The 51,679-nt window shown below is 71.7% G+C and carries 50 protein-coding genes; 14 read left to right on the top strand and 36 right to left on the bottom strand.

What is annotated here, in order from left to right:
* The coding region (locus AB0J39_RS12550; RefSeq protein WP_363463716.1) for a hypothetical protein at nt 1-425 on the bottom strand (425 nt) is incomplete at its 3' end.
* Nucleotides 426-631: 206 nt separating this feature from the next.
* Between AB0J39_RS12550 and AB0J39_RS12545 the strand changes: the two genes are divergently transcribed.
* Nucleotides 632-2,026 carry a serine hydrolase gene (locus AB0J39_RS12545; RefSeq protein WP_363463715.1) on the top strand — a complete coding sequence of 465 codons (1,395 nt, stop codon included), beginning with the start codon at nt 632-634 and terminating at the stop codon, nt 2,024-2,026.
* Here AB0J39_RS12545 and AB0J39_RS12540 read toward each other — a convergent pair.
* A complete protein-coding gene (locus tag AB0J39_RS12540) occupies nt 2,016-2,561 on the bottom strand; it encodes a MarR family transcriptional regulator (RefSeq protein ID WP_363463714.1) in 546 nt (181 codons plus the stop codon). The two genes, AB0J39_RS12545 and AB0J39_RS12540, sit on opposite strands and share 11 nt — an antisense overlap.
* A 425-nt stretch (nt 2,562-2,986) precedes the next feature.
* Between AB0J39_RS12540 and AB0J39_RS12535 the strand changes: the two genes are divergently transcribed.
* Nucleotides 2,987-5,095 (top strand): hypothetical protein, encoded by a 2,109-nt coding sequence (locus AB0J39_RS12535; RefSeq protein WP_363463713.1) that lies wholly within the window; start codon nt 2,987-2,989, stop codon nt 5,093-5,095.
* 309 nt (nt 5,096-5,404) lie between these two features.
* Nucleotides 5,405-6,127 carry a DUF4230 domain-containing protein gene (locus tag AB0J39_RS12530; RefSeq protein ID WP_363463712.1) on the top strand — a complete coding sequence of 241 codons (723 nt, stop codon included), beginning with the start codon at nt 5,405-5,407 and terminating at the stop codon, nt 6,125-6,127.
* Nucleotides 6,128-6,181: 54 nt separating this feature from the next.
* On the opposite strand, the gene meaB is transcribed toward AB0J39_RS12530, so the two are convergent.
* Complete coding sequence (gene meaB / locus AB0J39_RS12525) at nt 6,182-7,210, bottom strand: methylmalonyl Co-A mutase-associated GTPase MeaB (protein ID WP_363463710.1); 1,029 nt, start codon at nt 7,208-7,210, stop codon at nt 6,182-6,184.
* A 12-nt stretch (nt 7,211-7,222) separates the two neighbouring features.
* Nucleotides 7,223-8,416 (bottom strand): acetyl-CoA C-acetyltransferase, encoded by a 1,194-nt coding sequence (locus AB0J39_RS12520; RefSeq protein ID WP_363463708.1) that lies wholly within the window; start codon nt 8,414-8,416, stop codon nt 7,223-7,225.
* 93 nt (nt 8,417-8,509) lie between these two features.
* Between AB0J39_RS12520 and mce the strand changes: the two genes are divergently transcribed.
* On the top strand, nt 8,510-8,932 hold the full coding sequence (mce, locus tag AB0J39_RS12515; protein ID WP_363463707.1) for a methylmalonyl-CoA epimerase: 423 nt from the start codon (nt 8,510-8,512) through the stop codon (nt 8,930-8,932).
* Between the two features lie 180 nt (nt 8,933-9,112).
* On the top strand, nt 9,113-10,414 hold the full coding sequence (locus AB0J39_RS12510) for a DivIVA domain-containing protein (RefSeq protein WP_363463706.1): 1,302 nt from the start codon (nt 9,113-9,115) through the stop codon (nt 10,412-10,414).
* A 113-nt stretch (nt 10,415-10,527) separates the two neighbouring features.
* Here AB0J39_RS12510 and AB0J39_RS12505 read toward each other — a convergent pair whose 3' ends face one another.
* From AB0J39_RS12505 to AB0J39_RS12495, 3 genes are all read right to left on the bottom strand, one after another.
* The gene (locus tag AB0J39_RS12505; RefSeq protein ID WP_363463705.1) at nt 10,528-11,298 is read right to left on the bottom strand and encodes an alpha/beta fold hydrolase; all 771 of its coding nucleotides are present in this window, start codon (nt 11,296-11,298) and stop codon (nt 10,528-10,530) included.
* A gap of 67 nt (nt 11,299-11,365) precedes the next feature.
* Nucleotides 11,366-12,070 (bottom strand): alpha/beta fold hydrolase, encoded by a 705-nt coding sequence (locus AB0J39_RS12500; RefSeq protein WP_169982014.1) that lies wholly within the window; start codon nt 12,068-12,070, stop codon nt 11,366-11,368.
* 20 nt (nt 12,071-12,090) lie between these two features.
* Nucleotides 12,091-12,408, bottom strand: coding sequence for an ATP/GTP-binding protein (locus tag AB0J39_RS12495; RefSeq protein WP_363463704.1), 318 nt, complete (start codon nt 12,406-12,408; stop codon nt 12,091-12,093).
* 211 nt (nt 12,409-12,619) lie between these two features.
* Here AB0J39_RS12495 and nucS point away from each other — a divergent pair, with 211 nt between their 5' ends.
* From nucS to AB0J39_RS12470, 5 genes are all read left to right on the top strand, one after another.
* Complete coding sequence (gene nucS, locus AB0J39_RS12490; protein ID WP_363463702.1) at nt 12,620-13,294, top strand: endonuclease NucS; 675 nt, start codon at nt 12,620-12,622, stop codon at nt 13,292-13,294.
* Between the two features lie 131 nt (nt 13,295-13,425).
* Entirely contained in the window at nt 13,426-14,355 is a 930-nt protein-coding gene (locus AB0J39_RS12485) for an ABC transporter ATP-binding protein (protein ID WP_363463700.1), read from the top strand.
* Entirely contained in the window at nt 14,352-15,203 is an 852-nt protein-coding gene (locus AB0J39_RS12480; RefSeq protein WP_363463698.1) for an ABC transporter permease, read from the top strand. Before AB0J39_RS12485 ends, AB0J39_RS12480 begins: the two co-directional genes overlap by 4 nt.
* Before the next feature lie 342 nt (nt 15,204-15,545).
* A complete protein-coding gene (locus AB0J39_RS12475; protein ID WP_363463696.1) occupies nt 15,546-16,154 on the top strand; it encodes a TetR/AcrR family transcriptional regulator in 609 nt (202 codons plus the stop codon).
* 28 nt (nt 16,155-16,182) lie between these two features.
* On the top strand, nt 16,183-16,794 hold the full coding sequence (locus AB0J39_RS12470; RefSeq protein ID WP_363463694.1) for a cob(I)yrinic acid a,c-diamide adenosyltransferase: 612 nt from the start codon (nt 16,183-16,185) through the stop codon (nt 16,792-16,794).
* A 56-nt stretch (nt 16,795-16,850) separates the two neighbouring features.
* Here the strand turns inward: AB0J39_RS12470 and AB0J39_RS12465 are convergent, their stop codons facing one another.
* The 14 genes from AB0J39_RS12465 to AB0J39_RS12400 all read right to left on the bottom strand — a co-directional run bounded on the left by AB0J39_RS12465 (nt 16,851) and on the right by AB0J39_RS12400 (nt 29,022).
* Entirely contained in the window at nt 16,851-17,249 is a 399-nt protein-coding gene (locus tag AB0J39_RS12465) for a DUF2550 domain-containing protein (RefSeq protein ID WP_363463692.1), read from the bottom strand.
* Between the two features lie 19 nt (nt 17,250-17,268).
* Nucleotides 17,269-17,670, bottom strand: coding sequence for a F0F1 ATP synthase subunit epsilon (locus AB0J39_RS12460; RefSeq protein WP_346226167.1), 402 nt, complete (start codon nt 17,668-17,670; stop codon nt 17,269-17,271).
* 71 nt (nt 17,671-17,741) lie between these two features.
* On the bottom strand, nt 17,742-19,169 hold the full coding sequence (gene atpD / locus AB0J39_RS12455; protein WP_363463690.1) for a F0F1 ATP synthase subunit beta: 1,428 nt from the start codon (nt 19,167-19,169) through the stop codon (nt 17,742-17,744).
* A gap of 1 nt (nt 19,170) precedes the next feature.
* On the bottom strand, nt 19,171-20,070 hold the full coding sequence (locus tag AB0J39_RS12450; RefSeq protein ID WP_346226165.1) for a F0F1 ATP synthase subunit gamma: 900 nt from the start codon (nt 20,068-20,070) through the stop codon (nt 19,171-19,173).
* 3 nt (nt 20,071-20,073) lie between these two features.
* Nucleotides 20,074-21,723, bottom strand: coding sequence for a F0F1 ATP synthase subunit alpha (gene atpA, locus AB0J39_RS12445; protein WP_363463687.1), 1,650 nt, complete (start codon nt 21,721-21,723; stop codon nt 20,074-20,076).
* Nucleotides 21,724-21,747: 24 nt separating this feature from the next.
* On the bottom strand, nt 21,748-22,557 hold the full coding sequence (locus AB0J39_RS12440) for a F0F1 ATP synthase subunit delta (protein WP_363463685.1): 810 nt from the start codon (nt 22,555-22,557) through the stop codon (nt 21,748-21,750).
* Nucleotides 22,557-23,102 (bottom strand): F0F1 ATP synthase subunit B, encoded by a 546-nt coding sequence (locus AB0J39_RS12435; protein WP_363463683.1) that lies wholly within the window; start codon nt 23,100-23,102, stop codon nt 22,557-22,559. The genes AB0J39_RS12440 and AB0J39_RS12435 overlap by 1 nt, the downstream gene beginning before the upstream one ends.
* 29 nt (nt 23,103-23,131) lie before the next feature.
* Nucleotides 23,132-23,356, bottom strand: coding sequence for an ATP synthase F0 subunit C (atpE, locus tag AB0J39_RS12430; protein ID WP_150939446.1), 225 nt, complete (start codon nt 23,354-23,356; stop codon nt 23,132-23,134).
* Between the two features lie 79 nt (nt 23,357-23,435).
* Nucleotides 23,436-24,227: a F0F1 ATP synthase subunit A gene (gene atpB / locus AB0J39_RS12425; RefSeq protein WP_363463681.1), complete on the bottom strand. Its 792-nt coding sequence runs from the start codon at nt 24,225-24,227 to the stop codon at nt 23,436-23,438.
* Nucleotides 24,228-24,359: 132 nt separating this feature from the next.
* Complete coding sequence (locus AB0J39_RS12420; RefSeq protein ID WP_169982030.1) at nt 24,360-24,575, bottom strand: hypothetical protein; 216 nt, start codon at nt 24,573-24,575, stop codon at nt 24,360-24,362.
* A 62-nt stretch (nt 24,576-24,637) separates the two neighbouring features.
* Nucleotides 24,638-25,060 carry a hypothetical protein gene (locus AB0J39_RS12415; protein ID WP_363463679.1) on the bottom strand — a complete coding sequence of 141 codons (423 nt, stop codon included), beginning with the start codon at nt 25,058-25,060 and terminating at the stop codon, nt 24,638-24,640.
* 146 nt (nt 25,061-25,206) lie between these two features.
* Nucleotides 25,207-26,628, bottom strand: coding sequence for an MraY family glycosyltransferase (locus tag AB0J39_RS12410; protein WP_363463677.1), 1,422 nt, complete (start codon nt 26,626-26,628; stop codon nt 25,207-25,209).
* Between the two features lie 63 nt (nt 26,629-26,691).
* Nucleotides 26,692-27,954: a serine hydroxymethyltransferase gene (gene glyA, locus AB0J39_RS12405; protein WP_363463675.1), complete on the bottom strand. Its 1,263-nt coding sequence runs from the start codon at nt 27,952-27,954 to the stop codon at nt 26,692-26,694.
* Between the two features lie 189 nt (nt 27,955-28,143).
* A complete protein-coding gene (locus AB0J39_RS12400) occupies nt 28,144-29,022 on the bottom strand; it encodes a sigma-70 family RNA polymerase sigma factor (RefSeq protein WP_363463673.1) in 879 nt (292 codons plus the stop codon).
* A gap of 83 nt (nt 29,023-29,105) precedes the next feature.
* On the opposite strand from AB0J39_RS12400, the gene AB0J39_RS12395 reads away from it, so the two are divergent.
* Complete coding sequence (locus AB0J39_RS12395; RefSeq protein WP_363463671.1) at nt 29,106-29,555, top strand: carboxymuconolactone decarboxylase family protein; 450 nt, start codon at nt 29,106-29,108, stop codon at nt 29,553-29,555.
* 214 nt (nt 29,556-29,769) lie between these two features.
* Here the strand turns inward: AB0J39_RS12395 and AB0J39_RS12390 are convergent, their stop codons facing one another.
* The 9 genes from AB0J39_RS12390 to thrC form a co-directional block, all read right to left on the bottom strand.
* Nucleotides 29,770-30,159: a hypothetical protein gene (locus AB0J39_RS12390; protein ID WP_363463669.1), complete on the bottom strand. Its 390-nt coding sequence runs from the start codon at nt 30,157-30,159 to the stop codon at nt 29,770-29,772.
* Nucleotides 30,160-30,310: 151 nt separating this feature from the next.
* Nucleotides 30,311-32,965 (bottom strand): hypothetical protein, encoded by a 2,655-nt coding sequence (locus AB0J39_RS12385; RefSeq protein ID WP_363463667.1) that lies wholly within the window; start codon nt 32,963-32,965, stop codon nt 30,311-30,313.
* Between the two features lie 144 nt (nt 32,966-33,109).
* Nucleotides 33,110-33,757: an L-threonylcarbamoyladenylate synthase gene (locus AB0J39_RS12380; RefSeq protein ID WP_363463665.1), complete on the bottom strand. Its 648-nt coding sequence runs from the start codon at nt 33,755-33,757 to the stop codon at nt 33,110-33,112.
* Between the two features lie 66 nt (nt 33,758-33,823).
* Complete coding sequence (gene prmC / locus AB0J39_RS12375) at nt 33,824-34,678, bottom strand: peptide chain release factor N(5)-glutamine methyltransferase (RefSeq protein WP_363463663.1); 855 nt, start codon at nt 34,676-34,678, stop codon at nt 33,824-33,826.
* Between the two features lie 144 nt (nt 34,679-34,822).
* Complete coding sequence (gene prfA / locus AB0J39_RS12370; protein ID WP_346226153.1) at nt 34,823-35,869, bottom strand: peptide chain release factor 1; 1,047 nt, start codon at nt 35,867-35,869, stop codon at nt 34,823-34,825.
* Between the two features lie 104 nt (nt 35,870-35,973).
* Nucleotides 35,974-36,192 carry a 50S ribosomal protein L31 gene (rpmE, locus tag AB0J39_RS12365; RefSeq protein WP_346226152.1) on the bottom strand — a complete coding sequence of 73 codons (219 nt, stop codon included), beginning with the start codon at nt 36,190-36,192 and terminating at the stop codon, nt 35,974-35,976.
* A gap of 375 nt (nt 36,193-36,567) precedes the next feature.
* Nucleotides 36,568-38,583, bottom strand: a complete 2,016-nt coding sequence (gene rho / locus AB0J39_RS12360) for a transcription termination factor Rho (RefSeq protein ID WP_363463660.1) — start codon at nt 38,581-38,583, stop codon at nt 36,568-36,570.
* A 413-nt stretch (nt 38,584-38,996) separates the two neighbouring features.
* Entirely contained in the window at nt 38,997-39,893 is an 897-nt protein-coding gene (thrB, locus tag AB0J39_RS12355) for a homoserine kinase (RefSeq protein WP_363463658.1), read from the bottom strand.
* A 73-nt stretch (nt 39,894-39,966) separates the two neighbouring features.
* Nucleotides 39,967-41,025, bottom strand: coding sequence for a threonine synthase (gene thrC, locus AB0J39_RS12350; protein WP_363463657.1), 1,059 nt, complete (start codon nt 41,023-41,025; stop codon nt 39,967-39,969).
* Nucleotides 41,026-41,212: 187 nt separating this feature from the next.
* On the opposite strand from thrC, the gene AB0J39_RS12345 reads away from it, so the two are divergent.
* Entirely contained in the window at nt 41,213-42,769 is a 1,557-nt protein-coding gene (locus AB0J39_RS12345) for a glycosyltransferase (RefSeq protein ID WP_363463655.1), read from the top strand.
* 73 nt (nt 42,770-42,842) lie between these two features.
* Here the strand turns inward: AB0J39_RS12345 and AB0J39_RS12340 are convergent, their stop codons facing one another.
* The 4 genes from AB0J39_RS12340 to AB0J39_RS12325 all read right to left on the bottom strand — a co-directional run bounded on the left by AB0J39_RS12340 (nt 42,843) and on the right by AB0J39_RS12325 (nt 48,048).
* On the bottom strand, nt 42,843-44,504 hold the full coding sequence (locus AB0J39_RS12340) for a glycosyltransferase (protein WP_363463654.1): 1,662 nt from the start codon (nt 44,502-44,504) through the stop codon (nt 42,843-42,845).
* Nucleotides 44,501-45,616 (bottom strand): glycosyltransferase, encoded by a 1,116-nt coding sequence (locus AB0J39_RS12335; RefSeq protein ID WP_363463653.1) that lies wholly within the window; start codon nt 45,614-45,616, stop codon nt 44,501-44,503. The genes AB0J39_RS12340 and AB0J39_RS12335 overlap by 4 nt, the downstream gene beginning before the upstream one ends.
* A gap of 119 nt (nt 45,617-45,735) precedes the next feature.
* Complete coding sequence (locus tag AB0J39_RS12330) at nt 45,736-46,593, bottom strand: polysaccharide deacetylase family protein (protein WP_363463651.1); 858 nt, start codon at nt 46,591-46,593, stop codon at nt 45,736-45,738.
* A gap of 51 nt (nt 46,594-46,644) precedes the next feature.
* Complete coding sequence (locus AB0J39_RS12325) at nt 46,645-48,048, bottom strand: glycosyltransferase family 39 protein (protein WP_363463649.1); 1,404 nt, start codon at nt 48,046-48,048, stop codon at nt 46,645-46,647.
* A gap of 307 nt (nt 48,049-48,355) precedes the next feature.
* Here AB0J39_RS12325 and AB0J39_RS12320 point away from each other — a divergent pair, with 307 nt between their 5' ends.
* On the top strand, nt 48,356-49,342 hold the full coding sequence (locus AB0J39_RS12320; RefSeq protein WP_363463647.1) for a hypothetical protein: 987 nt from the start codon (nt 48,356-48,358) through the stop codon (nt 49,340-49,342).
* Complete coding sequence (locus tag AB0J39_RS12315) at nt 49,336-49,698, top strand: GntR family transcriptional regulator (protein WP_363463645.1); 363 nt, start codon at nt 49,336-49,338, stop codon at nt 49,696-49,698. The genes AB0J39_RS12320 and AB0J39_RS12315 overlap by 7 nt, the downstream gene beginning before the upstream one ends.
* 42 nt (nt 49,699-49,740) lie before the next feature.
* On the opposite strand, the gene AB0J39_RS12310 is transcribed toward AB0J39_RS12315, so the two are convergent.
* Both AB0J39_RS12310 and AB0J39_RS12305 read right to left on the bottom strand, forming a co-directional pair.
* Entirely contained in the window at nt 49,741-50,703 is a 963-nt protein-coding gene (locus tag AB0J39_RS12310) for a hypothetical protein (protein ID WP_363463643.1), read from the bottom strand.
* A 43-nt stretch (nt 50,704-50,746) separates the two neighbouring features.
* Nucleotides 50,747-51,343 (bottom strand): hypothetical protein, encoded by a 597-nt coding sequence (locus tag AB0J39_RS12305; protein WP_363463641.1) that lies wholly within the window; start codon nt 51,341-51,343, stop codon nt 50,747-50,749.
* Nucleotides 51,344-51,679 lie beyond the last annotated feature (336 nt).

Below are 51,679 nucleotides of genomic sequence, written 5' to 3'. Positions count from 1 at the left end.
GAGGAACCTGTCGTACAACGGCTCGATCCCGGCGGGCGGCAACGTCTCGTTCGGCTTCCAGGGAACAGGAGCGGCACGAACACCCACGAAAGGCCGTAGAAGACCGGGAACAGCGAGCTCAGCACGGCGCCGACGACGACCGGCCAGTAGGGATCCGGGCCGAGCCGGACCAGCAGGCCGATGCCGAGCCCGCCCAGCCCGAGGCAGTCCGCGGCCGCCAGCAGCAGCCAGCCGTACGCGTTGTCCGGCCGCCGCGCGGCGATCAGCCAGCCGAGGGCGGGCAGGAGCAGGGCGATCACCAGGAACGCCCACTGCGACGCGGGCGCCGGCAGCCCCGTCTCGAGCAGCGCGCCGACGACGATCCCGGCGGCGGCGACGGCGGCCATGCCCGCCGCGAGCGGCCGGGCCGCTGCCGTGGACTTCATGCCAGGCATCGTGGCGGGCCGGCATGTCCGTCGTCTATGAGGTTGTCCTCACATTCGATGCGGCTCCCCGCAGCCCCGAGCCGGGGGCCGGCCGGCTGCCGGGACCGCGCAGTGATCGTTAGCGTGAGACCACGTGGACGCCCACCGCCGCGGCGAACCGCCGACGGCACCTTGGGCACCGGATCCCCTACCGAAGGAGCTCTCTCGTGCCGATCGCGCCGAGATCGATGCGCAGCAGGACGATTCCCCTCGTGAGCGCGGCACTGGCGCTCGCCGTGGCGGCCACCGCCGCCCCCGCCGCCGCGGCTGCCGCCGCCGCCGGCACCACCGCGGCGCCCACTCCCGCTCCCACCGGCACTCCGCAGATTCCGGACTCGCCGGTGGGCGGGCAGCTGCGCTGGCTCCTGACGGCTGCCGCGGCCCTCCCGATCCCCGAGGACCAGATCAGGGCCCACTTCAGCGCCGGCTTCCTCGCGCAGGTCCCCCCGGCCCAGCTCAACGAGGTCCTGCAGAGCCTGGGCGGCCTGCGGCTCGAGTCGCTGTCCGAGGCCACACCCACCTCCCTGTCCGGCCTGGTGACCACCGGGCAGGGGCGGCTTCAGATCACCATGGCCGTCGACGGCGACGGCAGGATCGACGGCCTCGGGTTCACCCTCGAACAGCGTCCGGCGCCGGGCAGCTGGGCCGAACTCGACAAGCGCCTGCGGGCGCTCGCACCCCGGGTGGGGTTCCTGGCGGCCGAGGTCCGCGGGAACGGCACCTGCCGTCCCGTGCACACCCTCGCGCCGGACACCCCCCGGCCGCTCGGGTCCATGTTCAAGCTGTACGTGCTGGGCGCGACGGCCGAGCAGGTCAAGAAGGGCCGGCTCTCCTGGGACACGCCCCTGACCATCCGGCCCGGATTGAAGAGCCTGCCCAGCGGCACGCTCCAGGACCGTCCGGACAACAGCACGGTCTCCGTACGGGAGGCGGCCAAGCTGATGATCTCGATCAGCGACAACACGGGCGCCGACCTGCTGATCGACAAGGTCGGCCGCGCGAGGGTGGAGACCCGGATGAGCACGTGGTCCCGTCACGCGTCGCTGAACCGGCCGTTCCTCACGACCAGGGAGCTCTTCCTCCTCAAGGGCGCGGACTACCCCCGCCTCGCGAAGACGTACCTGTCGCTCGACCGTTCCCGGCGGTACCGCTACCTGGACACCACCGTCGCCCGTACGCCCTTGAGCGAGGTGAAGCCGTGGGCCAAGCCCAGGGACATCGGCAGGCTGGAGTGGCTGGCCTCGCCCGGCGACGTCTGCCGCGCCTTCGCGGGCCTGTCCGCGCTGAACACTCCGCCCCTCGACGAGGCCATGTCGGCCAACGACGCCGGGCTGGGGCTCGACCCGAAGGCCTGGACCACCGTCTGGTACAAGGGCGGCTCCGAGCCCGGGGTCCTCGCCATGGGCTACCTCGCCCGTGACGCCGCGGGCAGGACGTACGTGGTGACCGCGCTCACGAGCGACCCCGACACCGCGCTCGACGAGACCGCGGCCGCGCCCGAACTGCTGGCCCTCGTCCGGGGCTCGTTCGCGATGCTGGCGAAGGACCGCGTCAGGGGCTGAAGTCCCCCGCGGCGACGCGCAGGGTCTTGAGCAGGCCGAACATCTCGCCGAGCTCGGCGTCGTCGTACATGCCCAGGCAGAAACCCGCGTCCATCAGGTCGGCCGTGGCCCGCCGTACGATGTCCCGGCCCTCGTCGGTGATCTCGGCGAGCACGCCGCGGCCGTCCCGCGGGTTGCGCATGCGGCGGACCAGGCCGGCCCGTTCGAGGCGGTCCACCGTGTTGGTCACGCTCGTGGGATGCACCATCAGCCGCTCGCCGATCTTCGACAGCGGCAGCGACCCGGCCCGGCTGAACGTGAGCAGCACGAGGGCCTCGTACCTGGCGAAGGTCAGGTCGTACGGCTTGAGCAGCGTGTCCAGTTGCGCCAGCAGGATCTGATGGGCTCTCATGATCGAAGTGACGGCGGCCATGGCGGACGACGGGCCGAAGGTCGAACGCCAGGTCTCGGCCGCCCGCTCGATCGGGTCGAACGGGAGCTTGAGCGGCCGGGGGCCACCCGTGGGCGGCGGCTCTGAGCTGGGCGGAACGGACACAGCGATATACGGTAGCGCGACGCCGACCAAGATCGACCGGCGCACCGAGCGTAACCGAATTCATTCCTTGACCCCAGAACTCCCCCCGCCAGGGTCACGCTCCGTTATGGTTGCCACGTCGAAAGGTGAGGCGGCGGCAAACCCGGCGGCACGGGGAACCCCGTCTGCTAGAGGACGTCTCGCGGATCTTGTCTCGCGTGACCGCCCGGGTATCCGGGGCGGTCCGCCGGGGCAAGGGGGGTCCGCGGGGACGCGTCCGACGGCGGGCGAGGCGAGGCCGGCCGGCGAACCAGCGCCACGGGGAACGGCGTCGGTTCGCGCACCGCTCACACAGACACGGGGGAGATTCTCAATGGACAGCATCGCTGTCCCGGCGCCGCATGCGCGCCGGACTTCGGCGGCGCGGCCATGTGCCGCGCCCTGTTGTGGGTGAGCATAGGGGCGGTTCACGCGGTGAGCTGAGACACGGCGCGCTGGTCGCGGCGACCGTGCTGCTCGTGCTGGCGCTCGTCGCCGCGTGGAGCGTCCTCATTCCCGGTTTCATGGACTGGGATGACATAGTGGCGGCCGTCATCGGCTCGCTGCGCCTGACGGGACCGCTCGGAGCCGCGTTCGCGGCCTGGGTCGCGTTCCGCCGGCGCCGCGCCGAGCGTGGCCGCGTCCTGACGCCGTGGCGGGCCGCACGGGCACCGCTGTCGATCATCGCGGTCGTCACCGGCTCCTTCGGGGCGACCGTGCTGCTGCTCGGGCTGCGCGCCGCCCTGACGGGGCAGGGCGGGCCGCTGCTGCCCGGCGGTCTCGCCATGTCCGTCGCCGGGCTGGGGCTGTACGTCGTGGTCGGCTGGATCCTGGGCTGGCTCGTGCCGGTCGTCGTCGTGCCGCTGATCGCGGGCGCCGGCACGTACGGGCTGTTCGCCTGGCTGGCCACCGGGCCCAACTGGGCCGACCGGCTCACCCCCGCCACGGGTGAGCCGTACGACCTGATCGCGGGCGTCAGCGAGACCGCGTACACGGACCAGACGCTCTGGCTGCTGGGCCTCAGCACCGCGCTGCTGCTCGGCTGGGTGGCCCTGGTGACCCGGCGGACGCTGGCGCTGGCCGCCGCGGTGATCGCCGTCCTGGCCGCGGGGACCGGCGCGGCCCGGCTCGTCACCGGGCCGCGGACGATGCCCGTGAGCGAACGCCTCGTGTGCCAGGAATGGCCGATAAGCGTGTGCGTTCACCCGGCGCTGCGCGGGGGCCTGGCCGAGCTCGCCACCGTGTTCACCGCGCTGGCGATGCGTCTGAACGGGACACCGGCCGCCTTCCACCGGGTGGAGCAACGGGCGAACGGCGAGGAGGACCCGGCAGGATCGGAGGTGGTCGTCGTCCACATCGACGACCTCGGGTCCGGGTACGCCCAGCGGGCGGCCAACGAGTTCCTCGACCGCCTGGCCCGCCCTTGCCCGGGAACCGCGGCCGCGGGCTACCGGAGCATCGTCGTCGCGTGGCTGCGGGGCGTCTCACTGCCCGGCGGACCGCTGCGCGAGCATCACCAGGCCTCCGTATGGTTCTCCGAGCTGACCGAGGCCCAGCGCCGCGACTGGCTGCGCATGTTCTACTCCGACTTCGTCTCCTGCGGGTTGCAGGCCAGGCACTTCGGCGGCGGCTCCCAGCCCGCCGGTCCCGTGGCGACGGTCTATCCGGCGAGCCCCACCCCCGCGTACGCGCCGAACTATCCGGTCGAGCCGAGCTATCCGGGTACGGCCGTCGCCACCGGCATGCCGGCCGGCTCGGAGCCCGGCTGGGAGCGGAGCGCGGACCCGGGCGCCGGCGGAACCGGTATGGGGTGGACCGGCCCGAGCCCGTCCGCCCCGGCGTACCCGTCTCCTCCCGCCCCGAGCCCCGCGGGCCAGTGGCCGGCAGGTCAGGATCCGACGGGTCAGGGGCCGGCGGGTCGGGGTGGTCCGGGGTCGTGGGGCGTGCCGGGCGGCGAAGGCGCCCGCAGAGACGTCCCCTGGTCCCGTGGCCGGGGGCGGTCTCCGCACCCCTGGCGGCCCGGAAGGACCGGCAGGCCCGGGGACCCGGCGTCCCCCGATAGGCCGGGCGAGCCCGGCGGGAGCCCGTCCCCCGTTCCGGACACGCCCGACGCTTCCCGGCCCGGCCGCCTCCAGCCCGGCGGTCCGGCGGCGCAGGGCGGGAACCTGCCGGACCGTGGGCGGCCGTCGGGGCAGGGCGGCCTCGGCCGGACGGGAGGACCTCGTGGAAACGGCGGACAGGGCGCGGACGACGCCCGGGGCGGGCGTCGCGCCCGGCCCGAGCGCGTCCCCGGTCAGGGCGGCGCATCCGGCCGTACCCCCGGTGGCACCTCCGGCGGCGCTCCCGGCGCTGTGGGGAAGGACCGGCGTCCCGGGCACGACGCCGGACGCACCGACCGTGCCCGGCCCGCCGCGGGCGACGCCACCGGCGCCCGCGAGACGGACCCCCGGGAGAACGCGCAGGAGGACCCCGGCGTGGCCGGCGTACCCGGCGCGCTCCTGGCCCCCGCCGCGTAACGGACGCCCCAACCGTGGAGGGCACACCCGACGGGCGGTACCGGGCACGCCGGCGTCCGCCCCCGCCCCGTAGCGCGGCGCCACGGAGACGCGCGGCGCCACGGAGACGCGCGGCGCCACGGAGACGCGCGGCGCCACGGAGACGCGCGGCGCCACGGAGACGCGCGGCGCCACGGAGAGGCCCCGGTGGGGCCTCTCCGGGCGCATGGGCCGGACGAAAGACAGGTTTCGGAGGGCCGAAGCAGGGCTTCTCGGCAGAATCGATCTTGCGATGAGTGAGAGGGCCGGAATACCGGGAAGATTTCCGCCGTGGACCGTCAGACCCGCCCCTCGTTCGCGCCGGCCGACTCCGGCGCCGCCGCCACCGACGCCACGGACAGCGCCGGGGCCCCCGCACGCCGCTCCCGGCGCGGCTGGCGGGTGCTCGCCGGCCTGCTGTTCGTGGTCCTGCTGCTCGTGGTCGGCGCGCGGCTGACCTGGTCCTGGCTCAACCCGCTGGGCGAGCAGACCATCGACCGCAGCGGCCCCGCGCTGCTCCGGTCGGTGCAGAACCTGAGCCGGTTCGAGGCCGCGACCGGCAACTTCCAGGTCATCGTCGACCTGGAGAAGGACGCGAAGTTCGTGCCCGACGCGATCAAGGGCTCCCGGACGCTCTTCGTGGGAGCCGGGAACGTGGACGCCTACGTGGACTTCTCCACCCTGCCCAAGGAAGCCTTCACGGTCTCCCCCGACCGCACGACCGTGACGGTGCGGCTGCCGCACGCCGAACTGGAGAAGCCCAACCTCGACAACAAGCGGTCGTACGTCTTCGCACAGGAGCGGGGCATCTTCGACCGGATCTCCGACTTCCTGTCGTCGTCCCCGCAGAACCAGCAGGAGCTCTACGTGCTGGCCGAAAACAAGATCGCGGAGGCGGCGGCCGCCAGCGACCTGCGCTCCCGGGCCGACCAGAACACCAAGGCGATGCTGGAGGGCATGCTGAAGTCCCTCGGCTTCACGACGATCACGGTCAAGTACGCCGGCGAGCCCTGACCCGTCGGCCGCCGTGAGGCGAGAGCCGTACGGGCAGGGCCGCGGGCCGGTGGCTCAGCGTAGCGCCGCGATGAGGTCGTCGGCGGCGGCGTAGGGGTCGGTCTCGGCGCCGAGCAGCCGCTCGGCGAGCGCGTCGAGGCGGTCCCCATGGAGCACGGCGAAGCGCGACCGGAGCTGGGCCAGCGCGATGGCCTCGATCTCGTCGCGGGCCCGGGCCAGTCGCCGCCTGCGGGCCTCGCCGGACTCCTCCAGGTACGCGTGGTGCTTGTCCAACGCGGCCAGCAGGTCGTCGGCGCCCTCGCCCCGGGAGGCGACGGTCGTGACGATCGGGGGCCGCCACGCCGCCTCGACGAGGCCCGTCATGTTCCGCAGCTCCCGCACGGTCGCCTGGACGCCGTCGCGGTCGGCCTTGTTCACCACCAGGACGTCGGCGACCTCGAGGATGCCCGCCTTGGCGGCCTGCACGCCGTCGCCCATGCCCGGGGCGAGGATGACGACGGTCGTGTCGGCCAGGCGGGCGATGTCCACCTCGGCCTGCCCGACGCCGACCGTCTCGACGAGGATCACGTCGCACCCGGCGGCCTCCAGCACGCGCAGCGCCTGCGGCGTGGCCCACGCGAGCCCGCCGAGGTGCCCCCGGCTCGACATGCTGCGGATGAAGACGCCGGGGTCGGTCGCGTGGTCCTGCATGCGTACGCGATCGCCGAGCAGGGCGCCGCCGGTGAACGGGCTGGACGGGTCGACCGCCAGCACCCCCACCCTGCTGCCGCGCCTGCGGAAGGCCCGGATGAGCATGCCGGTCGAGGTCGATTTGCCGACGCCGGGCGAGCCGGTCAGGCCGATGACCCGGGCGCTGTACGGCCGGGCGGCGCCGGTGGCCAGCTCTGCCATCGCCTCACGCAGGGCACGGCTCGCCGCCGCGGCACCCGCCTGGCCTCCCCCGGCATGACCCGCGGTGCCGGCCGCGTTATGCACGCCGTTCTGCGCGGCGTTCTCCACGGCGTTCTCCACCAGCGAGATCAGCCGCGCCACCGCGCGCGGCCGTCCCCGCCGCGCCTGCCCGACGAGCTCACGGACGTCCACCTGCGGCTCCGATCAGGCGCCGGGCGCGGGCACCCGGACGATCAGCGCGTCGCCCTGGCCGCCGCCGCCGCACAGGCCGGCCGCGCCGAGGCCGCCGCCGCGCCTCTTCAGCTCGTGGGCCAGGGTCAGCACGATCCGGGCGCCGGACGCCCCGATCGGGTGGCCGAGCGCGATGCCGCCGCCGTTGACGTTGACCTTGTCGAGCGGGACGCCGAGCTCCTTCGCCGACTGCAGCACGACCTGGGCGAACGCCTCGTTGATCTCCAGCAGGTCGAGGTCGCCGACGGACAGCCCCTGCTTGGCCAGCGCCTGCTTGATGGCGTTGGCGGGCTGGGACTGCAGCGAGTTGTCCGGGCCTGCCACGTTGCCGTGCGCGCCGATCTCGGCCAGCCATTCGAGGCCCAGCTCCTCGGCCTTGGCCTTCGACATCACGACCACGGCGACGGCGCCGTCGGAGATCTGCGAGGCCGACCCGGCCGTGATGGTGCCGTCCTTGGTGAACGCCGGGCGCAGCTTCGACAGGACCTCGACCGTGGTGTCCTTGCGGATGCCCTCGTCGGCGGAGAACAGCACCGGATCGCCTTTACGTTGCGGCAGCGGCACCGGCACGATCTCGTCGTCGAACAGGCCCTTCTCCGTCGCCTCGGCGGCGCGCTGGTGCGACCGCGCGGAGAACTCGTCCTGCTCCTCCCGGGTCAGGCCGAGCCGGGCGTTGTGGTGCTCGGTGGACTCCCCCATCGCGATCTGGTCGAACGCGTCGGTGAGCCCGTCGTGGGCCATCGCGTCCAGGATCCCGGCGTCGCCGTACTTCACGCCCTTGCGCAGGCCGGGCAGCAGGTGCGGCGCGTTGGTCATCGACTCCATGCCGCCCGCGACGACGACGTCGAACTCGCCCGCGCGGATGAGCTGGTCGGCCAGCGCGATCGCGTCCAGGCCCGACAGGCAGACCTTGTTGATCGTGAGGGAGGGCACGGTCATGGGGATGCCGGCCTTGACCGCCGCCTGGCGCGAGGGGATCTGCCCGGCCCCGGCCTGGAGGACCTGACCCATGATCACGTACTGGACCTGGTCGGGGGAGACACCCGCACGCTCCAGCGCGGCCTTGATCGCGATCCCGCCCAGCTCGACGGCGGACAGGTCGGAGAGCGAGCCGAGGAGCCGTCCGATCGGTGTGCGTGCTCCGGCGACGATGACGGAACCAGACATTGAGACCCTCCACTACGAGATCGGGGCGACGGTGTCACCATACCCAGGAGTAGTACGGCCGCCCGGAAGCGGGCGCGGCGAAGGGAGACGGCGATGCTGCTGCGGATCGACCACGTGGGCGTTGCCTGCCGCAACCTGGAAGAGAAGATCGAGTTCTACGAGTCCGTCTTCGGCCTGACCGTCGTCAGCCGCGAGGTGAACGAGGAGCAGGGCGTCCGGGAGGCCATGTTGCACGTGGCCGACGGCGACCAGGGCGCGTCATACGTCCAGCTGCTCGAGCCGCTGCACCCCGACACCGCCGTGGGCAGGTTCCTCGCCAAGCGGGGCGAGGGCGTGCATCATATCGGGTACGGCGTGGCGGACGTCACCAAGGCCTTGGAGGAGATCGGGGCGAAGGGCGTGCGCCTGATCGACGAGCGGCCCAGGCACGGGTCGATGGGAGCCTCGATCGCGTTCCTGCATCCCAAGGACGTGGGAGGGGTTCTCACCGAGCTCGTCGAGACGTCCAGGCGCTAAGCAAACGCAAGAAACGTTCATACGTAACAAGTCGCGCAGAAAGTCGGAGGGGGCCTCCAACGCGGCAGTACCGGAGTACGCTGGCGTACCACCGGACGTGGACGCCACACCGGCTTCCTCGCCTCGGAACGACCCCCCGTCCGGCCCCTGTAGCCGTCTCGACAACCAGGATCGAGCCTCATGCAGTCCGACATCGACGCCCAGCTCAACAACTTCTTCGAGGACGCTCCATCTCGCGAATTCGACGTGGTGCTCCGGGGTTATGACCGGCACCAGGTCCACGACCACCTGAAGACTCTCGACACCGAACTGCGTCAGGCGAAGGAACAGGTCAGCGCCCTCCAGCGGGAGCTGTCCGACTCCCAGCGCCAGCTGCAGGAGCAGGAGAGGCCGACGTACTCCGGCCTCGGCGCCCGCATCGAGCAGTTGCTCAGGCTGGCGGAGGAGCAGGCCACCGAGCTCGTCCAGGCGGCCAGGTCGGAGGCGAACGAGATCCGCGCCGCCGCGAAGGTGGACGCCGCCGATCTGCGTGCGGCGGCGGAGAACGAGGCGGCCGAGAAGCGGGCGCTCGCGGCACGCGAGGCCGAGGAGATGCGCAGCAGCGCCGAGCGCGACGCCGAGGAGATCCGCTCGACGGCCAGGCGCGAGTCCGACGAGCTGACCGCCACCACCGAGCGCGAGGTCGCCAAGATCCGCGCCACCGCCGACCACGAGGTCGCGGAGAAGCGGGCGGACGCCGAGCGCGAGATCGCCAAGCTGCGCACCACGACGGAGCGCGAGGTCGCCCAGCTGCGGGCCTCGACCAAGCGCGAGCGCGACGAGGTGCTCACCACCGCCAAGCGCCAGGCGGACGAGATGCGGGCCCAGGCGCAGCGGATCCTGGAGGAGTCGGAGGCCAAGCGCGCCCAGGACGAGGCGGAGTTCGAGATCCAGCTCGCCGCCCGCCGCGAGGAGGCCGAGCGCCAGGAGGCCGAGCGGCACGCCACCGCCCAGGCCAACACCCAGAAGCTGGTGGCCGAGGCCGAGCAGCGTGCCGCCACCGCCGAGCAGCGGGCCGCCAAGGCCACGCAGCAGGCGGAGCAGACGCGCCGCGAGGCCGACACCCACGCCAAGCAGCTGCTGGCCAACGCCCGTAAGAACGCCGACCAGCTGGTGGCCGACGCCAAGGCCAGCGCCGACACGATCGTGACCGAGGCCAAGAGCGAGGCCGAGCGCACCCGTACGGCGATGCAGCGCCAGGTCGACGAGCTCACCCGCCAGCGCGACAGCATCACCAGCCACCTCGCCCAGCTCCGCCAGCTGCTCGGCGGCGCCCCGCTGCCGGGCGGCGACCCGGAGCCGGCGCCCGTCACCGCGGCCCCGCCGAAGCCGGCCCTGTCGGCTCCGCCGGTCGCGGAGAAGCCGGCCGTGCCCGCCGCGCCGGCGGTCGAGCCGATCAGCTCCACCAAGAGCGACGACGACGCGGAGTGGTGGCAGGAGTAACCACCGGCACAGTCGGGGAGTCTGCGACGGCTATCTGAGCGGGGCCCGGCGCCAGGCGCCGGGCCCCGCTCTCGTGTCGCGGGGACCAGCCGAGGGGACCCGTACGAGACAGGTCAGCCGAGGGACGTGACGAACTCGGCGACGACCCGGTTGAACGCCTCCGGCTGCTCGATGGCGGACAGGTGGCCCGCCTTCTCGATGACGGCGAGCCGTGCCCCCGGGATGGCGTCCGCCATCGCCCGGGCGTCCGTGATCGGCGACAGCTCGTCCTCGTCGCCCACGACGACCAGCGCGGGCACCGTCAGCGACCGCAACGTGCCGAACGCGTCGGGCCGCGCGGCCATCGCCCGCTGGGCCCACGCGACGGCCGCGGGCGGCGCCGCCTGGACGAGCCCGCGCACGCGTCCGAGGACCATCCCCCTGCGCTCCTTGGTGGTCGCGCCGACCATCGCGGGCAGCGACTCGGTCACCAGGATGTCCGTGCCGCCTTCCAGGACCGCGGCGGCGATGCGCTCCCTGTTCGCCCGGGCCGGCTCGGGGTCGGCCTGCGCCTTGGTGTCGGCGAGGATCAGGGCGCGTACGCGGTCCGGGTGGCGGCGGCACAACGCCATCGCCACATAGCCGCCCATGGACAGGCCGCCGATCACCGCACGGTCGACGCCCTCCCGGTCGAGCAGGCCGGCCACGTCGTCGGCCATGAGGTCGATCGAGGGCTCGTCGTCGCCGAGCACAGTGCCGCCGAAGCCGCGCAGGTCCGGGGTGACCACGCGGCAGGCGGACGCGAGTCCCTCGCGCTGGGCGAGCCACATCGCGGAGGACAGGGGGAACGCGTGGAGCAGGACGACTGGCAGGCCGCTCCCGGCGGATCGCGAGTACAGCTGCATCAGGTCACGGTAACGCGCCGCGCGCCCACGGCCGCCGTTCGTCACCGATTCGCGATCCCCGGCTCCATCAGACCGTGGTCGGCAGCGGGGCCGCGGCGGCGTTCACGCGCTTGACGATCTCGTTCAGCACGATCCGCACGTACGGCTCGCCGACCCACAGGTGCTTGGCCCCCTCCACGCCGACGACCTCGGCCTGCGGGGCCGCCGCGAACCGGTGTACGGCCTCCTCCGGCCGCAGGTAGTCGTCGTGCTCGGGCACCAGGGCGACCAGCGGGCGGCCGAACTCCCCCCAGGCGGCGACGTCCTTCTCGCCGGCCCGCTTCAGCGGCGGCGACAGCAGGATCGCGCCCCGCACGATCGGGTCGCGGCCCCACTTCAGGGCCAGCTCGGTGCCGAACGACCAGCCGAGCAGCCAGGCGTTCGGCAGGTCGTGGAAGTCGGCGTACTCCAGGGCGGCGGCGACGTCCCACCGCTCCCCCTCGCCGCCGTCGAAGGCCCCCTGGGAGGTCCCCCGGTCGGAGGTCGTGCCCCGCGTGTTGAAACGCAGCACGGCGATGTCGGCGAGCGCGGGCAGCCGGTAGGACGCCTTACGCAGCACGTGGCTGTCCATCATCCCGCCGTGGGTGGGCAGGGGATGCAGGCAGACCAGCGTCGCCACCGGCGGCCGGCTCTCCGGCAGCGCCAGCTCGCCGACGAGGGTCAGCCCGTCGGCCGTTCGCAGCTCGATGTCCTCGCGCCGGGCAGGCAGCACCGTGGACGCCCTGATGTCCATTCCCACCTCAAAAGCTCGTGTCAGTAGCGGCTGCGGCCCGGACCCCGGTTGGCCCGGTTGCGCCAGCACGCGGTGTGCCAGTGCCTCCGCTCGTCCTCTCCCCCGGACCAGGCCGGCCAACTCACCACATGCGGCAGCCCCGGCCTGATCTCCTGCTCGCATCCCGGGCACCGGTACGCCTTGCCCTGGGCGGCGCCGGAGACGTTGCGCACGACCCACTCGCCGTCGTGTGCGCTCTCCACCCGGTCCACCCCGGGCACCTGGGAACCCACGGGCCGTACGGCGCGGCCGTCCGGACGTTCGAACGGGCCGCGGCGACGGGCACGGCGGGGGCTCACAGCGGGCATCCTTCCGGGGGCTCATGTCAGGCAAGAACGGGAGATGACAGCCCATTCTTCCAGCACCGGCTCAGCCGTCGTACGCGCGGACGCCCCCGGGGCTCCGCGCACCACGCCGGCCCACACTCCGGTCTCGTCCGATGTCCGGGCCATGCCGGGCAGTCTCCCAGAACGCCTCGGGACCTCCGCGATCCCGGTAGGGTTGGCGCACATGCGGCTGGTCATCGCGCGGTGCAGCGTGGATTACGTGGGACGGCTCACCGCCCATCTCCCCATGGCCCCTCGGCTCATCCTGATGAAGGCGGACGGCTCGGTCTCGATCCATGCGGACGACCGGGCGTACAAGCCTCTGAACTGGATGAACCCTCCCTGCAAGGTCCGCGAGGAGGAGATCGACGGCGTGCTCACCTGGTCGGTCGTCCACGGCAAGACCGGGGAGAAGCTCGTGCTGACGATCGAGGAGGTCCTGCACGACTCCAGCCACGAGCTGGGCGTCGACCCGGGGCTGCGCAAGGACGGCGTCGAGGCACACCTGCAGGAACTGCTCGCCGAGCACATCACCACGCTCGGGGACGGCTGGACGCTGGTGCGCAGGGAGTACATGACCGCGATCGGTCCCGTGGACATCCTGTGCCGCGACCACCTCGGCGGCGCGGTGGCCGTGGAGATCAAGCGTCGCGGCGACATCGACGGCGTGGAGCAGCTCACCCGCTATCTCGAACTGCTCAACCGCGACCCGCGCCTGGCTCCGGTCAAGGGGATCTTCGCCGCGCAGGAGATCAAACCGCAGGCCCGCGTGCTCGCCGCCGACCGCGGCATCGACTGCGTGACGCTCGACTACGACGCCCTGCGCGGCATCGAGCCGGAGAACCCGACGCTCTTCTGAACCGGTCAGCCCGCGAAGTCCCGGTCACGGGCCGGTAGGCACGGCGGCACCGGATGTCCACCGTACGGAGGACACCGATCATCGTCCGGTCGAGGGTGTTCCGTGATCCGCGCCTGGTGGATCCTTGGGGCATGAAGCACGCCATACGCGTACGAGGACTGAAGAAGCGGTACGGCGAGGTCCAGGCCGTCGCGGGTTTGGACCTGGACGTCGAGCACGGCGAGGTGTTCGCCGTCCTCGGCCCGAACGGCGCGGGCAAGTCGACCACGGTCGAGATTCTCGAGGGGTACCGCCAGCGCGACGCGGGAGAGGTCACCGTGCTGGGCAGGGACCCGGCCCGGCCGACCCGCGAGTGGCGGTCCCGCATCGGCATCGTGCTGCAGACCGCCGACGACCGGGCCGAGCTGACCGTGCGGGAGACCCTGCGGCATTTTGCCACCTATTACGCGAACCCCCGCGATCCGGACGAACTCATGGAACAGGTCGGGCTCACCGACAGCGCGGGAAAGCGCATCCGCCAGCTCTCCGGCGGCCAGCGCCGCCGGGTGGACGTCGCCCTCGGCGTCATCGGCCGCCCCGAGCTGCTGTTCCTGGACGAGCCGACGACGGGCTTCGACCCCGAGGCCCGGCGGAGGTTCTGGGAGCTCATCGAAGGGCTGGCCCACGACGGCACGACGATCGTGCTGACCACGCACTATCTGGAGGAGGCCGAGGCGCTGGCCCACCGGGTGGCCGTCGTGGCGCGGGGGCGCGTGGTCGCCCAGGGCGACCCCGCCACGCTGGGCGGCCGGGCCACCGCGAGGGCAAGGGTGGCCTGGTCGGACGGCGAGATCGAGACCGACAACCCCACTCAGGCCGTCCTGGAGCTGTCGAGCAGGTACGACGGGGAGATCCCCGGCCTCACCGTCACCCGGCCCACGCTGGAGGACGTGTACCTCCGCCTCATCGAGGCCGAGGAGCCGCCCGTCGGCGGCGACCCGGAGCCCGCCGCCGCTGTTCCCCTGGAGAGCGCCATGACCGCCACCCCGGCCGCCGTCCCGCCTGTGGAGAGTGCGCCATGACCACCACCTCCGCCCCCGATCCGGCCGCCGTCACGCGGGCGGCGGCGCCCCTGCCGTCCCCGCTCAGGATCGCGCTGGCCCGCGCGGCCGTCGAGACGAAGGTGCTCTTCCGGGAGAGGGACGCCGTCCTCTTCACCTTCGCCCTGCCGATCGTGTTCCTGGTGCTGTTCGCCTCGATCTTCTCCGGCAGCGCCGAGGGGACCGGCGTCACCGTCGCCCAGCTCTACACCGCCGGGCTCATCGGCTCGGGCGTGATGGGCACGGGGTTCCAGAACCTCGGCATCGGCATCGCGGGCGACCGGGAGGACGGCACGCTGAAGCGGCTCGTCGGGCTGCCGATGCCGCGTGCGGCGTACTTCATCGGCAAGATCGGCAGCGTGCTGGTGATGACGGTGCTCCAGGTGGCCATCCTGCTCGCCATCGCGGTGCTGTTCTACGACCTGGAGCTGCCCGCAGAGGTGTCGACCTGGCTCACCTTCGCCTGGGTGTTCGTGCTCGGCGTGTCGGCCGCCTCGGTGCTCGGCATCGCCGTCAGCGGCCTGCCCCGCTCCGGCAAGAGCGCGACCGCGGTGATCAGCCTGCCGTTCGTCGTCCTGCAGTTCGTCTCCGGGGTCTTCATCCCGATCACGCAGCTGCCCGACTGGCTGATCAACGCTGCCTCGATCTTCCCGCTGAAGTGGATGTGCCAGGGGTTCCGGGCCGTCTTCCTGGGCGACGCGGGGGCCGCGCTGGAGCTGACCGGGTCGTACGAGCTGGGCAGGGTGGCCCTGGTCCTGGCCGCCTGGCTCGTCGGTGGTCTCGTGCTGTGCGCGACGACGTTCCGCTGGAAGGGGCGGCGCGACGGATGAGTTCGATCGCGGAGCGCGGCGCCCGCCGGTCCTTCGACCGGCGGGCTCGGGGACGCGGCCCGGGCGACGCCTACGGAAGTCCGACCGCACCGCCGCAGTGACGACCGCTCTGGCACGCGGTCTGCTGTAATTGCCGATGCAATTGCAGCGAGACTGATCTATCTCAATTGGTAAGCGTGCTGACCTCTTGACGGCCTTGTCAAGCTATTGACCTTCTTTGGCATAGCCCGGAAGTGCTCATTTCCCAGCACTTCCACAAAAAGGATCTTGCGTTCATAATGTGAGTTCTGGGGGGACCATGACACGGTGAGGTGAAAAGTGGCGGGACGGGACTATCGGGGGATGTCGGCTGCCGAAAGGCTTGCAGACAGGAGGGAACGGCTCATATCAGCCGCATACACCTTGTTCGCCCAGCCCGGCTTCCACGCCACCACCATCGAGAGGCTGTGCGCTACGGCGCGCATCTCCAATCGTGCCTTCTACGAATGCTTCTCCAGCCGCGAGGACCTCATGCGCGCGGTTTACGAGAGGTGTATCGAGGAGACGCTGAGGTCGGTCACCGAGGCGATCGACAAGGCTCCGCCCACGCTCGATGACCGCATCGTCGCCGGAATCGCCGAATACATCCACTTCGTCACCAAGGACGTACGGCGCGCCCGCCTGATGCACCTGGAGGTGCGGCGGGCCGGCAACGTGCTCAGCGGCGCCCGCCAGCAGGCGGTGGCCTCGTTCACCAAGGTCATCGAGTCCTCGGCGCGGGGCGCGACCCGCATGCCTCCCCTCGACCTCCACCTGCTGGCGCTCGGGCTCATCGGCGCCCTCACCGAGTTACTCATCGAGTGGGTGGTGACCGAGCCGTCCCCGCCCACCGAGCAGCTCATCGAGGCCTGCGTGTACATCTTCCGCCGCACCTTCGCCTCCGAGGGCCCGATGGCGGCCTCCGCTCAGTGAGCCGGGGCCGGTGACTACGCTGAGCGGCATGACCCGAGCCGACAACGACAAGCCGGTCGTCCTGTCCAAGATCTACACGAAGACGGGCGACGACGGCACGACCGCCCTGGGTGACATGAGCCGCACCCGCAAGACCGACCCCCGCCTGACCGCCTACGCGGACGTGGAGGAGGCCAACGCCGCCATCGGGGTGGCCCTCGCGACGGGGGGCCTGTCCGAGGAGGTCGCGGCCGTCCTGCGCAGAGTGCAGAACGAGCTGTTCGACGTCGGCGCCGACCTGTGCTGCCCCGTCGTGGAAGACCCCGGTCGTGGCGGAGCCGCGGAGTACTTTCCTCCGTTGCGCGTGGAGGAGTCGTACATCACCTGGCTTGAAGAGCAGTGCGACCGCTTCAACGCGGAACTTAAGCCGCTGCGCAGCTTCATCCTTCCGGGCGGCGCCCCGCCCGCCGCCTTCCTCCACCTCGCCCGCACGATCGTACGGCGGTCCGAGCGGTCGGCCTGGGCGGCGCTGGAGGCGCACGACGACGTGAACCACCTGACGGCCAAGTATCTGAACCGCCTGTCCGACCTGATGTTCATCCTCTGCCGCGTGGCCTCCGCCGGCGACGAGATCCTCTGGAAGCCCGGTGCCACCCGCTAGCACAGTCACCGAGGGGCGCGCCGCCGATCTGGACCGAGGAGCCGCGCGGGAGCGTCCTACGCGGCGTCGAGGTGGGCGCTGGGCGGGGCGGACTCGAGCCAGGCCAGGAAGCCGGTCAGCGCGTCCTCGCTCATCGCGAGGGACAGCGGGCCGCGCTCGGCCGAGCAGACGACGGTCCAGTAGCCGGCGGGTCCCTCACCCGTGTCGAGCATCCTCCGGCTGGAAACGGTGAGGCCGCGCCTCGCGATCGCGTGGCGCGGCCTCAATCCGAGTCCCAGGAACGGGATCCAGTGGAGCTCTCCCCCTACGTAGCGGGCGACCCCGCTCTTCCAGCCCCCCCGGTCGTCCCGTACCCGGCAGACGATCGTGCCCCGGGCACGTGCCAGGACGAAGCCCCGGAGGACGAGGAGCGCGGCCACGGCGAAGACGCCCGCGAGTATCCCAAGCGCCGCCAATGCCGCCCTCCTCCTGTTGTCAGACCTCTTCGCCGGCCGCCCGCAGCCGGGCAGCCGCACGCTTGGCCTTCAGCCGTGCGTCCGCGTCCTCCTGGTCGGCCTCGATCGAGGCCTGAGCACGCTGCAGCGCGTCCTTGGCCCGCGCGACGTCGACCTCGGAGCCGAGCTCGGCCGCCTCCGCCAGGATCGACACGTCGTTGTCGGCGACGGAGATGAATCCGCCGTGCACCGCGGCCACGAGGTCGCCTCCGTCGCCGCGCTTGACGCGCAGCACCCCGCCCTCGACGAGGACACCGAGAACGGGAGCGTGGTTCGGCATAATACCGATCTCACCGTCCACGGTCTTGGCAATGACCATGTCGGCCTCGCCCGTCCAGATCTCACGTTCCGGCGACACGACGCCCACGCGAAGCTTTGCCACTTCTCAGCTCCCTTTCGACGGACGCCTGCACGGCCCGGCCTCGGCCGTGCCGCACAGGCGTCGTAGGCGTCCTAGCGCTCGAGTTCCTTCGCCTTGGCGATGGCCTGCTCGATGCCGCCGACCATGAAGAAGGCCTGCTCGGGCAGGTGGTCGTACTCGCCGGCGCACAGGCCCTTGAACGAGGCGATGGTCTCGTCCAGCGGCACGAACTCGCCCGGCTGGCCGGTGAACGCCTCGGCGGCGTACATCGGGTGGGACAGGAACCGCTCGATGCGGCGCGCCCGCTGGACGGTGACCTTGTCCTCTTCGGAGAGCTCGTCGATGCCCAGGATGGCGATGATGTCCTGCAGTTCCTTGTACTTCTGCAGGATCCGCTTGGTCTCCTGAGCGACCGCGTAGTGCTCCTCACCGATGATCTGCGGGTCGAGGATCCGCGAGGAGGAGTCGAGCGGGTCCACCGCGGGGTAGATGCCCTTCTCCGAGATCGGCCGGGACAGAACGGTCTGCGCGTCGAGGTGCGCGAACGCGTTGTGCGGCGCCGGGTCGGTGATGTCGTCCGCGGGCACGTAGATCGCCTGCATGGAGGTGATCGAGTGACCACGGGTCGAGGTGATGCGCTCCTGGAGCACACCCATCTCGTCGGCGAGGGTCGGCTGGTAACCCACGGCGGACGGCATACGGCCGAGCAGCGTGGAGACCTCCGAACCCGCCTGGGTGAAGCGGAAGATGTTGTCGATGAACAGCAGCACGTCCTGCTTCTGCACGTCGCGGAAGTACTCCGCCATGGTCAGAGCGGACAGCGCCACCCGCAGACGGGTGCCCGGGGGCTCGTCCATCTGACCGAAGACGAGCGCGGTGTCCTTGAGGACGTCCGCCTCCTCCATCTCCAGCCACAGGTCGTTGCCCTCACGGGTACGCTCGCCGACGCCCGCGAACACCGAGGTGCCCGAGAACTTCAGCGCGACGCGGCGGATCATCTCCTGGATCAGAACGGTCTTGCCGACGCCCGCGCCGCCGAACAGACCGATCTTGCCGCCCTTCACGTACGGCGTGAGCAGGTCGATGACCTTGATGCCGGTGGGCAGCATCTCCGTACGGGCCTCGAGCTGGTCGAAGGCCGGGGCCGGGCGGTGGATCGGCCACCGCTCGGTGACCTGCAGCGTCGCCTTGTCGGCGTCGAGCGGCTCACCGAGGGCGTTCCACACGTGGCCCTTGACGGCGTCGCCGACGGGCACCGAGATCGCCGCGCCGGTGTCGGAGACGGCGGCGCCGCGGACGAGGCCGTCGGTCGGCTGCATGGAGATGGCCCGGACGATGTTGTCGCCGAGGTGCTGGGCGACCTCGAGGGTCAGGGTCTTGCTCTCGCCGCCGAGCTCGACGTCGACGGTGAGCGCGTTGTAGATGTCCGGCATGGCCTCGACGGGGAACTCCACGTCGACGACCGGACCGGTGACGCGGGCGACACGGCCCACGGTGGTCTCAACAGTCTGTGCGGTCATTTCACTCTTTCCCCGCTGCGGCGTCAGCCAGCGCGTTCGCGCCACCGACGATCTCGCTGATTTCCTGGGTGATCTCGGCCTGACGCGCCTGGTTCATCTGCTGGGTGAACACGCGGATGAGCTCGTTGGCGTTGTCGGTGGCCGACTTCATCGCGCGGCGGCGCGCGGCGTGCTCGGAGGCGGCCGACTGGAGCAGCGCGTTGTAGATGCGCGACTCGATGTACCGCGGCAGCAGCGAATCGAGCACGTCACCGGCCGTCGGCTCGAACTCGTAGTACGGCGGGATGCCCTCCGGGGGCGCCTCCGCCTCCTCGACCTCGAGCGGCAGGATCCGCTTGACGATCACGTTCTGCGTCAGCATCGAGACGAACCCGGTGTAGACGATGTGGATCTCGTCGATCCCGTCCTCCGCCTTGAACGCCTCGATGAGCGTGTCGGCGATCTCCTTGGCGTTGCCGTACGACGGGTTGTCGGAGAAGCCGTCCCACTCGCCGAACATCTCCCGGCTCCGGAAGCGGTGCCAGGTGAGGCCCTTGCGGCCCACGACGTACGGCTTCACCGTCAGGCCGCGCCCGACCAGGTGGCCCTTCAGCGCCTCGGCCTCACGGAGGATGTTGGCGTTGTAGCCGCCGGCGAATCCGCGGTCGCTGGTGACGATCAGGACGCCGGCCGTGGCCGGCTGCTCCTTGGCCACCGTGAGCGGGTGATCGACGTTCGTCGTGTTCGACAGGACCGCCGACACGGCGTGCGTGATCTCCCGCTCGTACGGCACGGCCGCCTGCATCCGCTGCTGCGCCTTGACGATGCGCGACGAGGCGATCAGCTCCTGCGCGCGGGTGATCTTCGCGGTGGACTTGACCGACTTGATCCGCCGCCGCAGCTGTCGAAGCTGGGCACCCATGGGTTACTTCGCCTCGGCCTTGCGGACGTGCTTGACGACCTTCTCCTGGCCGACCGCGCTGGCGTCCAGCGCCTCCACCGGCTCGTCGTTGACGAGCAGCTCACCGCTGGAGGTGGTGAAGCCCTTCTTGAACTCCGTGATGGCGTCCTTGAGGGAGGTCACCGTGTCGTCCGTCAGCTCCTTGGTCTCCCGGATGCTGTCGAAGACGCCCTTCTGGGTGGTCCCGAGGTAGTCGAGGAACTCGGCCTCGAAGCGGCGGATGTCCTCCACCGGCACGTCGTCCAGCTCGCCGGTGGTGCCGGCCCATACCGAGACGACCTGCTTCTCGACCGGGAACGGGCTGTACTGCGGCTGCTTGAGCAGCTCGACCAGGCGGGCGCCGCGCTCCAGCTGGGCGCGGGAGGCCGCGTCCAGGTCGGAGGCGAAGGCCGCGAAGGCCTCGAGGTCGCGGTACTGGGACAGCGACAGACGGAGCGTACCGGCCACCTTGCGCATGGCCTTGACCTGCGCGGAACCACCGACTCGGGAGACCGAGACACCGACGTTGATCGCCGGGCGGACGCCCGCGTTGAACAGGTCGGTCTCCAGGAAGCACTGGCCGTCGGTGATGGAGATGACGTTGGTCGGGATGAACGCCGACACGTCGTTGCCCTTGGTCTCGATGATCGGCAGACCCGTCATCGAGCCGCCGCCCATGTCGGCGGAGAGCTTGGCGCAGCGCTCCAGCAGACGCGAGTGGAGGTAGAAGACGTCGCCGGGGAACGCCTCACGGCCCGGCGGACGACGCAGCAGCAGCGACACGGCGCGGTAGGCGTCGGCCTGCTTGGTCAGGTCGTCGAAGACGATCAGCACGTGCTTGCCCTGGTACATCCAGTGCTGACCGATGGCAGAACCGGTGTACGGAGCGATGTACTTGTAGCCCGCGGGGTCGGAGGCCGGAGCGGCGACGATGGTGGTGTACTCCAGCGCGCCCGCCTCCTCGAGGCGGCCCCGCACCTGGGCGATCGTGGAGCCCTTCTGGCCGACGGCGACGTAGATGCAGCGAACCTGGCGGCTCGGGTCGCCGGAGAGCCAGTTCTCCTTCTGGTTGAGGATCGTGTCGACCGCGATCGCGGTCTTGCCGGTGCCGCGGTCGCCGATGATCAGCTGACGCTGGCCGCGGCCGATCGGCGTCATGGCGTCGATCGCCTTGAGGCCGGTCTGCAGCGGCTCCTTCACCGGCTGGCGCTGGACCACCGAGGGGGCCTGCAGCTCGAGGGCGCGGCGGCCCTCGGCGGCGATCGGGCCCTTGCCGTCGAGCGGGTTGCCCAGGGGGTCGACCACGCGGCCGAGGAAGTCGTCGCCGACCGGGACCGACAGGACCTCGCCGGTACGGCGGACCTGCTGACCCTCCTCGATTCCGCTGAAGTCGCCCAGGACGACCGCACCGATCTCGCGGACGTCGAGGTTCAGCGCCAGGCCGCGCGTGCCGTTCTCGAACTCGAGCAGCTCGTTCGCCATCGCCGAGGGCAGGCCGGAGACATGGGCGATGCCGTCCCCGGCGTCGACGACGGTCCCGATCTCCTCGCGCGCGGCACCTTCCGGCTCGTACGCCTGGACGAAGCGCTCAAGGGCGTCCCGGATCTCGTCCGGCCGGATCGTAAGCTCCGCCATCTCTTTCTTGTCTCCCTATTCGCCTCAGCCGGCCAACCGGCGGCGGACTTCTTCGATACGTCCGGCGATCGTGGTGTCGATGTAGTCGTCTCCGACTCTCACGGAGAATCCACCGAGCACCTCCGGATCCACCTCGACGTTCAGGTGGACGTCTCGCCCGTAGGTGGCTCGCAGCCAGGCCGCGAGCCGCTGCTTCTGCTGCTGCGTGAGCGGCACCGCGCTGCGGACCACGCCCACCAGGCGCTCGCGCGCCCGCGCGACGATCCAGCCGAACTCCTCCAGCGCCGTCTCCAGGCTACGTCCCCGCGGGTGCACAACGGCCTGCGTGACGAGCCGGACGGTGGAGGGGGCGGCCTTCCTGCCGAGCAGCGCGGCGAGCAGGTCGCGCTTGCGCTCGGCGGGGATGGCCGGGTCGCTGAGCGCGCGGCGCAGCTCCGGGTTGGCGGCGAGGATCCGGCCGAAGCGGAACAGCTCGTCCTCGACGTCGTCGAGGCGGCGGTCCGACTCGGCCTCCGCGGCCGCGGACATCACGCCGATGCGCTCCAGGGCGTCCGGCAGGTCGCCGGCCTTGGACCACTTGGCCTTGACGGCGCCGACCGCGATCTCCAGCGCGGCGTCGCCGACCTTGCCCTGCAGCAGGGAGCGCAGGACGCTCTCCTTCTGCCCGGCCGGGCGCGACGGGTCGGAAAGACCCCGGCGCAGCCCGTGCTCGCGGTCGAAGAGGTCGGCGACGGCGAACAGCTCCTCGGCGAGGGCGCCGAGGTCGGCGGTCGCGGCGGCGGTGTTGAACCGCTCCTCGACCTCCGTGAGGGCGGTCCTGCTGAGGCCGCGCATCAGCGAACCGCCTCCGGGCGGCCCTCGAGCTCCTCGAGGAACCGGTCGACGATGCGGCGCTGACGGACCTCGTCCTCGAGCGACTCGCCGACGATGCGGCTCGCCAGCTCGGTGGACAGACGCCCGATCTCACCGCGCAGCTGGTTGAGCGCCTGCTGACGGTCGGCCTCGATCTGGGCGTGGGCCGCCTCGATGATGCGCCGCGCCTCGGTCTGGGCCTCCTCGCGGAGCTCGGCCTTGATCGCGGCGCCCTGCTCCCGGGCCTCCTCGCGCAGGCGGGCCGCCTCCTGGCGGGCCTCCGCGAGCTGTGCCCGGTACTGCTCCAGAGTGCGCTGGGCTTCGGCCTGGGCGTCCTCGGCCTTCTTGATGCCGCCCTCGATAGCCTCGGTCCGCTCGGCCAGCGTCTTCTGGATGCGCGGGGTGAGGATCTTTCCGACGACGAGGAAGACGACGAGGAAGGCGAAGCTGCCGACGACCAGCTCGTAAACATGCGGGATGAGGGGGTTGTTCGTCTCAGCCGCAAGGATGGTAGCTGCCATAGTCATAGGTGCAGCCTTCCTTCAGAGTGGGTACGTCAGCCGTAGATGAAGGGCGCCACGAGGCCGATGAGGGCCAGCGCCTCGGTGAGGACGAAGCCGAGCAGCATGTTCTGCCGGATGAGGCCGTACGCCTCGGGCTGGCGGGCGATGGCCTGCACGCCCTGGCCGAAGATGATGCCCACGCCGATGCCGGGGCCGATGGCGGCGAGGCCGTAACCGATCGCGCCGAGGTTGCCGGAGACTTCAGCGAGAACGCTCATTGGTGCTCTTCCTTTACTGGTCGGCCGGTGAGTGCTTCACCGGTCTGGTCGAGGTCAGGGGCGGATCTTGTGCTACCCGTCAGTGTTCGGGGTGCAGCGCGCCGCCGATGTACATGGCGGCCAGCATGGTGAACAGGAACGCCTGCAGGAACTGGATGAAGATTTCGAAGCCCGTCATCGCGATCGTCATGACGGCGCCCAGCACGCCGAGGCCGGCGCCGAGCGGAGTGAGCTTCTCGAAGAGGAACCAGAACCCGACGGCGCTGAAGAAGGCCAGGATGAGGTGGCCGGCGAACATGTTCGCGAACAGTCGGACGGCGTGCGTGAACGGCGCGATGATCAGGTTCGACAGGAACTCGATCGGCGCCAGCAGGAAGTAGATCGGCTTCGGCAGCCCCGGAGGGAACATCATGTTCTTGAAGTAGCCGCCCAGGCCCTGGTGCTTGATGCCCAGGTAGACCTTGATCACATAAACCGTGACCGCGAAGACCACCGGGAACGCGATGTGCGACGCGACCGGGATCTGGATGAGCGGGATGACGCCGAAGAAGTTCCACAGCAGGATCAGGAAGAACAGGCTGAGCAGCAGCGGCATCCACCGCTCGGCGTCCTTGCCCAGGAACGGGCGGGCGACCTGGTCGCGGACGAACTGGTAGCCCATCTCGCCGACGTTCTGCATGCCCCGGGGCACGAGCTTCGGGTTGGCGAAGGCGCTCCAGGCGAGGGCGCACACCACGAGGGCGCCCAAGACCGCCATCAGCACCGGCTTGGTCAGCCAGTACGGCGCACCCTCGTACAGCGGCGGGAAGTCGAAGATGGACGGTCCCGGCGCCGTGAACTTGTCATCGGCGACGAGCATGCGGGGGGTCACTTGGCCACCTCGCCTACCTGCTCGGGGCCGAATGCCCGAAGCATGTGCTTGTTCGTCCGTTCGCTACGCTCGCGCACGGGCGTTCCCTTCAACGATTGGATCAACAGAAGAGCGTGGAAAGCGGGCTCGCTGTCAGCGGCCGTACTTCAGATAGACGAGGTAGGCAGCCAGCCCGACCCCGAGAATGACGCCTATGGGGATGAACGCATGCACGCCGGTCAACCAGCTCAGCAACCAGCCGAGGCCGCCCCACACCAGAATCCCGGAAAGCAGATAGCTCGGGACCGACCAGGCGGCGTCGGCGAAGTCGCGGCCGTCGGTCTCGGGCCTGCGCTCCTGTTCGCTCATCGCGGCACGACGATAGCAGGAGCCATGCGGACTAGTCATATCGGGCTGCCCCGTACGCGTGGTCATGACGGGCCCTGCCCGGGAACCTTCGCCTCGGGCTCCACATAGAGCATCTTGAGTTTCATGAATCCGCGCATCTCACCGACGGTCCAGGCGAGCGTGCAAGCGATGACGCTCAGCGCGAACACACGGGAGTCGAACGCGGTGGTGCCGTCGAAGGCGTTCAGCATCGCCATGATCGCCAGCACTTTCACGACGTAACCCACCACGGCCGCCGTCATCATCGCCATCGGCGAGACCCGGCCGGCCCAGGAGACGACGAACAGGCCGACGGTGAAGAAGGCGGCCACGAGAAGGAGACCGATGCCGGCGCCCAACGCACCCTTGGCCCCGGTCGTGAACACCGCGACGAGCGCGGCGAGGAGACCGACGATCAAGGTCGGCACGGCGGCGCCCTTGAGAACGCGCACGTCGTTGGCCTGCAATGGGACTCCAGAATCGGTTGTCAAACGAGCGATTGCTACCTGCTGGGGCGGCGTTGCCCTCGCCCCTTGCAAGTGAAAGCTATCACAAGCCCCGGAGTGCCACCTTTACCAGGCGTTTCGGGTCGGCGTCCACCTGCGGGGACGGCTCAGCGGAAGGTCCCCGTGTCGGCGCGGGAAGTGGTGGGAGGGACGCCCGGGGCGCCCGGGGCGCCCTGACCCGGATAGGGATGCCGGCCCTGGGCGGGCAGCCTGCCGGGGGCGGCGGGGCCGGTGGGAGCGGCGGGGCCCGGAGTGACGGGGTCCGGGGTGACGGGAGGCGCCGGCGCGGGGACGACGGGATAGACGAGCGTGTCGTGCTCCGTCGTCGTGCGCGCGGCGGGGCCGAGGCCGGGCGGACGGCTCCCGGCCGGACGCGCATCGGCCCTCTGGTCGCCCTTCTGCTCCTGCGCGGCGCTGCGGCGCGACCGCCAACTGGGCAGGCCCATGATCACGAGCACCGCCACCGCGAGCACGATCGTCAGCGGGAACAGGATGAGCGGCACGCCGCCGATCGACAGGCCGACGATCGCGAAGGCGAACAGGAACGTCCACGCGTACATGATCAGCACGCTGCGCCGGTGGGAGTGGCCGATGTCGAGCATGCGGTGGTGCAGGTGGCCGCGGTCGGGGGCGAACGGGGACATCCCGGCCGACGTCCGCCGGATGACGGCCATGATGAGGTCGGCCAGCGGCAGCACCACCACCGCGATCGGCAGCACCAGCGGCAGGATCACCGGGAACCGGTTGATCTTGCCGACCACCGCGTCCGGCTCGACCGACGACAGGCTCGTGATCAGCGAGGCGGCGAGCAGCAGGCCGATCAGCATGGCGCCGGTGTCGCCCATGAAGATCTTGGCGGGGTTGAAGTTGTGCGGCAGGAAGCCCGCGCACATCCCGATGAGGATCGCCGCGATGGCGGCGGTCCCGTTGATGCGCGACCCGCTCGCGGTCTGCTGCAGCACGATCGAGTAGGCGAAGGTCGCCATGGCGGCGATCCCGACGATGCCCGCGGCCAGGCCGTCCAGACCGTCGACGAAGTTCACCGCGTTGATCACGACGACGACGATCATGATGGTGAGGATAGTGCGCAGGGTGGTGTCGAGCGCCTGGGAGCCGCCCATCGACTGCGGCATCGGGAGGAACTGCAGGTACATGCCGAAATAGACGAGCAGCCCGCCCGCCGCGATCTGGCCGCCCAGCTTGACCAGCGCGTCCATGCCGAGCCAGTCGTCCAGGAACCCGGTGATGACGATCAGGCCGCCGGCCGCGAGGAGGGCGACCACCGTCTGTCCTGTCTGGCCGCTGCCGAACGCGCCGCCGACGTACGGCAGGTTGGTCGCCACCAGCAGCGCCGCCGCCATCCCGCCGAACATCGCGAGCCCGCCCAGGCGTGGGGTGGGCACGGTGTGCACGTCCCGCTCCCGCACCTCGGGCGCCGCGCCGATGCGCAGCGCGAACGCCCTGACCGGCGGCACCAGCAGGTACGTCACCGCAGCCGCCACGAGCGCCAAGAGGAGATATTCGCGCACGGACCTAGTTTCCTGGATAGGCGGATCGGTTGTGACGGGCAAAAGACATAGATCGCCCTATCCCTAACGGGGATATGCCGGATGCGTCGCGGTCAGCCCCTTTACCCGTTCGAGGACCGACGTTATCGCACTGGGCTGCCGTATGGCCCGGACGACGAGAGACGCGATGTCCGTCATCTCCGCCCGGCCCATGCCCTGGGTGGTCACGCAGAGGGTGCCGACCCTGATCCCGGAGGTCACGGTCACGGGCGCCGGATCGTACGGAATCGCGTTGTGGTTGAGCAGGATGCCGGCCTCCGCGCACCGCCGTTCCGCCTCCGCTCCGCTCACCCCGGTCCCGCGCAGGTCGGCCAGCACGAGGTGGGTGTCGGTGCCGCCCGACACCGGGCGCAGCCCCTCGGCCGCCAGCCCCTCCGCCAGCGTCCTCGCATTGTCCACCACCGACGCGGCGTACGCTCGGAACTCGGGGCGCAGCGCCTCGCCGAACGCCACCGCCTTGGCCGCGACCACGTGCATCAGCGCCCCGCCCTGGCTGAAGGGGAACACCGCCCGGTCGATCTCCGGCGCGAGCTCGCCGGTGCACAGCACGCCTCCCCCGCGCGGGCCGCGCAGCGACTTGTGGGTCGTGAAGGTCACGACGTCCGCGTACGGCACGGCCGACGGAACGGCCCCACCGGCCATGAGGCCGATCTCGTGGGCGACGTCGGCCAGCAGCCAGGCTCCGGCCTCGTCGGCGATGGCGCGGAACGCGGCGAAGTCGATCAGCCGGGGGTACGCCGTGGCCCCGCAGACGATCACCCTGGGCCGGTGGCGTAACGCCAGGTCCCTCACCTCGTCGTAGTCGAGCGTCTCGGTGTCCCGCCGCACGCCGTAGGAGACGACATGGAACCACCTGCCGGAGAAGTTGACCCTGGATCCATGGGCGATGTGGCCGCCGTGTCGCAGAGCGAGCGCCAGGACGGTGTCCCCCGGCCGCAGAAGGGCCGCGTACGCCGCCAGGATGGCCGTGGTGCCGCTGTAGGGCTGCACGTTGACGTGGTCGGCCCCGAACAATCGCTTGGCCCGCTCCACGGCGATCTGCTCGGCGCGGTCGGCCACCTCGCAACCGCCGTAGTATCTGTGGCCCGGATAGCCCTCGGCGTACTTGTCGTTCAGCACCGAGCCCAGCGCGGTGAGGACGGCGGGCGAGGACAGGTTCTCGCTGGCGATCAGCTGAAGCCCGCCGCGCAGCCTGACGACCTCGTCGAGCAGCACCTGGGCGACGTCCGGGTCCTGCGCGGCGAGCCGGGCGAAATCGGGCCCGTAGAACGGCTCCGAACTGTCCATTGGACCGGCTCACAATCCGGTGGCGGTCTTCGCATCAAGAGTAGACCGATCCGGGGCCGTCACCCGGGCGCCGTGGCCCTCCGGGCCCCGCCCGGGGTCGGAGACCTGCGGATCCACAAGTCGGCTCCGATGGACGGAGGAGCTCGCGACGCACGAATCTCGTGCGGCACCGCCACCTGCCGCCCCGGTTCACTCCGGATGCGGCAGGTTCATCGACGCGAGCCTGGCCGGGTCGGCCACGACCGTGATGCCGGCTATCCGGCCGTCGACGACGGCGAACGCGACGACCGAGAGGGGGGTGCCGTCCTCACGCCAGGACACGATCCCGGGAAGGCCGTTGACGAGCACCTCGCGCGCTCCTGTGGCTGCACCGGCGCCCAGCCTCGCGCCGGCGGCGACCTTGGTGGCGCCGAGGGTGACGACCACACCGCCGGGAGTGTCGGCGGTCAGCCTCACCTCGGGGTCGAGTACGCGCAGCAAGCCCTCGAAGTCGCCGCGGCGGGCCGCCGCCAGGAATGCCCGGACCACCTCACGCTGCTCCCGGCCGGCGACCGCCGGCCGCTCGGTCGCCCGCACCTTCCTGCGGGCGCGGCTGGCGAGCATCTTGGTGGCGTCGGCGGATCTGCCGAGGATCCGGCCGATCTCTTCGAACGGCACCGCGAACAGGTCGTGCAGCACGAACGCCAGCCGCTCGCTGGGCCCGAGCGACTCCAGGACGACGAGGAGTGCGAGCCCGACCGAATCGGCGTGCGCCACGTCGTCCTCCGGCGCCGGGCCGTCGTCGAGCGTCACGACGAGCTCGGCCAGCTGCTCGTCGTAGGACGCCCTGGGATGGGTCTGGCGCGCTCGAAGGACGTCGAGGCTGATCCGGCCGACCACGGTCGTCAGCCAGCCGGCGAGGTTGTCGATCGTCGCGGTGTCCTGGCGGGAGAGCCGCAGCCAGGCCTCCTGGACCGCGTCCTCGGCGTCGGCGTGCGACCCGAGCATGCGGTAGGCGACCGCGCGTAGCCGTTCGCGCTGGGCCTCGAACGTCGTTGCCACGAGGTCCGCCGGGCTGGTGTCGGCCATGTCGTTACCTTTCTCGGTCCTGCTCCGTCATGGGGGATGACGGGCCCGGTCGGGCACAGGTAACCGATGAAGGAGCAAGACCCATGGAAGCACGCATGAAGAGCCGGGCGAACGCCGACGTGATGACGGCGGTCCAGCACCTCTACAAGGCGATTCACACCGGTGGCGTCGATTCGCTCGTGCTCGATCTGGTTCACCTTCGGGTCAGTCAGATCAACGGCTGCAGCCCGTGCGTCTTCGCCGGGGTGGCGTCGGCCAAGAAGCACGGCGAGACCGACGAGCGGCTGCACAACGTGGTCACCTGGCGCGAGACGCCCTTTTTCACCGAGGCGGAGCGGGCGGCGCTCGCGCTGGCCGAGGCCGCGACCCGGATCCAGGACGGGGCGCCGGGCGTGACCGACGAGACCTGGGACGCCGCCGCGGCCCACTTCGATGAGAAGCAGCTGTCCGCGCTCAACCTGGAGATCGCGCTGACCAACTTCTTCAACCGGATCAACCGTACGATCCGGGAACAGGCCGGCAAAACCTGGTGAGTTGGTCGGGGCGTCATCCCTCCGGAAGCCGTGCCTCCCGAAGCAGGGCATGGCGCCCCGCCGAGGGGACGTGGCAAGCGCGAGCCCCTGTACGCCGGTGAGGGAACGTCCTTGCTCGACGCTCACTCGCCCTCGGGGGCGAGGCCGGGCCTCCGCCACGGTCCTCGCTCCCTTTCGCTCCGCTCCCCCAACCCATTGATCGCGTGGGCGCGTGTCAGGAGGTGAAGGCGTGCGGTGCACCCGATTTGCTCGGAATCCAGCGCGGCGTGTCGGCCGCCTGGTCGCTGATCGCCGTCAGCACCGCCTGGCGGTACATGCCGAGCCGGTTGCGCCATTCGGCGATGTCCTGGACGTACCGGCCGGCGACCGGGGCGTCCCACACGTCCCTGCTCCGCGCCATCTCGTACGGCTTGTCCAGGGACTTCGTGAGCTGATCCATCAGCGGGACCACCTGCAGCCACAGGTCCACGAGCTTCTGGTATTCCGGGTTGAACACCCACCCCGTCGGCTGCCCGCCGGGCGCGAGCAGGTCGGTGCTCGACGGCGCCGGTGGGGTCTCACCCGGCTGCAGCGGAGTGGGCGCCGGCGGGTCGACAAAGCTCACGATCGCGCCTCCTGTGCGAAACCGGCGAGAACACCGGCGTTGGTCGTCACATGCTCTGCGGCGGGGATCCCGGTGGGAGGCCCACCGGTACTCCTCGGCCGGTCACCCCGCACCGCGCCCCGCCCGGGCGGTGTCGCTCGTGCCCGCACGCTCACTTCTCCGGATCCGGCGTACGAATCTCGACAACCTCGACACGCCTGTCGGGCTGGACCTTTCTGTCCACCCAGTCGTCCTCGCCCCACTCCCCCTCCGGAACGGAGATGTCCGGCGTGTCCACCGGCCCGACGTCCCGATGGTGATCCGGGCGCATGCGCCGTATGGCCTCGTCGCCGGAGTGGCGGACGGGGTGATCGACCTCTCCGGGCTGCACGTGTCCGGGCTGCACGTGTCCGGGCTGCACGTGTCCGGGCTGCACGTGTCCGGGCTGCACGTGTCCGGGCTGTACGGCAGCGGGCGATCGGGGATCGGGCGCCCGGCCCGTGTCCGGCGTTGCCGCCGCGCCGCCGGCCGCCGCGTCATGCAAGCCCACGCCATGCGCGCTCGGGCCATGTGTCCCCGGCCCATGTGTCCCCGGCCCATGTGTCCCGGTGCCATGCGTCCCCGGCCCATGCACCGCGCCATGATTGCCCGTGCCATGGGCGCCCGTGCCATGAGTGCCCGGGGCATTGGTGTCGGTGCCATGCGTTCCCGGCCCATGCACCACGCCTTGAGTGCCCGTGCCCTCGCGGATGACCCCCGTCGTGCCCGTGGCGGCATCGTTGTCGCACGCTCGCCCGCTCGCACCGGCTGCGCCGTCGGCCCTGTCGCCCGCACCGGTCGTCGCCGTGTGGCCCGTCGTGCCATCGCCGCCGGCGCCCGTCGCGGGCGCGGCTTCCACCGTTCCGGCCACCTGACCGTGCCCGGCCGCCGTCCCCGCCGCATGGAGGGTGCCGGTCGCCGTACCGGTCGCGCCCGCCGCCTGCCCGGTCCCCGCACCGGAGCTGTCCACCGCAGGCAAGGCGCCGGTCGCCGTACCCGTTCCGCCTGAGGTCACAGGCGCCCCGTCCGCCGCGGCGGCCGTGCCCGCCGGGTGAGCGGTGGCCGTGGACGTTGCGGCCGTGGCCGCCGCCTGCCCCGAACCACTCGCACCGGCGGTGTCCACCGACGAAGGCACGGCCCCGGTGGCGGCAGGGGTGGTTTCGGTCGTTGCCGCCGGCTGCGCGGGATTGATCGCCGTACCGCTCACCGCTGTGTCACCCGTGTACGCGTGACCACCGGCGCTCGCGGTCACCGTGTTGTGGGCGGCTGAAGTGCCCTGCGCGGCGTTCGGGTCGCCGGGGGCGTACGGCTCCCCGGACAGGTTGTCGGCGGGCGTGCCGACATAGGCGCCCATTGGGTCTCCTGGCGCGAGACCCGGTTGCGGAGGCTGCTTCGCCGCGGGGTTGGTCGGCTCGGCGGGCGGCACCAGCCCGGGCGGCCCATCCGGATGCGCGCCGCCCGCGCTCGCCGTCTGTGCGTCCACGCTCGGGACATCCATCGGCTGGACTTCCCGCATGTGCTCGTTCAGCCACTGGATGTACTCGGCGCTGGGCTGGTTCATCGGCGTGCTGACGACCTTGACACCGTCGACCACGGCCACATGCCTGCCGGCGGGGTCGATGTCGTCCGGGTGATCCTTGCCGGGGGTGTCGTAGAACTGAGAGTCGCTGCCGCCTGTGGAGGGCTGCTCCCCGGCCGCCTTGGAACCGGCCGGCGCACCCTGCCCCGAACTCTGGTCCTGCCCCTGGGCCACCGGTTGGTGCTGACCACCGGACTGGTTCTGACCGGCGGCGCCCTGGCCGTCGCCGACCGGCTGCGTCTGACCCACACCCTGGGCCGCGTCGGAGCCGGTTCCCACGCCCTGACCGGTGCCGATGGGCTGCGTCTGGGCCGTGCCCTGATGCTGGCCCGCGCCCTGACCGGTGCCGACGGGCTGGTTCTGGCTCGCGGCCGTACCCTCGCCGATCGGCTGACCCGGGCCGGTGGGCTGCTGCACCTGGCGGATGCCCGCGCCCTGGGACGTGTCGGAGCCGGTTCCCGCGCCCGCGCGTGCCGCCGTGCCACCGTCGTCGGCGTGGGCGGGGCTGTGCGTCGAGGCGGGCATCTGGGCGAGGGAGCCCTCGACCGTGTGGCGGGGCTTGTCCGCGAGTTCCCCCTCGGCCACGCCGTGGCCTCCGCCGTCGCCGTTCGCGCGGGTGGCACCGTCCGTGGCGCTGTGCGCCCGATGGGAGGTCTCGCCCTTCCCGGCCGCGCCGGAATCGCCCGAAGCACTCCCGGACGACGACGCGCGGGGAGCGTCCTGCTTGTCGTGGGCCGCCTTCCCCTCGGACTTGGCCTCGGGCTTCGTGTCCGCCTTGCCGTCGGCCTTGTGGTCGTCCGTCTTCGCGTCGGCCTTGTGATCGGGCTTGTGATCGGGCTTGTGATCGGGCTTGGCGTCGCCCTTGTCGCTCTTGTCGCCCTGCGCGCCGGGCTTCGGCGCCGGATCGTCCGCGGGCGCGGTGGTGTCCCTCTCCTCCGTGAAGGAGGCGTTGGCCGTGGGCGCCTTGCCCGCGCTCCGCTGTTTCTCCTTCTTCTCCAGCAGCACCACACGGTTCGTGACGTCCTTGACCATGGTCGAGCACGCGTCGGCGACCTGTGACGGCCGGTGGGTCACATGCACGGAGACGCCGGCCGTACGCGTCAACTGACTCACCCGGGCCTCGATGCCGTCCATCTGCCGCGCGGCGTGCTGAACCCCCGCCAGCAACTCACGGACGAGCTTCGGATCCATCCCGTCGAGCTTGGCCATGGGCGCGCCTCCACAGAGATATCGGCGCACTTCACGGTAGCCGGGGCGGCATCAGTAAAGAAGCCCGATAGCCAGACGGCATCGATCGCCCTGGTCAGGGCCGCGGCGTTGTCTCACAACATGAGACGTACGCCCGGATCCCGGTCATTCCTCGGTCGCGAGGTACCCGACGAGGTTGCGGATCTTGTCCACCGGGATCGCGCCCTTGCGCAGCACCCGGGGCACCGCGGTGGTCAGGTCCACGATCGTGGACGGCACGGTGTCCTCGCAGGGGCCGCCGTCGAGGTACACGTCCACCGAGTCCCCCAACTGCTCTTCGGCCTCGGCGACCGTGGTGGCCGCCGGATTGCCGGCCCGGTTGGCGCTGGAGACCGCCATCGGGCCCGTCTCCTTGAGGAGATCCAGCGCGACCGGGTGCAGCGGCATGCGGACGGCGACCGTTCCCTTGGCGTCGCCGAGGTCCCACGACAGCGACCGGTTGGCCCTCAGGATGAGCGTGAGCGGCCCGGGCCAGAACGTGTCCACCAGGTCCTGCCCGTACGTCCCGAGGCTCTCCACGAGCGCGTTGGCGGCGCGTACGGTGCCCACGAGGACCGGCACGGGTATGTCCCTGCCCCGGCCCTTCGCCTCCAGCAACGCGTTGACGGCGGAAGGGGTGAAGGCGTCGGCGCCGACACCGTAGACGGTGTCGGTGGGCAGCACCACGAGCTCGCCCCGCCGCACCGTCGCGGTCGCCTCCGCCAGTCCGGTCATCCGCTCGATCTGGTCGGCACAGTCAAACCGTCGGCTCACGAAGTCATCCTTCCACGTGTTCCGCCCGAGTCCGCCGCCGTGTGGCCGCTCGCCGGGCCGTTCGGGTCAGTCCTGGGTCAGCCGTGCCGTGACGAACCGGTCCCGGCCGGTCAGGTCCTGGCGCAACCGAACGTCGCGCCAGCCGTTCTCCTCGGAGAAGAGCCAGTAGACGGCGTTGCCCTGCTGGTCGGCGTGCTCGACCACGGCGAACCCGCCCGGCCGCAGCAGCCGCCGCGCCGTGCGCTCGACGGCCCGCACCTCGTCCAGCCCGTCCTCGCCCGACCCGTACAGGGCGCGGGAGGGATCGTAGTCGCGCACCTCGGGGTCGCGCGGGATCGCTCCAGGCGGGATGTACGGCGGATTGGAGATGACCATGTCCACCTGGCCGTTCAGCTCGGGCAGGCAGTCGGCCAGGTCCTCGGGATGCAGGGTGGTGCGGCCCTGGCCGTGTTCGAGGATGTTGCGCTTGGCCCAGCCGTACGCCACGGGGTCGATCTCGACGGCGTGCACCTGCGCCAGCGCGACCTCCTGGGCGATCGACAGCGCGATGGCCCCGGAACCGGTGCCGAGGTCGACCACGACGGGGGAGGCGACGTCCATCTCGCGGAGCCGGTCGATCGCCCAGCCTGCCACCACCTCGGTCTCCGGCCTGGGCACGAACACACCGGGGCCCACCTCGAGGGAGAGGTAGCGGAAGTAGGCCCGGCCGGTGATGTGCTGCAGGGGCTCGCGCGCCTCGCGCCGGGCGACGCCCTCCCAGAACCGCGCGTCGAAGTCGGCGTCCTTGACCGTGTGCAGCATGCCGCGCGTGACGCCGTGCACGAAGGCCGCGATCTCCTCGGCGTCCGTTCGCGGTGACGGCACTCCCGCCTCGGCGAGCCGGGCGGTGGCGAGGGCGATTTCGTCGAGCAGGAAGGTCATTGTCTCTTACAGCACGGTTGTCGCGGCGTGGCCTGGGGATCGTCGGTCGTGTGCGGGCGGGCCGCCGGGACCGCCCACGCTCGTCTGCGGACCCACGTCCATCACCGCTTCTCCCATCGTCCCCACATCAGGCTCGCGATCGGCTCACGAATGAGCGGCCAGCTTCTCCGCGAGTTCGGCGTCGAGCAAAGCCTGTATCACCGCGTCGAGATCGCCGTCCAGGACTTGATCCAGGTTGTAGGCCTTGAAGCCCACGCGGTGATCCGAAATGCGGTTCTCCGGGAAGTTGTAGGTGCGGATCCGCTCGGAGCGGTCGACCGTGCGCACCTGCGACTTGCGCTCGGCCATCGCGGCCGCCTCGGCCTCCTCCTGCGCCATCACGAGCAGCCGGGCACGCAGGATGCGCAGCGCCGACTCCTTGTTCTGGAGCTGGCTCTTCTCGTTCTGGCAGGAGACGACGACGCCCGTCGGCAGGTGGGTGATCCGCACCGCCGAGTCGGTGGTGTTGACGCTCTGGCCACCGGGGCCGCTGGAGCGGAACACGTCGATGCGCAGGTCGTTGGGGTCGATCTGGACGTCGACCTCCTCGGCCTCCGGATAGACGAGCACGCCGGCGGCCGAGGTGTGGATGCGGCCCTGCGACTCGGTCACCGGCACCCGCTGCACACGGTGCACGCCGCCCTCGAACTTGAGCCGCGACCAGACGCCCTCCCTGCCCTTGATGGCGACGGTGACGTCCTTGTAGCCGCCCAGGTCGGAGTGCTGCGCGTCGATGATCTCCGTCTTGTAGCCGATCCGCTCGGCGTATCTGAGGTACATCCGCAGGAGGTCTCCGGCGAACAGAGCGGACTCCTGGCCGCCCTCACCCGCCTTGATCTCCATGATGACGTCCTTGTCGTCGTTCGGGTCGCGCGGGACCAGCAGCCGGGTGAGCTTCTCCTCCAGCACCGGGATGCGGCCCTCCAGCTCGGCCGCCTCCTCCGCGAACGCCGGGTCCTCCGCCGCGAGTTCGCGCGCGGCCGCGAGGTCCTGCCGTACGCCTTCGAGCTCCCGGTACGTCGCGACGATCGGCGTGAGCACGGCGTAACGCTTGCCGTACGTCCGGGCCTTGCTCTGGTCGGCGTGCACGGCGGGGTCGGCGAGCCGCAGTTCCAGATCCGCGTACTCGCTCATGATCTCGTCGAGGTTCACCGCACGCTCCTTTGCTCAAGCTCCTCGTAAGGCCGTAATCACCAAGAACGCCGACCCGGAGACGCCCCGAGAAGGGGCGCCCCCGAGCCGGCGTCCTGGAGGAGCTACTTGCTCTGGGCCTTCTTGCCGAAGCGCTTCTCGAAGCGCGCAACCCGGCCACCGGTGTCGAGGATCTTCTGCTTGCCCGTGTAGAAGGGGTGGCAGGCGGAGCAGACGTCGGCGTGGATGACGCCGTTCGTCGCGGTGCTACGCGTGGTGAAGGTGTTCCCACAGGTGCAAGTCACCTGGGTGACCACGTACTCCGGGTGGATGTCGGGCTTCATGTCTCAGTCCTAACGCTAGGCGCGGTCGCCGGGTCGCTCCGTCTGTCTACGGACTCGCGCATCGGCACACCGTGATGCGCGGCGCGGGAACCGGTACCGCTGCGGTTCGGCTACCAGTGTGCCAGATCCTCCAACCATCCCAGGCCATGGGCTATTCCCCCGGCGACAGCACGCTGGCCGCGCATGTCAGGGGCGCCGCGAACGCGTCGGCACGGCCGGACGGTGCGCGCTCGCGAAAAGCCGGCCAAGCGTTTCGCAGGGAACGCCGCCGTATGTGGGGACAACCGGCACCGCACGGCTGCAGGCGCGCGCCCGTGGCCGGGAACGCCGGCGCCCCGGACGGCGTGGCCGTCCGGGGCGCCGGTCGAGCAGGCGTCAGTCGCGGTCGTTGCTGACCGTGGTCTTCTGCACCTGGAGCAGGAACTCGGCGTTGGACTTGGTCTCCTTCATCTTCTCGAGAAGGAGCTCCAGCGCCTGCTGCATGTCGAGGGCGTGCAGGACCCGGCGGAGCTTCCAGACGATGGACAGCTCCTCCTTCGCCATGAGGATCTCCTCCTTGCGGGTGCCGGACGCGTCCACGTCCACCGCCGGGAAGATGCGCTTGTCCGCGAGCGACCGGTTGAGCTTGAGCTCCATGTTGCCGGTGCCCTTGAACTCCTCGAAGATGACCTCGTCCATCTTGGAGCCGGTCTCGACGAGAGCCGTGGCGAGGATCGTCAGCGAGCCGCCGTTCTCGATGTTGCGGGCGGCGCCGAAGAACCGCTTCGGCGGGTAGAGCGCGGTCGAGTCGACACCACCGGACAGGATGCGGCCGCTCGCGGGCGCCGCGAGGTTGTAGGCGCGCCCGAGACGGGTGATCGAGTCGAGCAGGACGACGACGTCGTGGCCCAGCTCCACCAGCCGCTTGGCCCGCTCGATGGCGAGCTCGGCGACGGTGGTGTGGTCCTCGGCCGGACGGTCGAAGGTCGAGTGGATGACCTCGCCCTTGACCGACCGCTGCATGTCGGTGACCTCTTCCGGACGCTCGTCCACGAGGACGACCATCAGGTGGCACTCGGGGTTGTTGCGCGTGATCGCGTTGGCGATCGCCTGGAGCACCATGGTCTTGCCGGCCTTGGGCGGCGACACGATCAGGCCGCGCTGGCCCTTGCCGATCGGCGAGACGAGGTCGATGATCCGCGTGGTCAGGACGTTCGGCTCGGTCTCCAGGCGCAGGCGCTCCTGCGGGTAGAGCGGCGTGAGCTTGTTGAAGTCGGGCCGCTGGCGGGCCTGCTCAGGGTCCATCCCGTTGACGGTGTCGAGGCGGACGAGGGCGTTGAACTTCTCGCGCCGCTCGCCGTCCCTCGGCTGCCGGACGGCGCCGGTGATGACGTCGCCCTTGCGCAGGCCGTTGCGGCGGATCTGGGCGAGGGAGACGTACACGTCGTTCGAGCCCGGCAGATAGCCGCTGGTCCGCACGAAGGCGTAGTTGTCGAGGATGTCCAAGATGCCGGCGATCGGGATCAGGACGTCGTCCTCACTGATCACCGGCTCGTTGCCCTCGAAGCGGTCACGCCCGCGGCGGCCGCGCTCGCGGAAGCGGCCACGGCGCCCGCGGCTGTCGTCGCCCTGCTGGTCGCCCTTGCCGTCGGCGCGGTTGTCCGCACGGCTGTCGCCGCGCCCCTCGGAGCGGTCACGGCCGTCACGGCCGTCCCGGCCGTCGGTGCGGTTGTCGCCGCGGCTCTGCTGGTCACGACGGCCCTGGCCGCCGTCCCCCGCCTCGGCGGCGCGCTGGTCGCCACGCTGATCGCCACGCTGGTCGCCGCGGCCGTCGCGCTCGCGACCCCGCTCGCCCCGCTCGCCGCGCGTACGGCGCTCGCGGCGGTCGCCGCGTTCCGGACGCTCGGCGCGGGTCTCGGACGGCGCGGCCTCGGCCTGCGGCTCGGCGACGGCGGCGACGCCGTTCTGCACGGCCTCGGCGGTCACGGCGGGCGCGGCCTCGACCACGGGACGCTCCTCGCGGGCCGCGACGGCCGGCTCGGCAGCGGACGTGGCGGCGGGCCCGGCAGCGGGCGCGGCCTCGGGTGCGGGCGCCGCGGCGGCGCGGGAACGTTCCCTGCGGCCACGGGCGGGACGCTCGGCGACTGCGGGCGCTTCGGCGGCGGCCTTCGGCTCGGCCGCGGTCGCGGCCTCTCCCGGTCCGCCCTGCTTCTCCTGGATGGCCGCGATGAGCTGGCTCTTGCGCATCCGTCCGGTCCCCGTGATGCCGAGGCTGGTCGCCAGGGCCTGAAGCTCGGGGAGCACCATGCCAGCCAGGCCGGTGCCGGAGCGACGTCGCGGACGGGCCGAGGCGGAAGTGGGGGTGTCGCCGGCGGCCTGGCCGTCGGAGAGGAGTTCGGTGGTGTCGCTCAACTAAGGGTCCTTCCCAGGGGTCGGGCGCCAGAATCGTGCGTCCAGGCGTCCCGGTGATGCGACCCGGCGGGACAGACCGGGTCGGGCTTCGCGAATCTCATGTGTCGATGACTCTCGGGATTCGCGAGCGGTAGGTGCCCGGGGACGATCCCCCGGATTGCCGCCACCGACCAGATGTCTTGGTGGTTCGAACGCGCATGTCTCCGAGAACGCCACCCCCGGCCATGCCACCCGAAGGTGTGCCGACTGGAGGAAACGGTTTCGGGGAAATCGCCCTGCCCGCGTCGAAGGACACGGGGCGAAGTGCAGCGATGTGCGAATGACAAGCACGCACCCAACACGGGGGCACCTGGTGCGGCTATCAGCCTAACATCACCAGCGCGCACAGCTATTCCCTGAAGGTCGAAGAAACATCAGCGTGTCTCGGGAAACCGAACGAACGCACCAAGCGGGTCGACGTTCATTGGCTGGATGTGCCAGTCATTACCCACTTCTGGCGCGATCAAATCCTTGGTGTCCCGTGTCGTCAACGCGAGAACCGTCGGACCGGCCCCCGAGACGACGGCGGGCACCCCGGCCTCGCGAAGCCGTCGCACCACTTCGGCGGTGCGCGGCATCGCGGGTGCGCGGTACCTCTGGTGCAGGCGGTCTTCGGTGGCGGCGAGCAGGAGATCCGGTTCCGGTCTCCGCGTCAGCGCCGCGACGAGCAGAGCCGCCCGCCCCGCGTTGGCCGCCGCGTCCGAATGCGGTACTTCCTTCGGCAGCAGCCCCCGAGCCTCCTCCGTGGACAACCGGAAATCCGGGATCAACACCACCGGCCGGACGTCCTCGTGCGGAGTCAGTTTCACCATACTCGCCACCCCCGACTGGTCCGTCCAGGCGATGGTGAGTCCGCCCGCCAGGCACGGCGCCACGTTGTCGGGATGCCCCTCCAGCTCGGTGGCCAGCGCGAACACCTCGGGGTCCGGCAGGTCGCCCGCGCCCCGCCCGCGTGCGAGGGCACGCGCGGCGAGGATGCCGGCGCAGATCGCGGCCGACGACGAGCCGAGCCCCCGCGCGTGCGGAATGCGGTTGCGGCAGCGCAACGCGATGCCGTCCGGCTGGGTGAACCCCATGCGGTCGAACGTGGCGCGCATGGTCCTGACGACGAGGTGGCCCTCGCCCTCGTCCAGCTCACCGGCGCCCTGGCCCTCTACGGAGATTCGCACACCGGGCGATTCGGCTATCTCGGCCTCGACCTCGTCGTACAGGTCGAGCGCGAGGCCGAGGCTGTCGAAACCGGGGCCGAGGTTGGCGCTCGTCGCCGGCACGCGGACGACGACGCCCTGACTGTCCGTCAATTCGTCACCTGAAGCCTTGAATGGGCGGGAATAAGAGTGCCGGTCAGGCGAGTCCCAGCGCGGCCGCGGCGGCGTAGGCGTCGATCGGGATCGTCACGGGCGCGGGGGCGCCGGAGATGGCCCAGTCGGGATCCTTCAAGCCGTTGCCGGTCACGGTGCACACGATCCGCTGCCCCTGCGCGAGCAGGCCCTGCTCGTGCGTCTGGAGCAGCCCGGCGACGCTCGCGGCGGAGGCGAGCTCGACGAACACGCCTTCCTCCTGCGCGAGCAGCTTGTACGCCGCGGCGATCTGGCGGTCGGTCACGGCCTGGATGTCCCCGCCGGACTCGTCGCGCGCGGCCTCGGCGAGCCGCCACGAGGCGGGGTTGCCGATCCTGATCGCCGTGGCGATCGTCTGCGGGTGGGTCACGGGGCTGCCCCCGACCAGCGGCGCCGCGCCGCTCGCCTGGAACCCCAGCATTCGGGGCCGCTTGGTGGCCACGCCGTCGTCGGCGTACTCCTTGTAGCCCATCCAGTACGCCGAGATGTTGCCGGCGTTGCCGACCGGGATGCAGTGGACGTCGGGCGCGTCGCCGAGCGCGTCGACGATCTCGAAGGCCGCCGTCTTCTGACCCTGCAGGCGGTGCGGGTTGACGGAGTTGACCAGCGCGATCGGGTAGGTCTCCGCGAGCTTCCTGGTCATCTCCAGGCAGTCGTCGAACGAGCCCTCGACCTGGAGCAGCTTGGCGCCGTGGACCAGCGCCTGGGCGAGCTTGCCCATCGCGATCTTCCCGCGCGGCACGAGGACGGCGCAGGTCAGCCCGGCACGCACGGCGTAGGCGGCGGCCGAGGCGCTGGTGTTGCCGGTGGACGCGCAGATGACCGCCTGGGCGCCCTCCTCGGCGGCCTTGCTGATCGCCAGGGTCATGCCGCGGTCCTTGAAGCTGCCGGTCGGGTTGAGGCCCTCGACCTTGAGGTAGACGTCACAGCCCGTGATCTGGGACACCCGCCTGGCGGGGACGAGCGGCGTGCCGCCCTCGAGCAGGGTCACCACGGGCGTCGTCGTGGAGACCGGAAGACGGTCGCGGTACTCCTCGATCAGGCCACGCCAAGCCCTGAACATTGGTCGCTCCTCCCACGCGCGCACACGCGTGTCACCAGGGGTATCGGTCACCGAGTCTACGGCCAACCGTCTGACGCGCGGACGCCGTCGTCCACCAACTGGACATATTGGGCGCCACCTTAGGGAACAGCCGCCCGGTTTCGCTAGGGTGGAGCCGCCTCTTGACCATCGCTGAGAAGGACGAGGATTGGCCCACCTGACGGGCGTGGAGCCCCGGCCGAGGATCCGCCACAACGACTACTCTCCGCTCACCCCGCCGCCCATCGGCGGCTGGACGCCCACGCTCCGCGCGAGTGTCGTCATCCCCGCCCACGGCGGGCAGCACCGCCTCGACCTGACGCTGGCCGCGCTGGCCGCGCAGACCTATCCCGCGCACCTCACCGAGGTGATCGTGGTGGACGACCGCAGCGATCCGCCTCTGCGCCTGCCGGACCTGCGCCCCGAGAACACGCGGATCATCGCTGCTCCGGACGGCGGGTGGGGCGCCGGGCACGCCATGAACGCCGGGATCGCCGTCGCCGAGGGCGAGATCGTCCAGCGGCTCGACGCCGACATGGTGATCTCGCGCGAGCATCTGGAGGCGCTGTTCCGCTGGCAGCACCTCACCGACTACGTCGTCACGATCGGCGGCAAGAAGTTCGCCGAGGAGCGCCCGCTCACCCCCGCGCAGGTGCACGACGCCGTACGGCAGGGCTCGCCGGAGGACCTGTTCGGCCCGTCGGAGCTGGTGTCCAGCTCGACCGAGGAGACCATCCGGCGCCTCGACGGCCTGCGGGCCAGCAAGAACCCCTACCAGGTGTGCACCGGGCCGACGGTCTCCCTGCGGCGGGCCCTGCTCGACGAGGTCCGCGGCTTCGACACCGATGTGGTGCGCGGCCAGGACACCGAGTTCGCCTACCGGCTCGCCCAGGCGGGGGCGGTGTTCGTCCCCGACGCCGAGGCCCGCGCCGTGCACCTCGGCCTGCCCGCGCAGCGCGGCGAGCATGGCAGGTCGATCGTCCGGCTCGTCGAGACCCACCTGGCGCACCGGGTCCCGCTCCGCCGCGACCTGCGCAAGGAGCCCGGCAGGCGCTGGCTCGTGCCGTACGTCGAGGTGGTCTTCGACGTGACGGGGGCGGACGAGCGGCGCATCGTCGCGGCGGTCGACGCGGTGCTGCGCGGCACGCTCACCGACGTCGCGGTGACGCTGGCCGGCCCGTGGTCGCTGCTCGACGGGGGACGCAGGTGGGCGCCGGGCACCGAGGCGTTCGACCTCGCCCTGGTGCGGGCGGCGTTCGGGCACGACGCGCGGGTGCGGTTCGCGGAGCGGGCGGCGCCGACCGCCGCGCCGGTCCCCTTCCGCTACACGGCTCCTGTCGATGCCCCTCCCGCCCCGGCGCTGCTGGAGCGTGCGGTCAAGGCGATGCTGGAGGAGCGGATCGGCCTGCTGGTCGTGGAGCTGCCCGAGGCAGGCACGGCCACCCTGGAGCGGACCGAGGCCGCCGCGCGGGCCCGGCGCCTGGCCGGGCCGGGCGAGGACCCGGCGGATGTGATCGCGCAGACCCACGGCGTACGGCACGCGGCGGTGGGCGAGTTCGACAAGAGCCCCGCACCCGCGGCGAAACCGGCCACCGGGAAAGTGGCCGCCGCGACGCAGCCCGCTGCGCGGCCGGCCGCCGATAAGCCGGTTACCGCGCACGCCCCACAGCCGCAGCCGCAGCCGGAGGCGTCGCCGCGCCGCCGCGGCCTGTTCCGCCGTTCCTGACCGGAGAGAACGAACTGGCCGGAGAGGACTGGCGGGAAAGGACTGGCGGGAAAGGACTGGCGAAAAAGGACGGTCAGGACTTCTTGAACGTGAAGGGCCGGGTGAGGCCCCGCGCGATGCCGCGCAGGCCCTGGGCGTGACGCAGCGCCGAGACCTGTCCGCGCAGCGTCGAGACCTGCCGTCGCAGAGTGCCGATCTCCCGGCGGAACTCGACGGCGGACTTGCGCCACTTCGCCGCCTCGTCCCGCCATTTCGTCACCTGGCCGCGCAGCCGCTCGACCTCCTTGGTCAGCCGCTCGACCTCGGCCTGCGCCTCCACCCGCTTGCGGTAGGCGGTGCGGGGGTTCATGTACGCGGGGGCCTCCGCTGCGGCGCGGAAGCCGTGGGTCTCGCCGTCGGCCCAGTAGGTGCCGAACATCTCGTCCACGGCGTCGTCGGCGTCCTCGCCCTCGGCGGTGACGAGGGCGGCGCGGGCATACGCCTCGGTACGCTCCAGCCGCGCGGCGGTGACGCCTTCGGAGCCCTCGGCCAGGAGCACGCTCACCAGCCCGAGCTCCCGCTCGCGCGCCATCGCGAGCAGCCCGCCGATGCTGTCCTCCCCCGGCACCCAGCCGGGCGGCAGACGCAGGCGGTAGGGCGAGAGGGTGTCGGGCGCCGCCGTGGCGAGCCGTACCCGGCCCTCGTGCGTGTAGTGGGCGCGCAGCAGCACGAGGTCGAGGCTCGGGTCCTTGAGCGGCGCGCGCTGCTCGGGCGCGAGCTCGTCCCACGGACCGGTCAGCACGACGGCGAGGTCGGTCACCGTGCCGGCCAGCGCGCCGTCCACCGTCGCCCTGACGTCGTCGTACGATCCCGCCGTGGCGTCCACGAGGACCTCCACCTGCGGGACCTTCCACTGACGGGCGGGGTGGGTGCGCAGCCACCGATACCCGGGGACGCGGTCGGTCACCAGGGCGTGGCTGACGCGGTTGACGGGCGCGCTGTCGCGCATGCGCATGGACGGGCCGAGATGATAGGCCCTGGCCTCCGGGTCGGGGATGAAGACGGCGCCCGCCTGCGCGAGCCGGTAGCCCATCTCGGTGTCCTGGCCGAGGATCATCTCGGGGTCCATCGGCCCGGCCCGCTCGAACAGCCGCGCGGAGACCGACGACGCGCCGCCGATGTGGATGCTGAACGGCCGGGGCGAGCGGGTCAGCCCCTGCGACCGCTCCACCAGGTCCTCGATCCACGCGTGCGGCTCCGCGGGCTCGAAGAGCTTCGCCAGGTCGTCGGTGCCCGCGACGTCCGCGGGATCGGGCAGCGGGGCGGTGGTGAAGCGCAGGTAGGAGGTGACCGACAGGTAGGGCGCGAGGTGGTGCCAGCGCATGTGCGCCTCCACCTCCTCCGGCTCGGGGACGACGTCGGAGTCCATCCAGTGGATGACGTCGCCCGTCGCGGCGGCCAGCCCGGTGTTGCGCGCCCTGGCCCGGCCGGGGGTCCCGCAGACCAGCAGCCGCGTGTGGCGGGGCCGGATCTCCGGGAGGCGCAGCCTCGGCTCGCTGCCGTTGTCGACCACGATCACTTCGAGCAGGTCCGCCGGGTACGTCTGCCTGGCCAGCCCGGCGAGCGTGAGGTCGAGCTTGGCCTGGTTGGCGTACGCGGGGACGACCACGCTGGCGCGCAGGCGGGGCGTCCACGGCGATCCGAGGGCGGGCGGCTGGAGGACGGTGTAGTCGTTTCCCCTGATGCGTGGCGTCATGGTGCTTCCAGAATCACACTCGGGCGAAAGCCGCGCCATTGGTTCGCCGCGACTCGCAGGAAGTGGGCAAGGGGAAGGTTCCAGGTGTGGTCGGCGCTGACGGACCGCCGCAGCACGTAGCCCAGACCGTGGGTGCGGTAGACGCGGCCGCCGGCCGCCTCGACCGCGCGCAGGAGGTGCGCGTCCTCCCCGCGGCTCACCGGCCCGAAGCCGCCGACCTCCTCGAAGAGCTCGCGGCCGAGCAGGATCGTGCCGCCCGCGACGTGGTCGGCCCACGTCTCGCTGCCGTAGTCGACGCGGCGGATCGTCGCGTGAAGGGGCTGGAGGTAGAAGAACTCCGGCGCGGTCCCGACCAGCTCCGCCCCTGAGTAGGCCATGGCCAGCAGCAGGTCGGCGAGGTGCTCGGGGCCGTACCAGTCGTCGTCGTCCCACTTGGCGACGATGCCGGTGGACGCCCGCGCCGCCGCGCGGTTGAGCACGGTCCCGAGCGGCGCGTCCGGCTCGGCCTCGATCACCGTGATGGGACGGGGAAACTCCTCGACGGCCTGCCGTACCCGCTCGGCGGGAAAGCCGTGCAGCGCGACGACGACCTCGAGATCCACCCCGCGCTGGCGGGCGAGTTGCCGCAGCGCGTCGCCGACGTAGTGGGGCCGCCTCGTGGCCATGACGACGGTCACCGGGGCGAGGTTCGTGCCGACGCCCGCGGCCCGCAGCGCGTGCCTGCGCAGGAGCACGCTGTGCTCCTCCCGGCGCAGGTCGGCCACCGACTCGGGCCTGCCGTCGTCGGCCTCGGGAGTCCAGGCGGCGGCCAGGCGGGCGAGCACGGGGTCGGCCTCACGCGCCCACCTGGGCGGGTCTTCACAGGTGAGCGGCACCCCCGCGGCGGCCAGGCGGGCGACCGGGCCGAACGCCTCGGCGGCGGGCTCGGCCGGCCACCGCACCCGCAGCCCGCGCAACGACCGGAGAGGGGCGACGTCGGCGGCCTCGATCGGGACGGCCAGCGGCCGGCCCGCGATCGTCCACCGGCCGTCGCTCCAGGACAGTGTGGCGGTCTCCTCGGTGGGACGGCGCGTGAAGCCGTACGGCGAGCACATGTCCGTCGTCACCGTCACGGTGTTCCTCCCGCGCGTCCGTTTACTGACTGTGAACTTCTATCAGCCGAACCTTGTGGATTCCTGTGACCGCCGCGGTCAACCTGACGACTCGCTGTGACCCGGCGCGTCGGCGAGGATCACATCTCGTCGGGGACGGGCCAGACACGCCCGCCGACGACGTCGCCCAGCGTCTTCACGTCGATCGTCTTGGCCTTCCGCTGCTTGGCCACCCAGTCGACGAAGGCGGCGAACTCCTTGGGCGCCGTCGCGTACCTGTCCCGGCGGTCGTCCTTGATCTCGTGGAACACGAAGACCACCAGCCCGCGGCCGCCCTGCCGCTGGGCGCGGGTGACGAACTCCCGCAGCGTGCGGGCCGTACGCGGCAGGCCGGTCTGGCTCGTGGCGCGCACGTCGCCGGGGTCCGCGGGCGGGATCTTCTCCGTGACGGGGCAGGAACGGCAGCTGTCGGGCCGGTACAGGCCGTTGATGCCGCGCGCGGTCGTGTAGCCGCAGCGCATCGCCAGCAGCTTCGTGGCGTCGTCGAAGTCGCCGAACGGGTAGGCGAACGACCGCACGTCGAAGCCCAGCTTCAGCAGCGCCCGCCTGTCGTCGCAGATCTCCGTCTGCTGCACGGCCTCGAACTGCTCCGACAGGTGCGGATGGTCGAGCGTGTGGCCGCCGATCTCGTGGCCCTCGCGGGCGATGCTCCGCAACGCGGCGACGCTCAGGTAACCGCGGCTGCCGAGCCGCCCGCTGTTGACATAGAAGGTGCCCTTGAGACCGCGCTTGCTCAGCGTCCTGGCGGCGGCGAGGTGATCGGCCGTGCCGTCGTCGAAGGTGAGGATCACGGTCGGCACCCCGGCCGCCCGCGCGGTCTCCACTCGTGGGGCCGCCGCGTGCGCGGAGACGGTCTCGCGGGCCGTCGCGGCGGCCGGATGCTGGAGCCCCGCGACCGACGCCGCGGCGACGAGACAGGCCGGTACGAGTCTCTTCACCGTAAGTCGCATAGACGGAGACTTTACTTGCAGTCGGCACAGACTTTGCCGCTACCCGTTGCCGCGCGGGCGCTCGAACAGCGCGACCGTCAGGCCCGGCAGCTCCGCGGAGTGCCATGCCGTCGCGAGGCGGTATCCGGCCGCGCGGACGGCGGCCACCCGGGGGATCTTCTTGCCCGTCAGGCCGGACTGCTTGGTCCCCCGCCAGACCACCCAGACGCGGCGGCGCCCGGCGAGGGCCTCGGCGAGGTCGCCTCGCTCGGCGTACTCGAAGGCCGGGCCCTGCCCCTTGAGCAGCACGTCGTCGGGCAGGCCCGCGCGGCCGTAGTAGACGAAACCGGTGCGCAGCCGGCTCTGGCCGTACACGATGGCGTCGCCGGGGCGTTCCCGCGCCCGGATCACGCCGACCGCGCCGGGGAAGTCGTCGTAGTGGCCGTTGCGCTGCCGGTAGTCGGCCTGCGCGGGAAGTCCCAGCAGCGCCACGGCCAGGACGACGGGCACGGCGACCAGCGCCGCGGGAAGGGCGGCCAGGCGGACGGAGGCCAGGGCCACCGCTCCCGCCAGCGCCAGGGCGGGCGCCGCGACGAACACGTAACGGTCCACGTAGGCCGGGGTCACCAGCGCGTCGATCGCGAGCAGCAGCACCGGCGGGAGGACCATCCAGCCGGCGGCGAGCACTCCCCAGGGGACCGACCTGCGCAGCAGGATCACCACCCCCACGACGGCGAGCGCGAACAGCGCGGGCCCGGCGAGGTCGGAGCCCGCCGCGTGCTTGGGGAACTTCAGCAGCACGTCGGGCCCGTGCGGCTGGATCCAGCTGATCGCATGGCGCTCACCCCAGCCCACAAGGGCGAGGACCACGACGGGGACGCACCCCACGGCCGTCGCCGGGACGATCCTGGTCAGGAACGTACGCCGGGGCAGGACGAGCAGTGCGGCGAGGAACTGGGCCGGGAGCACCAGGACGGAGAACAGGTGCGTGCAGCCGAGCAGCGCCACCGACACCGCGTACCAGCGGACCCTGGATCCCGTGGGCGCCTCGGCCACGCGGTGCAACGCCCAGGCGGAGACGACGGCCGCCGCCGCCGCGAACGCGTACGGCCGGGCGTTCGCGCCGTGGTAGGACACCGACGGCAGGACGGCGAACAGCACGGCGGCCAGCACTCCGGCGCGCGGCCCGGCCAGCCTGCGGCCGAGGTCGGCCAGGAAACCGGCCGCCACGCCGGCCGCCAGGGCCGAGGGCAGGCGCAGCCACCACTCGGCCTCCCCGAAGAACGACCACACGTGGACGAGCAGGTAGTAGGGCAGGAAATGGCCGTCGATGTGCCGCACGAGCTCCCACAGGCCGCTCAGCGGCCGGGCCACCGCGGCGCTGTAGGTGGCCACCTCGTCGCCCGACAGCGACGCCGTGGTGCCGGAGATGGCGACGCAGGCGGTCAGCAGCCCCGCGAGCAACGGCGTCCATCCGGGCCAGTCCCTCGCGCGCGCTCCCGCGCTCCGGCCGGATGTCCGAACCGCCTCGCCGGTAACCACACTTTCCCCCACAGACGCGAACACTTCGGTGACTTTAGGCACGCCGCACACAATCGACGCGCGGATGATCGCGGACGTTACCGGATCGAGCTCCGCGGCTCCGCCGGAGCCCGCGGACGCGTGCGCCGGTGCGCCTCACCGTACGCAGCCCCGCCGAGGATCGCGAGCCGGGCCTTCCTCCCTCCTGTTTGCATTGTTATAGTGATATGCAAACAGTTGGAGGTGGCCCGTGTACTCCCCCCTTCAGTACGACACCGGGCGTCCCGGCCGGCCACGCCGCCTGATCCTGACCGCGGCACCCCCGTTCCTGATCCCGCTCGTGCCGCTGCTGGTCTTCGCCGTCTTCCGGGACCGGCTGCCCGACCGGACGGACGTCTCGGGATGGGTTCCCGACCTGGCGGCCGGCCTGCGCCTGTGGTGGAGCGACGCCATCCTTCCCGCGGGGCTCGCCGAGGTGACGTGGGTGGCCATGTTCCTGCACTACGGGCGCTGGCCGGAGTTGCAGCGCTGGGTGGCCGCGTGCTCCCTCGCTCTGGGCGTCTCCATGGCGTCGGCCAACGGCTTCGCGGTGGCGGCGCTGATCGACGCCGAGGGCCCGGTGCCCCGGCAGCCGTGGGCGACTCCGGCGGAGATCGCGCTCACCCTCCTCGCGGCCGTCGCGGGCTGGTGGCTGGCGGGCCCGGTGCCCCCCGCTCCACCGGCGGCCGGCACACCTCCCGAGGACGTCCCCGTCCTCCCGCTGACGCCCGGCCAGCGGGCCGTCTACGCCGTGTCCACCTGGCAGCGCATGCCGCTCCTCCAGGGCGCGCTGTGCCTCGTCGTCGCCTGGTTCTGGGCCTTCTACCTCTCGCTTCCCTGGCAGCCGGCCACGATGGCGGCGCTCCTCGGGGTCTTCCTGGTCCTGCAGGCCCGCACCCGGCTCCGCGTCGACGACCGGGGCGTGGAGGTGAGCCTGCCCTGGCTTGGCGGTCTGCGGCGGGCCCTGTCGTACGATGCGGTGCTGTTCGCCTCGGCGCGGCCGAGGACGTCCGCGACGGGCCCCGGCGGTCTGATCGGCGGCAGCAGGGGATGGGGGTATGTCAGCGGGCGTGGTCCCGTGCTGGCCCTGCGGCTCACCGACTGCCGGGAGTTCCTGTACTCGACCAGGGACGCGGTGGCGGCCGCGGCGCTGGTGAACGGGGCGCTCACCCGGGCACGGGGAGCCGCCGGATGCTGATCGTCGTCGACCCGTCCTCCCCACAGCCCCTGGCCGACCAGGTGGCGGCCTCGGTGCGCGCGGCGGTCGCCAGGGGCGCGGCGGTCCCCGGCGACAAGCTGCCCTCGGCGCGCGCCGTCGCCGCCGCGCTCGGCATCAACCTGCACACCGTGCTCCGCGGCTACCAGCAGCTTCGCGACGAGGGCCTGGTGGAACTGCGCCGGGGCCGTACGGCGACGATCACCGACCTCGCCGCCGAGGGCGGTCTCCTGCACCTGCGCGAGGCGGCCGAGGAGTTCGCGGCCGTGGTCCGCCGGCTCGGGGCCTCCGAGGCGGAGGCTCTGGACGCGGTCCGCAAGGCCATGGCGGAGCGCTGACCCGCCGCGTCCGCCACCGTGAGCAGGGCACGGCGTGGCTGGTCAGGCCGCTTCGCCGTCAAGGGGGCGGCGGCGGAAGCGGCGCAGGTTCACGACCAGGAGCACCATGGCGGCGATCGCCGCGGCGGCGCAGGCGACGAGGACCGGCACGCTGGGGTCGTTCCGCGCCGCCGCCCGTTCCCCGGCCGCCGGGAAGGTGATCGTCCCGGTGGCCGTACGGCTGACGCGGCCGCTGCGCAGGGTGAGCCGGAACCGCCAGGGCCCGGCCGGCAGGTCGTCGCCCAGCAGCACGGTCACCTGACCATGGCCGCCGGGAGGCAGGGTGACCGCGCGGGTGCTCCGGAAGGGCCCGGCGCTCAGCGCGCTCGGCCCCTCCGACAGACGCACCTCGCTCTCCAGGTCGACGGCCCGCTCCCCCGTGTTGCCGACCTCGGCCACCAGCCGCGGCCGCCCGTCGCCGGCGCGACCGGCGGTCACCCCGCCGATCCGGAAGCTCGTCGGCGGCTCGCCGCCCGGGCCCACGTCCAGGTACGCGCGGACGCCCACCCGGTTGACGAGCGCCACGTTGCCCGCCGGGCCGGGCGAGGCCGAGGAGATCTCCGCCCAGATGACGGCGTACCGCTCGCCCTTGACCGCCGTGGCCGGCACCGCGACGGTGGCCGTCACCGGGACGCGGCCGCGCGGCGGCAGGTCCACGGCCGTCCGGTCGAGTGTGATCCAGGAGGTCAGCTCGTTGGCGGCGCGCGCGGGGGCGAAGGTGAACCCCGCGGCGCCCACCCGGGCCGCGGCGGGATACAGGCTCACGTGCTGCCGTTCCGGCGAGGTGCTGAAGACCTCGAGACGCCGGGTGAAGGTGGTGCCGGGGTTCACGTGGTCGACGATGAACGCGTGCGAACGGGGGTCGTCCAGCCGGTTCTCGGGGATCTCCAGCAGGCGGATGCCGAACCTCTCCTGCCGGCGTGCGTCACCGTCGGCCGCCGCCGGCGTGACGGCGGCGGCCGACATGATCGCGAGCAGGCCGGCGGCGATGATCCTGCGGGCCGAGCGGTCAGGCGACGGAATGGTTCACCGTGCCGGTGTAGACGCCCGCCACCGCCGCGGCGGGCACGTTGACGACGATCGTCGGGTTCCACGTGGCGGAGTTGACGCCGGAGCCGCTCGTCTTGCTGAACGCGGTGCGCGGCACGTCGAGCGACTGGGCGGCCGCCGCGTTCGCCTGCCCCGGCACGAACGTTCCGGTTCCCGTCGTGGCCGTCGCCGCGCCGGACCAGTAGAGGACCGCGCTGTTGGGGACGGTCTCCGCGGGAGTGCCGCCGCCGGTGACGAATCCCCCGGCCGCGGCCGACACCGTCGCCACCCACGTCGCGGTGAGCGCCGCGCGCTGGTCGGAGACCGTGACCGGACCCAGCGCTCCGCTGATCTGGCCCCCCGGCACGCCGCTGCCGATGTTCACCGGACCGTCGGGCACGGTGATCGTCAGACCGTCGGGGGCGTTGACGGTGAAGGTCACCGTCGTGGGGCAGGTGGTCGACGCCGGGCAAGTGGCCGCCCCGGCGGGCGACGCCGTCGATGTCACCGTCAGCGCGGTCATCAGCGCCAGTCCTGCCATGCCGGCCGACGGCGCGGCGACATTCCTCTTGCACACAGCCGATCTCCTCCGTCGATGCGATGCCTCGGGCCGCGGTCGGTGACATCCTGGCCGGTCCGGGACGTACGACACGGTTGTCCCGCCGGTGTCTGGAGACCCTTTGTGATCACATGACAACCGGCGGAGACGCGCGGCACGGTCCCCACGATCACGCCTTCGTCCGGCGCGGCGACGGCCTGAGGCCGCGCGGGTGCCCTAGCCTGCCGTGGGTCGTTCACGGGCGAGATCGGCCGCGTGGCGGCGGAACGGCGGCAGGGCGACGAGGAAGGCCACCTATGCGGCGAGTCGGTGCGGGCATGATCGTGGCGGCGACGGTGGCCGCGCCGATCGTTC

The sequence above is a fragment of the Microbispora sp. NPDC049633 genome (assembly GCF_040675265.1).
GTDB classification, from domain to species: domain Bacteria; phylum Actinomycetota; class Actinomycetes; order Streptosporangiales; family Streptosporangiaceae; genus Microbispora; species Microbispora maris.
This window is presented reverse-complemented; position numbering and strand designations above follow the sequence as displayed.

Bases quoted from the DNA above. Each gene is read 5' to 3' on its own strand.
- AB0J39_RS12505 (WP_363463705.1), bottom strand. From the start codon at position 11,298: ATGCAGCTGTACTCGCGATCCGCCGGGAGCGGCCTGCCAGTCGTCCTG.
- AB0J39_RS12385 (WP_363463667.1), bottom strand. From the start codon at position 32,965: ATGGCCAAGCTCGACGGGATGGATCCGAAGCTCGTCCGTGAGTTGCTG.
- AB0J39_RS12440 (WP_363463685.1), bottom strand. From the start codon at position 22,557: ATGCGCGGCCTCAGCAGGACCGCCCTCACGGAGGTCGAGGAGCGGTTC.
- atpA (WP_363463687.1), bottom strand. From the start codon at position 21,723: ATGGCGGAGCTTACGATCCGGCCGGACGAGATCCGGGACGCCCTTGAG.
- AB0J39_RS12435 (WP_363463683.1), bottom strand. From the start codon at position 23,102: ATGACTATGGCAGCTACCATCCTTGCGGCTGAGACGAACAACCCCCTC.
- AB0J39_RS12310 (WP_363463643.1), bottom strand. From the start codon at position 50,703: ATGTCGGCCGCCGCCGTCACGCCGGCGGCGGCCGACGGTGACGCACGC.
- AB0J39_RS12395 (WP_363463671.1), top strand. From the start codon at position 29,106: ATGGAAGCACGCATGAAGAGCCGGGCGAACGCCGACGTGATGACGGCG.
- prmC (WP_363463663.1), bottom strand. From the start codon at position 34,678: ATGACCTTCCTGCTCGACGAAATCGCCCTCGCCACCGCCCGGCTCGCC.
- AB0J39_RS12340 (WP_363463654.1), bottom strand. From the start codon at position 44,504: ATGACGCCACGCATCAGGGGAAACGACTACACCGTCCTCCAGCCGCCC.
- nucS (WP_363463702.1), top strand. From the start codon at position 12,620: ATGCGGCTGGTCATCGCGCGGTGCAGCGTGGATTACGTGGGACGGCTC.
- thrC (WP_363463657.1), bottom strand. From the start codon at position 41,025: ATGTTCAGGGCTTGGCGTGGCCTGATCGAGGAGTACCGCGACCGTCTT.
- AB0J39_RS12500 (WP_169982014.1), bottom strand. From the start codon at position 12,070: ATGGACATCAGGGCGTCCACGGTGCTGCCTGCCCGGCGCGAGGACATC.
- AB0J39_RS12315 (WP_363463645.1), top strand. From the start codon at position 49,336: ATGCTGATCGTCGTCGACCCGTCCTCCCCACAGCCCCTGGCCGACCAG.
- AB0J39_RS12510 (WP_363463706.1), top strand. From the start codon at position 9,113: ATGCAGTCCGACATCGACGCCCAGCTCAACAACTTCTTCGAGGACGCT.
- AB0J39_RS12400 (WP_363463673.1), bottom strand. From the start codon at position 29,022: ATGGCCGACACCAGCCCGGCGGACCTCGTGGCAACGACGTTCGAGGCC.
- mce (WP_363463707.1), top strand. From the start codon at position 8,510: ATGCTGCTGCGGATCGACCACGTGGGCGTTGCCTGCCGCAACCTGGAA.
- atpE (WP_150939446.1), bottom strand. From the start codon at position 23,356: ATGAGCGTTCTCGCTGAAGTCTCCGGCAACCTCGGCGCGATCGGTTAC.
- AB0J39_RS12485 (WP_363463700.1), top strand. From the start codon at position 13,426: ATGAAGCACGCCATACGCGTACGAGGACTGAAGAAGCGGTACGGCGAG.
- glyA (WP_363463675.1), bottom strand. From the start codon at position 27,954: ATGGACAGTTCGGAGCCGTTCTACGGGCCCGATTTCGCCCGGCTCGCC.
- AB0J39_RS12420 (WP_169982030.1), bottom strand. From the start codon at position 24,575: ATGAGCGAACAGGAGCGCAGGCCCGAGACCGACGGCCGCGACTTCGCC.
- rpmE (WP_346226152.1), bottom strand. From the start codon at position 36,192: ATGAAGCCCGACATCCACCCGGAGTACGTGGTCACCCAGGTGACTTGC.
- atpD (WP_363463690.1), bottom strand. From the start codon at position 19,169: ATGACCGCACAGACTGTTGAGACCACCGTGGGCCGTGTCGCCCGCGTC.
- AB0J39_RS12480 (WP_363463698.1), top strand. From the start codon at position 14,352: ATGACCACCACCTCCGCCCCCGATCCGGCCGCCGTCACGCGGGCGGCG.
- AB0J39_RS12450 (WP_346226165.1), bottom strand. From the start codon at position 20,070: ATGGGTGCCCAGCTTCGACAGCTGCGGCGGCGGATCAAGTCGGTCAAG.
- AB0J39_RS12520 (WP_363463708.1), bottom strand. From the start codon at position 8,416: ATGTCTGGTTCCGTCATCGTCGCCGGAGCACGCACACCGATCGGACGG.
- AB0J39_RS12470 (WP_363463694.1), top strand. From the start codon at position 16,183: ATGACCCGAGCCGACAACGACAAGCCGGTCGTCCTGTCCAAGATCTAC.
- AB0J39_RS12475 (WP_363463696.1), top strand. From the start codon at position 15,546: ATGTCGGCTGCCGAAAGGCTTGCAGACAGGAGGGAACGGCTCATATCA.